Below are 55822 nucleotides of genomic sequence, written 5' to 3'. Positions count from 1 at the left end.
GCGAGCGCATCGCGCCGCTGCTCGACGCGTTCGGTCCCGACGCGCTTCGCGCCTGGTTGCGCGAATTGGGTGTCGAGACGTTCGTCGGCAGTTCGGGGCGCGTGTTTCCGTCTGACATGAAGGCCGCGCCGATGCTGCGCGCGTGGCTGCATCGACTGCGCGAAGCGGGCGTGCAGTTCCACATGCGTCACAAGTGGAACGGCTGGGTCTCACTCTCCGAAGACAACGCTGCGCACGCGCTGCGCTTCGCCACGCCCGACGGTGAGCAGACGGTGAGCTGCGACGCGGTCGTGTTCGCGCTCGGCGGCGGCAGTTGGCCGCGGCTCGGCTCCGACGCCGCGTGGGTGCCGCTGATGATGTCGCGCGGCGTGCCGGTGATGCCGTTGCGCCCCGCGAACTGCGGCTTCGACGCGGACTGGAGCCCGTATCTGCGCGAGCGTTTCGCTGGACAGCCGATCAAGACGATCGCGATTTCCTTCACCGATGTAGACGGAAAAGTCCACAATCGACAAGGTGAAATACTTCTGACCGAAACAGGCCTCGAAGGGAGTCTGATTTACGCGCTGTCGGCGCCGATCCGCGAGCGGATTCTGGCCGACGGCGAGCTCACCATCGCGCTGGATCTCGCGCCAGGCTTGCCGCTCGAGCGGGTCATCGAGGAAGTGACGCGGCCGCGCGGCTCACGCTCGATTGCGAGTCATCTGCATGGGCGGATTGGCATCGGCGGGGTCAAGCTGGCGCTGTTGCACGAGATTCTGTCGAAAGAAGCATTCGCCGATGCGCGCGGTCTCGCCCACGCGATCAAGGCGCTGCCGTTGCGACTGCTGGGCGCGCGACCGATCGACGAAGCGATCAGCACGGCGGGCGGCATCCCGTTCGAGGCGCTGGACGCACATTTGATGATCGACCGGATGCCCGGCGCATTCTGCGCCGGCGAAATGCTCGACTGGGAAGCACCGACCGGCGGTTATCTGCTGACGGCCTGTTTTGCCAGCGGGCTCGTGGCCGGCCGGGGCGCATGCGCGTATCTCGAAGCGCGCCGCGCATCGGCGTGACGCACGCACTCGCCGTCACCGCACCTTGAGCCGCCACAACGACGTGATCTCGGCCGCTCGCGCAACAAACAGCGGATCGTTCTGATCACTGGCCTTCGGATGCCGTGGACGAATGTCCTCGCGTCCCACCACACTGAGCCCCGCGTGCTCGATCGCCGCCAGCAGCCATGCGCGCGTGCGCAACCCGAGATGCTCAGCGAAATCCGAAATGATCAGCCAGCCTTCGCCGCCCGGCGTCAGATGATCGGCGAGGCCGTTCAGGAAGCCGAGCAGCATGCGGCTGTCAGGATCATAGACCGCGTATTCGAGCGGCGACGCGGGCCGCGCCGGCACCCACGGCGGATTGCAGACGACGAGCGGCGCCCGACCGTCCGGAAACAGATCGGCCTGCACGATCTCGACCTGCCGGGCGTAGCCCAGGCGTGCGAGATTTTCACGCGCACACGCCAGCGCGCGCTCATCCTGATCCGTGGCGACGATCTTGCGCACGCCGCGTTTGGCCAGCAGCGCGGCCAGCACGCCAGTGCCGGTGCCGATATCGAACGCGAGATCCAGCGACGGCAGCGCGGCGCGCGCGACCAGATCGACGTACTCGCCACGCACCGGTGAGAACACGCCGTAATGCGGATGAATGCGCTCGCCGAGCGCCGCGATCTCGACACCCTTCTTGCGCCATTCGTGCGCGCCGATCAAACCGAGCAACTCGCGCAACGACACCTCCGACGCCTCGCCGGTCGCCGGTCCGTACGCTTCGGTGCAGGCCTGCCGCACGTCGGGCGCGCGGCGCAGGGAAATGCCGTAGTCGGCATCGAGCGGAATCAGAATCATGCCGAGCGTGCGGGCGCGCTGCGACTGCGCCTGCCGATGCAGGTTGAACGCGTCGAGCGGTGTCGCTCCCTGCTTGCGCGCCTTGCGTTCGAGTCGGCGCGTGACCGCCTGCAACAGTTGGCGCGCGTTCTGGAAGTCGCCGTGCCACAACAGCGCGGTGCCTTCGCAGGCGAGGCGGTAGGCCGAATCGGCGGTAGTGCGGTCGTCGGCGACGACGACGCGCTTCGGCGGCGGCACGGCCGCTTCGGAGCGCCAGCGTGCGGCGCGCGGGCCGTCGGCTTCGGGCCAGGTGAGAGTTGCGGGGCTGGTCATGGTGCAATGGAGTCGATGTGACGTCGCTGGCGACGTGGACCGCGGCAGCGGACCGGAACGTCTGGCGGCTGCCCGCCATCCCGGGCGACGCCCGAATAGTACCGTACCGCCGCCGTGCGGCTTCGCGGCGCCGCATGGATTGGTGACGATGATCAGATAAGTTTAGACGCGCCAAATGTAGACAATAAAGTCCATAATCGACAAGGTGAAATAGTTATCGTGATTTTTGAGCCGTCAGGCGGCGCACCTCAAGGCATGGGCGCACTTTAGCGGGTCAATTGCAGACCAAAAAGTCTACGATCGACAAGGTGAAAGAGATATTGTGATTTTTTGCGCCATCCAATGACTCACCTCAAACGGCGATGCAGCCGCAGTTCGGCGATTAAATACTAAAAAGTCCACGATCGACAAGGTGAAGGAGATAGCGTGAACTTTGAGCCATCGAACGGTGCACCTTGGCCCGCGCTGCATTTAGGCCCGCCGATTACAGATTAAAAAGTCTAATATGGACAAGGTGAAGGAGATATCGGGATTTCTGAGCTATCCAGCGGCTCACCTCACACCGCATCCAACGTCTTTCCGGCATGGGCTAAAGACGAAAACAGCACCGTCGAAGTCCGACGGCGCTCGTGGTGACCCGTGTTGGTTACAGCAAAAAGCGCCGACGCCAGCACGAATGGAACCGACGTTCCGTCGGCGCCGTCGCCCGATCACAAGGTCAGCACCGAGTTGTAAGTGATATCCGCGATCTACCGCGTTGTTCAGCGTAATGTCGTTCGTGTTGACCACGAACATTGGTCCCGGCACCATGTGCCGCCTGGCTGGACGCGTCGCCAGCCAACCGCGAAGCGTTGAGCACACTGCTCGCATACGAGACGACCGTGTGGCAATACACGCATGGCGTGCCGGACACGGCATCGGTCCTGCCGGACGGCTGCTCGCTCGACGACTTCTACCTGCGTCCCCCGGCGCGGACGAGGTCCAGCTCGATCTGTTCCGCGACCGTCGCCACAACGTCGCGCTGTACCCGGCGTTTCACGAGTACTTCCGCACCTACCGATCGCCTCTGCCGGCGGTGCGGGGCAAGAACGACCCGTTCTCGTCATCGATCTTGACCTGTCTGAGCCGGATGCCGCTACGGGCATCTCACGCTATGGCAGACCCGAGGAAATCGCGGAGCCGATGGCTTTCGTCAGATCGCCGGCAGCACGCAGCACGCTGGACAGGCTCGACGCTGCGGATGGACGGCGGCGAGGTCAAATCGGTCTAGCTCGGCGACTCGACTGCCGAAAAAAGAAAAACCCCGCCGAAGCGCGTGCTTCGACGGGGTTTTCAAGAATTTCCAGTTACTGCTGATAAGGCAATCTGGTGCCGGCTGCAGGACTCGAACCCGCCACCTCATGATTACAAGTCAAGCGCTCTACCTGATGAGCTAAGCCGGCATGAGGCCGTGATTCTACTTCATTTCACGATCTTAAGGCGAGCCCTTCCGCCACCTTTCGAGCCATCGTCGTCGGGTTGCGGCTTGTCGTCGGCGTCGCTGGCCGCGGCCGGGTCGACCGGCGCTGTTTCGACGGCGCGCGGCGCCGCCGGGGTGTCCGCTTCGTCCGCGGCATCCGCGCCCGAATCCTGAGCCTCGCCGCCCGCCGATTCGACCGGGAACGCCATACCTTGGCCGTTCTCGCGCGCGTAGATCGCCAGAATATTGGCGACCGGCACTTCGATCTTGTGCGACTTGCCGGAAAAGCGCGCGTTGAACTCGATCCACTCGTTGCCCATCTGCAACTGGCTGGTCGCCTCGAAGCTGATGTTCAACACGATCTCGTTGTCTCGCACGAACTGACGCGGCACGCGCGTCTGATTGTCGACGCGGACCGCGATGTGCGGTGTGTAGCCGTTATCCGTGCACCACTCATAAAGCGCGCGCAGCAGATAAGGCTTCGTGGAAATCTCTTGCATCAACAGTCCTCTTGCGGGCGCGGGCGCGCATCGAAGCAATGCGGCGCCCGCACACCAAAGCCAAACTCAACGACGCATCACCTTTTCCGACGGCGTCAGCGCTTCGATATAAGCCGGGCGGCTGAAAATGCGCTCGGCGTACTTCATCAGCGGCGCGGCGTTCTTCGACAGCTCGATACCGTAGTGGTCGAGGCGCCACAGCAACGGTGCGATCGCGACGTCGAGCATCGAGAACTCTTCGCCGAGCATGTACTTGTTCTTCAGGAAGATCGGCGCGAGTTGCGTCAGGCGATCGCGGATCGCGAGGCGCGCCTTCTCGTGATTCTTCTCCGCTGCCTTGCCCTTCTCGTTTTCGAGCGTGCCGACGTGGACGAACAGCTCTTTCTCGAAGTTGAGCAGGAACAGGCGGGCACGCGCGCGTTGCACCGGATCGGCCGGCATCAGCTGCGGGTGCGGGAAGCGCTCGTCGATGTACTCGTTGATGATGTTCGATTCGTACAGAATCAGGTCCCGTTCGACGAGAATTGGCACCTGACCGTACGGATTCATCACGGCGATGTCTTCCGGCTTGTTGAACAGGTCGACGTCGCGGATCTCGAAGTCCATGCCCTTTTCGAACAACACCAGCCGGCAACGCTGGGAGAACGGGCAAGTAGTGCCAGAATACAGAACCATCATGTTTACGTTTCCTCAAAAAGCTGAAGGGCCAGCGCACGGAAAAACCGTTCAGCAGGTCTTTCCTGGCGCCGGCCCCACGCCGTGTAACGGCGTGATTATTTGATATGTTTCCAGTACGCGGCGTTCAGTCGCCAGGCGAAAAAGCTCAGGATACCGAGGAACAACACCACCCACACGCCAAGTTGCTTGCGGGTTTGCTGCGTCGGTTCGGACATCCATGACAGGTACGACACGAGGTCGGCCACAGCAGAATCATAATCTACCGGCGACATCGTCCCCGGAGTGAGTTGCTGGAAACCGCGGAATTTGTGTACCTTTTCGCCGGTTTTTTCGTCGGTTTCATCACCGAATTTCGCCGCCCGCTGCCCCTGAAGCTGCCACAGCACGTGAGGCATGCTCACGTTTTCGTACACCAGATTGTTCCAGCCAGTCGGCCGCGTATCGTCGCGGTAAAAACTACGCAGATACGTGTACAGCCAGTCCGTGCCGCGCGCCCGCGCCTCCACCGACAAATCCGGCGGCGTCGCCCCGAACCACGATTTCGCGTCGTCCGGGCGCATCGCCACGGTCATCGTGTTGCCGACCTTGTCGGCGGTGAACAGCAGATTCGCCTGGACTTCGTTCGGCGTGATGCCGAGATCGGTCAGGCGGTTGTAGCGCATCAGGTTCGCGCTGTGGCAATTCAGGCAGTAGTTTACAAACAATTGCGCGCCGCGCTGCAAAGAAGCGAAATTGTTCGTGTTGTCCGGCGCGCGATTGAGCGGGAAATTCTCGTCCGCGTGGACCGGAGCGGCCAACATCGCAAGCACGGTCGCGCCGACCAGCACGCACATCGAAAGCAGTTTTTTCATCTTCGTGATCTCCTGGCTCGCGATTAGTGAGGCTTGAACCGCACCCGTTCCGGCGGCTGCTTGAACTTGCCAAGCCGCGTCCAGAAGGGCATGCCGAGGAAAAACGCGAAGTACACCAGCGCGCAGATCTGGGCGATCAGCGTTGCGGCGGGCGATGGCGGCCGCGTGCCGAGGAAGCCGAGCGTCAGGAACGCGATCACGAAGATCCCGAAGAAAACCTTGTGGAAAAACGGCCGGTAGCGAATCGACCTGACCGGCGAGCGGTCCAGCCACGGCAGGAAGAACAGCGAAATAACCGCGCTGCCCATCACGACGACGCCCCAGAATTTCGATTCGGTGAACACCATCGCGACGATCACCAGCACCGCGAGCACTGGTAGCCCGATCTTCCACTTGCCCCGCGCGCGCACGAGCGCGAGCAGCCCCAGTAGCGCAATGACGATCATGAGCACGATCTTGAATGGATCGGTGGTGGCGCGCAGCATCGCATAAAAAGCGGTGAAGTACCAAACTGGCGCAATTTCCGGCGGCGTCTGCAGCGGATTCGCCGGAACGAAGTTGTTGGCTTCAAGGAAGTACCCGCCCATTTCCGGCCCGAAGAAGATGATGGCCGCGAAAATCAGCAGGAAGATCGCCACGCCCATGAAGTCGTGCACCGAGTAGTACGGGTGGAACGGAATGCCGTCCAGCGGCACGCCATCCGGCCCCTTCTTCGCCTTGATTTCGATGCCGTCCGGGTTGTTCGAGCCGACTTCGTGCAGCGCGACGAGGTGCGCGATCACGAGGCCGACCAGGACCAGCGGAATCGCGATCACGTGGAACGCGAAGAAGCGGTTCAGCGTGACGTCGGACACGACATAGTCGCCGCGAATCCACAGCGACAGATCCGGCCCGATGAACGGAATCGCTGAGAACAGGTTCACGATCACCTGCGCGCCCCAGAACGACATCTGGCCCCACGGCAGCAGGTAGCCGAAGAACGCCTCGGCCATCAGGCACAGGAAGATCAGACAGCCGAAAATCCACACGAGCTCGCGCGGCTTGCGGTACGAGCCATACAAAAGCCCGCGAAACATGTGCAGATACACGACGACGAAGAACATCGACGCACCCGTCGAGTGCATGTAGCGGATCAGCCAACCCCACGGCACCTCGCGCATGATGTACTCGACCGACGCGAACGCAAGCGTCGCATCGGGCTTGTAGTTCATCGTCAGCCAAATGCCGGTGACGATCTGGTTGACCAGCACCAGCAATGCAAGCGAACCGAAGAAGTACCAGAAGTTGAAGTTCTTCGGCGCGTAGTACTCGGAAACGTGCTTCTTCCACGCGGCAGTCATCGGGAAGCGCTGGTCGATCCAACCAGCCAGCCCGGTCGTCTCTACTTCGTGTTCGCTCGCCATTACGCTTCTCCTTTTTCGTCCTTCCCGATCACAAGGGCCGTCGCCGACGTGAACATGAAGCGCGGGATGTCGAGGTTCTGCGGGGCGGGTTTGTTCTTGAAGACGCGGCCGGCCATGTCGTAGGTCGAGCCGTGGCACGGGCACAGGAAGCCGCCCGGCCAGTCGTCGGGCAGATTGGGCTGCGGGCCTTCCTGGAAGCGCGGCGTCGGCGTGCAGCCCAGATGCGTGCAGACGGCGACGGCAACCAGCAGATGCTTGTTCTCGGCGCGTGAACGGAATTCGTTGTTGCAGTAGTCCGGCAGCGGCATCGAGAAGGGATTCTGCGTGTGGGGGTCCGCCACCTGGCTATCGGCTTTTTGAACATCGCCGAGCATGCGGTCGGTGCGGTTGATGATCCACACCGGCTTGCCACGCCAGGCGACCGTCATCATGTCGCCGGGCTTCAGACCACTGATATCGACTTCGACCGGGGCACCTGCAGCCTTGGCCTTTTCGGATGGTGCAAACGAACTAACAAAGGGTACGACAACGGCAACACCTCCTATGCCGCCTGCTACGGTCGTCGCTACCAGCCAGTTACGGCGGCTGCCATCGACGCGTTCCTCTTCTTTGTCTCGCATCACACGCCCCACTTCTGAGTTGGATTTTTCCTTCACGTCGCTTCTACCGCCGCTAGTTTGCTCGAATGGAGTCGCCATTTACAAGGGCCGATTGCCAAAAACCGTGCGAAGCCCTTGATAACTCAGGGTTTGTCCGTACCGATCGCAAACTTTTTAGTACCTCCTTTTAAGCGCCTTCTACGGTATTCGCGCCTTTTTCTTCGTTAATGCAATTCGCAATTCAAACGGGATTCGGAATGTCGATAAACAGGTGTTCGATATCGAACGATTCGGACAAATGCTTGCCTACCGCCTGCACGCCGAAACGTTCTGTCGCGTGGTGGCCGGCCGCAAGAAAGGCGACGCCGCTTTCCGCCGCCGTATGCATCACCGACTCCGATACTTCGCCGGTCACGTAGACGTCGACGCCCGCGTTGATCGCCGCGTCGAACATCCCTTGCGCGGCGCCCGTGCACCAGCCGACGCGGCGCAGCTGCATATCGGGATCGCCGAACACGAGCGGCGTGCGGCCCAGCGTTTGCTCGATTTCCGCGCTCAGGTGCGAAAGCGAGATCGGCATTGGCAACGTGGCGAGCCAGCCGAGGTCGTTGTCGCCGAAACGCGCGTCGCTGATCCAGCCCATCTTCTCGCCGATCTGCGCGTTGTTACCGAATTCGGGATGATCGTCGAGCGGCAGGTGGTAGGCGAACAGGTTCAGGTCGTTGGCGAGCAGCAGCTTCAGTCGAGCGTGCTTGCGGCCGGTGATCTGCGGCGCCTCGTTGCGCCAGAAGTAGCCGTGATGGACCAGCACGGCGTCCGCGCCCCAGTCGAGCGCGGCCTCCAGGAAGGCCACCGACGCGGTCACACCGGTCGCGAGTTTGTTGATCCGGCGGCGCCCTTCGACCTGCAGTCCGTTCGGGCAATAGTCCTTGAAGCGCGCGGTTTCAAGGAGATTGTTCAAGTACAATTCAAGTTCAATCCGATCCATATAGACCTCTTGTCTTCAGATGCTTAGACGCTTTTGGCTGTTATTTGCCCAAGCGGTGACGGTGCTGTTGGCGCTGATGTTCATCATTGCGACCCTCAAACCGCAGTGGCTGCAGCGTCAAGGACAATTCGGCAGACAACTCGCCGAACCGATCGTGGCGCTGCGGGAAGTGGCGCCGGGCATCAGCAAAGGGCATGCCGAAACGTCCTATGCCGAAGCGGCGCAAAAGGCCATGCCCGCGGTCGTCAACGTGTTCTCCAGCAAGGATGGCTCGCTGCCGCCCGACCCGCGCGCCAAAGATCCGCTGTTCCGCTACTTCTTCGGCGACAGGAACAATCGCAAGCAGCAGGAGCAGCCTGCCTCGAATCTCGGCTCAGGCGTGATAGTGAGTTCGGAAGGTTACATTCTAACGAACCAGCACGTCGTCGACGGCGCCGATCAGATCGAAGTCGCGCTCGCCGACGGCCGCACCGCCAGCGCGAAGGTCATCGGCATCGACCCCGAGACCGATCTGGCGGTGCTCAAGGTCAACATGAGCAATCTGCCCACCATCACGCTCGGCCGGATGGACCAGACCCGCGTCGGCGACGTCGTGCTCGCGATCGGCAATCCGTTCGGCGTCGGGCAGACCGTGACGATGGGCATCGTCAGCGCACTGGGCCGCAACCACCTTGGCATCAATACGTTCGAAAACTTCATCCAGACCGACGCCCCGATCAACCCCGGCAACTCGGGCGGTGCGCTCGTCGACGTGAACGGCAATCTGCTCGGCATCAACACCGCGATCTACTCGCGCTCGGGCGGCTCGCTCGGCATCGGCTTCGCGATTCCGGTGTCGACCGCGCGCAGCGTGCTCGAGAGCATCATCACGACCGGTACAGTCACGCGCGGTTGGATCGGTGTCGAACCGCAGGACGTGACGCCGGAAATCGCCGAGTCGTTCGGGCTCGATCAGAAGTCGGGCGCGATCGTCGCCGGGGTGCTGAAGAGCGGTCCGGCCGACCGCGCGGGCATCAAGCCCGGCGACATCCTGACGAGCGTGAACGGCCAGGTGATCACCGATACCACGCGCCTGTTGAACGTGATCGCGCAGATCAAGCCGGGCACGGCGGCAAAAGTGCATCTGGTACGCAAAGGCCATCAGATCGATCTCGACGTCATGATCGGCAAACGCCCGCCGCCGCCGAAACAGCCGGAAGACGAAAACGGCGGCGATCAGCCGGATGACGAAGGTGGTTGAAGTCAGGGCCGCGACTAACGCAACGAAAAAGGGCAGTCCGTGATGGACTGCCCTTTTCATGTGACGCCTGGCACCGACTCCCGGCACCTCAATTAGACGGCGGCGGACTCGCATCCTCGACGACCACCGGCTGCTTGCCGACGATCAACCGCGCCGCGACGATGCCGGCTTCGTACAGCAGAATCAGCGGAACCGCGAGGATCAGCTGCGAAAACACGTCCGGCGGCGTCACGACGGCCGACACCACGAACGCGCCGACGATCACATACGGCCGGATCTCCTTCAGCTTCTTCAGGGTCACCACGTTCATCCGCACCAACAGGACGACGACGATCGGCACCTCGAACGTGACACCGAACGCGATGAACATCGTGAGCACGAAGCTCAGGTAATTGTCGATATCGGTTGTCATTTCCGCGCCGAGCGGCGCGTTGTAGTGCGCCATCACGCGGAAGATGGTCGGAAACACGACGAAATACGCGAACGCCATGCCGCACAGGAACAGCGTATAGCTGCTCGCCACCAGCGGTGCGACCAGCTTTTTCTCGTGCTGATAGAGTCCCGGCGCGACGAACGCCCAGATCTGGTACAGCACGACCGGCAGCGCGATCACGAAAGCGACCAGCATCGTCACCTTCATCGGCACGAAGAACGAGCCGGTGACGTCGGTGACGATCATCTTGCCGTCCTTCGGCAGATTCATCATCAGCGGCCGCGCGAGCAGTTTGAAGATGTCCGGCGCCCAGTACACGAGCCCGATAAACACGACGATGACGGCGAGCCCCGCACGGATGATGCGGTCACGCAGTTCGACGAGGTGGGAAATGAAGGTCTCTTCGGCGCCTTCGTTCTGGGATTGCTGGGGGTCGCTCACACCGGCCCTCGGTTAGGGATTGTCGATCTGAACATCAGAAAAACCGCGTCGGACGACGCAGGTTGGCAGGTGTGTGCCGCGCAACGCGCGCGGCGCCCGACTGCACGCGCGTGCGGCGCAAGCTCGCTCGCTTGTACCAGGTGGGGGTGGCGCTTTGCTGGACGCGCCAGCTCTTGCGTTTGGGCGCGGCGGCCGGTGTACTGACCGGCCACGAGGTGACACCGGTGCTGCCGCTGACGCCGCTGCCGGCGTCTTCGAGCGCGCCACCGGCGATACTCGGCGACACCGACGTACCGCTCTTCCATGCCTCGTTCAGTTCATTCTCGTGCTTGCGCAGATTGTCCTGAACCGCCGTTTCGACGTTGCTCGCGGCCTTCTCGAACTCGGTCTTCATGCGCCGCAGTTCGTCGAGCTCGATTTCGCGCGTGACTTCGGCCTTCACGTCGTTGACGTACCGCTGGGCGCGGCCGAACAGCGCGCCGGCCGTGCGGGCGACACGCGGCAGGCGCTCAGGCCCGAGGACGACCAGCGCGACGACGCCGATCAGCGCCATCTTGGTTAGACCGAGGTCCAGCATGAAGTGAAATGTCCGTCAGAAACGCGGGAACGGCGCAAACGCCGCGGCTTAGCGGTAATCGCCCGATTGCTGCGTCTTTTCTTTCGCTTCGACGTCCACCGCGCCGTTGCGCGGCAACTCGCGCTGCTGCTGTTGCGCGTCGGCCGACGGCGATTCGGCTTCCTTCATGCCTTCCTTGAAGCCCTTCACCGCGCCGCCCAGATCGCTGCCGATGTTGCGCAGCTTCTTCGTGCCGAACACGAGCGCGACGATCAACAGAACGATCAACCAATGCCAAATACTCAACGAACCCATGACTACTCTCCTTAACCCCGACGCCGCATCTGGATGCGGCAAATTTGCCTAACCTGAAGCGCACGCGCTTCGTTTGCCTCTATCTCTACGTTACCGCAGGTCGCACCACCTCGCTCGTAAACTGCGCCGCAGTCTGAACCGCCGTCATTGTGGTCAGGCGATCGCGTCGACGGTATTACACAGCGGTAAAAATAACGGCGGCGCTATTGTCCTCGACCAAAACTCGCGGCGGTGTGCTCTCGCCAAGTGGCGCGCATGACCCATGCGCCCGCTCAGCCCATGCGATGCCAGGGGCGCGGTCCCGCGAGAATATGCGCGTGCAGGTGATACACCTCCTGACCACCGCCCGGACCGGTATTGATTACCGTGCGAAAGCCCGTTTCGCCGCCGCTGTACGCGACCCCCAATTGCTCCGCCAGTCGAGCGGCCAGGACAAGCATTCTACCAAGCAGAGGCGCGTCGCTTTCCGTGCAGTTTGACAGCGTTGCAATGTGCTTGCGAGGAATCACCAGCACATGCGTTTCGGCCGCCGGACGGATGTCGCGGAAGGCGACGAACTCGTCGTCTTCGTGGACTCTGGTCGAGGGGATTTCGCCAGCGGCGATCTTGCAGAAAAGACAGTTCGGATCGTGACTCATCGTATTCCTGACGCGGTATGACTTAGGCGAGCGAAGCCGCACGCGACGAGGTTCGACCCGAATGCCGGTCCGCGCGTGCGGACCGGCTAGCGTTCAGACCCAGCCAGCCGGATTCGCGAATGGCTTGTTATCGTACAGATACAGCCAGCCTTTGATAATACGGTACAACATCCATATGCTGACCGCCCACAGCACCGGGATGCCGATCACGACGACCAACAGCAACGCGCCGATCGCATAACCGACGACACCCATCCAGAACGTGCGAATCTGCCATTCGAAGTGCGCTTCGTATGGCGTGCCGGCCACGTCGGCCCGTTTCACGTAGTTGATGATGATCGCGACCAGAATGGTGAGCCCACCGGTCAGCCAATGAACCGCATACAGCGCGTACAGCACGTGCGTGAGCGTGCGCAGGCTGCGCTCCCGCTCAGGTTCCATCGCGTGGCGGTAGACCGGCGGCGGATAGCTTCCTTGCGGCTGTTCCATGCTTGCGTCCTCACGAAGGTGCGGTTACCGCTATATAGGTGCCAGCGCGCGCGACTTCAAGCGGAAATGCCAGATTTCCGCTCCGGCTGCTCAGTCGCCGTTTTCCTCACGCTCGCGGCTCTTGCGCAGCGCTTTTTCCTCGATGCCCGACAGGCCTTCGCGACGCTCGAGTTCGGCGATCACGTCGGCGGGGCTCAGATTGAAATGCGACAACATCACGAGGCAGTGGAACCACAGGTCCGCGACCTCGCCGACCAGCGCCTTCGGCACGCCGCCGTGGCGCGCGTCCTTTGCGGCCAGCACGACTTCGGTGGCTTCTTCGCCGATCTTCTTCAGAATCGCGTCGTCGCCCTTGTGGAACAGACGCGAGACGTACGAGGTGTCTGGATCGCCGCCCTTGCGGCCATCGATCACCGCCGCGAGGCGCAACAGCGTGTCGAGCGTGGAAGCCTCAGCGGGCGACGGGTTTTGCGTGGATTGCGTCATTTGTAGATGTGTTCGGGGTCTTTCAGCACGGGATCGACGGCCTGCCAGTCGCCGTCGTCCACCGAGCCTTCGAATTTCTGGAAAAAGCACGAGTGGCGGCCGGTGTGACAAGCGATGCCCGACACCTGCTCGACTTTCAGCAGCACGACGTCTTCGTCGCAATCGAGCCGCACTTCGTGCACATGCTGCACGTGCCCCGACTCTTCGCCCTTGAACCACAGGCGCTGGCGCGAGCGCGAGAAATATACCGCGCGGCCGGTCTCGACTGTCTTCGCGAGAGCCTCGCGGTTCATCCACGCGAACATCAGCACGTCGTTCGTCGACGCTTCCTGCGCGATCACCGGCACGAGGCCGTTCGCGTCCCACTTGACCTTGTCGAGCCAGTTCACTGCCGAAGGATTCGTCACGTCACAACCTCACCGAAATGCCCTGGTCGGCCATGAAGCGCTTGGCCTCGCCGACCGTGTGTTCGCCATAGTGGAAGATGCTCGCGGCCAGCACCGCGTCCGCGTGACCGCTTTTGATGCCGTCGGCGAGATGCTGCAGATTGCCGACGCCGCCCGAGGCGATCACAGAAACCGGCACCGCGTCCGACACCGCGCGCGTCAGCGCAAGGTCGAAGCCGCTCTTGGTGCCGTCGCGATCCATGCTGGTCAGCAGGATTTCGCCCGCGCCGAGCTCGGCCATCTTGCGCGCCCATTCCACCGCGTCGAGACCGGTGGACTTGCGTCCGCCGTGCGTGAACACTTCCCAGCGCGGCGTTTCGCCGTCGGCAGAGACGCGCTTCGCGTCGATCGCGACGACGATGCACTGCGAGCCGTATTTGTCGGTCGCGTCCTTCACGAGCTGCGGATTCGCGACCGCCGACGAGTTCATGCTGATCTTGTCCGCGCCCGCGTTCAGCAGGCGCCGCACGTCTTCGACCGCGCGCACGCCGCCGCCGACCGTCAGCGGAATGAACACCTGCGAGGCGACTGCCTCGATGATCGGCAGGATCAGGTCGCGCTGATCCGAGGTCGCGGTGATATCGAGGAACGTCAGTTCGTCGGCGCCCTGATCGTCGTAACGGCGCGCGATTTCGACCGGGTCGCCCGCGTCGCGCAGTTCGACGAAGTTGACCCCCTTGACCACGCGGCCCGCAGTGACGTCGAGACAAGGGATGATGCGTTTAGCTAGAGCCATGATCGTGCAATTCTGCCAATACCGCTGATGAGGCCGCTCGCTTGCGGGCAAGCGGCACGGTGCCGGCGCGAGCGGTTGCGTCGCGCCGCGAGTGAAGTGCTGGCCGCAGGCCGCCGAGGTTCCGGTTGCGTGATCGTGCGAAGCGCGCTACCCGGCAAGCCATCGGTCGAGCGAGTGCCGCAAGCCGAGGTGAGTGCCACGCCGGCACACGGCGCAAGCTTCCCGGCAAGCGCGGCCGACGCCGCGCTTAAGCGTCGTCCGCTTCGCGCAGCTTGTCCGCGAGTGTCTGCGCGGCCGCGAAGTCGAGGTCGCCCGAATAGATCGCGCGGCCGCAGATCACGCCTTCGATGCCCTCGCCTTCGACTTCGCACAGCGATTCGATGTCCGCGAGGTTCGACAGACCGCCGCTCGCGATCACCGGAATCTTGACCGCGCGCGCAAGGCGCACCGTCGCTTCAATGTTGATGCCTTGCAGCATGCCGTCGCGGCCGATGTCGGTGTAGATGATCGACTCGCAGCCGTAGTCCTCGAACTTGCGCGCGAGGTCGGCCACTTCGTGACCGGTCAGCTTGCTCCAGCCGTCGGTGGCGACCTTGCCGTCTTTCGCGTCGAGACCGACGATGATGTGGCCGCCGAACGCGGTGCACGCGTCCTGCAGGAAGCCGGGGTTCTTCACCGCCGCGGTGCCGATGATCACGTACGACAAACCGTCGTCCAGATAGCGCTCGATCGTGTTCAGGTCGCGGATGCCACCGCCGAGCTGAACCGGAATCTCACCGCCCACTTCGTCGATGATCGCCCGGATTGCATCGCCGTTCTTGGGCTTGCCGGCGAACGCGCCATTCAGATCGACGAGATGCAGACGACGCGCGCCGCGGTCGACCCAATGTCGGGCCATTGCCGCCGGTTCCTCGGAGAAAATCGTCGCCTGGTCCATATCGCCCTGTTTGAGGCGTACACACTGACCATCTTTCAGGTCGATGGCGGGAATCAGCAGCATAGCAATCGGGTGTTATCTGGGAGTGGATTGAAGGTCGGCGGCAGCGGCTGGCGGATCAGCCCGCCGCAATACCGTCTCGCTAGTTTAGTACAACTCTTTCGGCGCTCCAGTGGGGCGCCGGTCGGATGCGGGACCGCGGCACCGCGCGACACACGCGCGGCAACGGGATAAAGAAAGGTGTTCACGGGTTCCAGTGCACGAAGTTGCGATACACGCGCAAACCCGCCTCGGCGCTCTTTTCGGGGTGAAACTGGGTGGCGAAAATGTTATCCCGCGCTACAGCCGAGGTAAAGGGCACGCCGTAGACCGTCTCGCCCGACGTGTGCGTCGGGTTGTCCGGCACCACGTAGTAGCTGTGCACGAAGTAGAAGAACGCGTTGTCGGCGACGCCGTCCCACAGCGGATGCGGCTGCGCCTGACGCACGCGGTTCCAGCCCATCTGCGGGACCTTGAAGCGCGAGCCGTCGTCCTGCAGGCGGCCTTCGAGCTCGAAGCGCACCACCTTGCCGGGCAACAGACCCAGCCCCGGCGTGTCGCCCTCTGCGCTCCAGTCGAACAGCATCTGCTCGCCGACGCACACGCCCATCAGCGGCTTGCTGCGCGACGCCTCGACGACCGCTTCCTGCAAACCGGACGCGCCGAGACTGCGCATGCAGTCGGGCATCGCGCCCTGGCCGGGCAGCACCACGCGGTCGGCCGCACGGATCGCTTCCGGACGATCGACGATCGCCACGTCCGCTTCCGGCGCCGCTTTGCGCAGTGCCTGGGCAACCGAGCGCAGGTTGCCCATTCCGTAATCCACAATCGCTATCGAAGTTTTCATTTCAAGTTGGGCCGCTCTGCCCTCGATCCATCGATGCCGCCGCGCGGCGTCGAACGACGTGCCGGCAAATGCGGTCCTGCCCGATGAGTCGCGTGAAGGTGAGTGGCCTGAATACGTTGGGGGCGGTGAAACCCTGTGTTAAAGCCTGCTACGGCCGTTCGGTCAGAGACTGCCCTTGGTCGACGGAATCTGTCCGGCCGCACGCTCGTCGAGTTCGACGGCCATGCGCAGCGCGCGCCCGAACGCCTTGAACACCGTTTCGAGCTGGTGGTGAGCGTTGATGCCGCGCAGATTGTCGACATGCAGCGTCACGCCGGCATGGTTCACGAAGCCGCGGAAGAATTCGATCGACAGGTCGACATCGAACGTGCCGATGCGCGCGCGCGTGAACGGCACGTGGAATTCGAGGCCCGGACGGCCGGAAAAATCGATCACGACGCGCGACAGCGCTTCGTCGAGCGGCACATAGGAATGACCGTAACGGCGGATGCCCTTGCGATCGCCGATCGCCTTCGCGACGGCCTGGCCGAGCGTGATACCGGTGTCTTCGACCGTGTGGTGGTCGTCGATATGCAGGTCGCCACGCGCTTCGATCTCGAGGTCGAACAGCCCGTGGCGGGCGATCTGGTCGAGCATGTGGTCCAGGAACGGCACACCGGTGGCCAGCTTCTGCTGGCCGGTGCCGTCCAGGTTGATCTTCACACGGATCTGCGTTTCGCTGGTGTTGCGAACGACTTCCGCAAGGCGCATGGCAATTCCTCGAATCTGGCTTAAAAGCGCTAGTAATGTGGGGTGGACTAATGGCGGGCTGCTCAGTGCAGCCGTTCAATGCAGCGGCTCGGTGCCGCCGCTCGATGCGGCGGATTACCGCAACACAAGTTTCAGGCCGGCGAGCAACTGCGCGTTCTCGTTCGGCGAACCGACGGTCAAACGCACGCAGTTGTCCAGCAATGGGTGCATTTTACTCACGTTTTTGATCAGAATACGCGCCGTTAGCAGGGTTTCGAACAGTACCGACGCATCGGGCACCCTCACGAGCAGGAAGTTGCCCGCGCTGGCGAACACTTGGGCGTCCGGCAGCGCGGCCACCGCCTGCGCGAGCTTCTCGCGTTCGTCGCGCAATTGCGCGGCCTGCGCGTCGAGCACGCCGATGTGGTCGAGCAGGAAATCGGCGGCGGCCTGCGTCAGCACGTTGGTGTTGTACGGCGGGCGCACCTTGTCGAATTCGGTCAGCCACGCGGGCTTGCCGACCAGATAACCGAGGCGGATCCCGGCGAGGCCCAGCTTCGACACCGTGCGCATCACGACGACGTTGTCGAACTGGTCGGCGCGCGGCAGCCAGCTCTTCTGCGCGAACGGCTGATACGCCTCGTCGATCACGACGAGGCTCTTGCCCGCCGCGGCGATGATGCGCTCGATTGCGGCGTCATCGAACAGCGTGCCGGTCGGGTTGTTCGGATACGCGAGATAGATCAGCGCCGGTTCGTGCTCGGCGATCGCCGCGAGCATCGCGTCGGTATCGAGCGTGAAATCGGCTTTCAGCGGCACGCCGACGAATTCGAGATGCGCCAGCTTGGCCGACATCTGATACATGACGAAGCCCGGCACCGGCGCGAGCACCTTCGCGCCCGGCTTCGCGCACGCGACCGACATAATGCTGATGATTTCGTCCGAGCCATTGCCAAGCAGCACGTCGCAGCCCGCCGGCACGCCCATCACGTGACGGATGCGCTCGATCAGTTGCTCGGGACGCGGCGCCGGATACCGGTTCAACGCGACGCCGGCCAGACGCTCGCCGAGATGGGCGGCAAGTTCCGGCGGCAGCGGGAACGGGTTTTCCATCGCGTCGAGCTTGATGAAACCGGTGGCGTCCGGAACCGGATAGCTCGTCATTGCGAGCACGTCGCTGCGGATGATGTCTTGAGGTGTCGTCATAGCTTCGGGGCCGGGCCGGGCGAAGACCGCCATGTCGGCGTCGTCGGTGCAGGGCGTTCGGGTTGGTCTCTGTCGTCGTTATTGAACGGGGCGGGTGCTCGATGCGTCGCTCGCGCGGCAGCCTCCGCCCTCGCCGCTTCCGTCTCAGCCGCGTTCGTTGTTGTTCTGCCGCATCCGGAATTCGGCGCTGCGTGCGTGCGCTTGCAGACCTTCGCCATATGCAAGTTCGGCGGCGATCTCGCCGAGCGTCTGCGCGCCCTCCGCGCTGACCTCGATCAGGCTCGAACGCTTGAAGAAATCATAAACACCGAGAGGCGACGAGAACCGTGCGGTACGCGACGTCGGCAGCACGTGGTTCGGGCCCGCGCAGTAGTCGCCGAGGCTCTCGCTGGTGTAGCGGCCAAGGAAGATCGCACCCGCGTGGCGGATTTGCTGCGCCCACTGATGCGGCTCCAGCGCCGAAATTTCGAGGTGCTCCGGCGCGATGTCGTTGGCGATCGCGCAGGCCTCGGCCATGTCGCGCACCTTGATCAGCGCGCCGCGGTTTTCGAGCGACGTGCGGATTACCTCGTGGCGCGGCATCGTGGGCAGCAGTTCGTCGATCGCTTCCTGCACACGCGCGATGAACGCGTCGTCCGGGCACAGCAGGATCGACTGCGCGAGCTCGTCGTGCTCGGCCTGCGAGAACAGGTCCATCGCGACCCAGCGCGGATCGGTGGTGCCGTCGCACAGCACGAGAATTTCCGACGGCCCGGCGATCATGTCGATGCCGACCGTGCCGAACACGCGACGCTTCGCCGACGCGACATACGCGTTGCCGGGGCCGCAGATCTTGTCGACCGCGGGCACGGTTTGCGTTCCGTACGCGAGCGCGCCCACCGCCTGCGCGCCGCCGATCGTGAACACGCGATCGACGCCGCCCAACAGTGCCGCCGCGAGCACGAGCGGATTCTTCACACCGTCCGGCGTCGGCACGACCATCACGATTTCGCGCACGCCGGCCACCCGCGCCGGAATCGCGTTCATCAGCACCGACGACGGATACGCCGCCTTGCCGCCCGGCACGTAGATGCCCGCGCGATCGAGCGGCGTGACCTTCTGGCCGAGCACGGTGCCGTCGGCTTCGGTGTACTGCCAGCTATGGCTGCCGCACTCGATCTTCTGCTTCTCGTGGTAGCCGCGCACGCGCGCCGCCGCCGCTTCCAGCGACGCACGCTGCTTCGGCTCGAGACTTTCGAGCGCCGCTTCGAGCTCCGCCATCGGCAGCTCGAGCTCGGCCACGCTTTTCGCATCGATGCGATCGAAGCGCTTCGTGTACTCGAGCACTGCCTCGTCGCCGCGCGCCTTCACGTCGTTCAGAATCTGCGCGACCGAGCGCTCGATGGCCTCGTCTTCGCTCGCCTCGAACGCGAGCACCGCATGCAGCGACCTGTTGAAATCGCGAGCGGTGGAATCGAGTTTGCGAATCTTGATAGACATACAGGTATCCGTTTCGGTAAGGCGCTCAGTCGCAGCGTGATCAGAGTGCCATCGTCAGTCAGGCCGCCGGGGCGCCGGCTTGCGACGACGCATTGGCAAACGCGTCGAGAATCGGCCGCAACGCCGCGCGTTTCAGCTTCAGCGCTGCCTGGTTCACCACGAGGCGCGACGAAATCTGCATGATCTCCTCCACCTCGACGAGATTGTTCGCGCGCAGCGTATTGCCCGAGCTGACCAGGTCGACGATCGCGTCGGCGAGGCCGACCAGCGGCGCCAGTTCCATTGAACCGTACAACTTGATCAGATCGACGTGAACGCCCTTGGCGGCAAAATGCTCACGTGCGGTTTCAACGTACTTGGTCGCGACGCGCAGACGCGCGCCCTGGCGCACCGCGTTCGCATAATCGAAACCCGCCGCGACCGCGACCGACATCCGGCAACGCGCGATGTCCAGGTCGACCGGCTGATACAGACCGCTGCCGCCATGCTCGAGCAGCACGTCCTTGCCGGCCACGCCGAAGTCGGCCGCGCCGTACTCGACATAGGTCGGCACGTCGGTCGCGCGCACGATGATCACGCGCAGGTTCGGGTCGGTGGTCGGCAGGATCAGCTTGCGCGAACTCTCGGGATCTTCGGCGACTTCGATGCCGGCCGCCGCGAGCAGCGGCAGCGTTTCCTCGAAGATACGCCCTTTCGACAACGCGAGCGTGAGCGGCGCGCTCACCGCCGGCGACGACGACGTTTGCGGCATCGAACTCATGCCTGGCTCCCGGATACGCGGCGCACCTTCGCACCGATCGCGTTGAGCTTCGCTTCCATGCGGTCGTAGCCGCGATCGAGGTGATAGATACGGTCGATCAGCGTCTCGCCCTCGGCGCGCAGCGCGGCGATCACGAGACTCGCGGACGCGCGCAGATCGGTGGCCATCACTTTCGCGCCGGACAGTTTCTCGACGCCGGTCACGAGCGCGGTGTTGCCGTCGATCGTGATGCTCGCACCGAGGCGGTTCAGCTCCTGCACGTGCATGAAGCGGTTTTCGAAGATCGTCTCGACGACCTGCGACGTACCGTCCGCGATCGTGTTAAGCGCCATGAACTGCGCCTGCATGTCGGTCGGGAACGCCGGGTATTCGGAGGTGCGGAACGTGACCGCGCTCGGGCGCTTGTCCATGCGCACGCGCATCCAGTCGTCGCCTTCCTCGACCGTGACGCCCGCTTCGCGCAGCTTTTCGGTGACGGCTTCGAGCAGCAGCGGACGCATCTTGCGCAGCGTGACGTCGCCGCCTGCCGCCGCGACCGCGCACAGGAAGGTACCCGCTTCGATGCGGTCCGGAATGACCGTGTGCTTCGCACCGTGCAGCTTGTCGACGCCCTGGATCACGAGGCGATCCGTGCCGATGCCTTCGATCTTCGCGCCCATCGCGACGAGCAGATGCGCGAGGTCGACCACTTCGGGTTCGCGTGCAGCGTTCTCGATGATCGTTTCGCCTTCCGCGAGCACCGCCGCCATCAACAGGTTCTCGGTACCGGTCACGGTGATCATGTCGGTGACGATGCGCGCGCCCTTCAGACGCTTCGCACGCGCTTCGATGAAGCCGTGCTCGATCGTGATCTCGGCGCCCATCGCCTGCAAACCCTTGATGTGCTGATCGACCGGACGCGCGCCGATCGCGCAGCCGCCGGGCAGCGACACGCGCGCATGACCGAAGCGCGCGACGAGCGGACCGAGCACGAGGATCGACGCGCGCATCGTCTTCACCATCTCGTACGGCGCGACGAGGTTGTCGACCTTCGACGCGTCGAGCGCGACGCGCCCTTCGCCTGCCTCGATACGCACGCCCATCTGGCCGAGCAGCTTGAGCATCGTGCGCACGTCCTGCAGATCGGGCACGTTCTCTAGATGCACCGGATCGGCGGTCAACAGACCCGCGCACAGGATCGGCAATGCCGCGTTCTTCGCACCCGAGACGACAACTTCACCGGAGAGCGGGTAGCCACCTTCAATGATGAGTTTATCCATGCCTGTCGGTTCCTGATCGGCCCGGTTCGCGCCCGGACCTGCTTTGTCTGTGTTCGGCGCGCCGCTAGCTGCGTCGCGCCCTTCGTGAGTAACTCGCACTAAATTTCCAGATTACGCGTTCTGCCATTCGGCGGGCGTCAGCGTCTTCATGCTGAGCGCGTGGATTTCTTCGCGCATGCGCTCGCCGAGCGCCGCATACACGAGTTGGTGACGTTGGATCAGGCGCTTGCCTTCGAAGCTCGGCGAGACGATCGTCGCAAAGAAATGCTGACCGTCGCCTTCAACTTCGAGATGCTCGCACGCGAGTCCAGCTGCAATGTACTGTTTGACCTGTTCGGGAGTCGGCAACATGAGAGAAGCTCCTCGTCAGTGGCGCAGCTTGTAGCCGGTGGCGAGCATGCGCATCGCCACGAGAGCCAGCACCACGAAGAAACCGGCGACGATCGCGAGGCTCATCAGCGGGTCGATATCCGACACGCCGAAAAAGCCATAGCGAAAGCCGTCGATCATGTAGAAAAACGGATTGAGCCGCGATACTTCGCGCCACCCGGGCGGCAGCGTATGCGTCGAGTAGAACACGCCCGACAGAAAAGTGAGCGGCATGATCAGAAAGTTCTGGAACGCGGCGAGCTGGTCGAATTTTTCGGCCCAGATGCCGGCGATCAGACCCAGCGTGCCGAGAATCGCCGCGCCGAACATCGCGAACACGATGATGTAGAGCGGCGCGGTGAACGCGAGCGGCACGAACCAGATTGTCACGATGAACACACCGAAGCCGACGCACAGCCCGCGCGCCACGGCCGCGAGCACGTATGCCGCGAACATCTCGTAGTGCGACAGCGGCGGCAGCAGCACGAACACGAGGTTGCCGGTGATCTTCGATTGGATCAGCGAGGAAGAACTGTTCGCGAACGCGTTCTGCAGCACGCTCATCATCACGAGACCCGGAATCAGGAAGCTCGTGTATTCGACGCCCGGATAGACCTCGACGTGGCCGCGCAGCGCGTGGCCGAAGATGGTCAGATAAAGGAGCGCGGTGATGACCGGCGCGAGCACGGTCTGGAACGATACCTTCCAGAAACGCAGTAGTTCTTTGTAAAACAGCGTGCCAAATCCACTGTAGCCGCTCATGCGAGCCCCTCGATCACTTCTGGACCGTTCATCACCTGAACGAATACGTCTTCGAGGTCGGCCTTGCGGACCTCGATTTCTTCGAATGTACAACCGGCCGCGCGGCATTGCGCGAGGATGCGCTCGACGTCGTCGTAGCTCGTCAGGCGCAGCAGATGCTGGCGGCCATTGCCGTTGCCCGCGCCGCTTTCCGCCTCGAGCGGACGCAGATCGGCAGGCAGCACGCCGTGCGCGAAGCGCACGAACAGCTGCATGCCGGCGAAGCGCTGCAGCAGCGTGCTGGTGCGATCGAGCGCAACGACCTCGCCACGGCGCAGCATCGCGATGCGGTCGCACAGCGATTCGGCTTCTTCAAGGTAGTGTGTGGTCAGCACGATCGTGTGGCCTTCGCGATTCAGACGCGAGATGAACTTCCACAGCGTCTGGCGCAGTTCGACGTCGACGCCCGCGGTCGGCTCGTCGAGCACGATCACCGGCGGACGGTGCACGAGCGCCTGCGCGACCAGCACGCGGCGCTTCATGCCGCCCGACAGCGCGCGCATGTTGGCATCGGCTTTTTCGGTGAGATCGAGATTGGCCATGATCTCGTCGATCCACGCGTCGTTATTGCGCAGACCGTAGTAGCCCGACTGGATGCGCAAGGTTTCGCGCACCGTGAAGAACGGATCGAACACGAGTTCCTGCGGCACCACGCCGAGCGCGCGGCGCGCATTGCGGAAATCGTCGACCACGTCGTGACCGCGCACCGCGATGCTGCCTTCGTCGGCGCGGGCGAGACCCGCGAGTATGCTGATGAGCGTCGTCTTGCCCGCGCCGTTCGGACCGAGCAGTCCGAAGAACTCGCCTTCTTCGACCGTGAGGCTGACGCCCTTGAGCGCCTGCAAGTCCTTGTAGCGCTTCTTGACGTTACGAATTTCTATGGCTGACATGACTATGGGCCGCGTGCGTCGCGGCGCCTGAAGTAGCCCCGATGGAGCCTGGGGACGAGCAAATGCTGGAAGAAACGGAACCGGGGCCAATTAGGGGGCCAGTTCAACGCCCCAAAAAAACGTTTGATTATAGGGCAAAAACTGATACCCCCGGCCTGGCCGGAAGGAGGGAGACGGCGCTAGAGGAGCGTCAATGTCGCGCTGACGCAACCATGCTGGAGGCGACAGGAGAGAGAAGCGTATCGACGCCGTAGGCCTGCGCGAGACTGGCGAGACCAGCCGGCAGATTGACGATTTCGAACTTGCCGCCGCGCGCCGCCGCGGCCCGCACCCACGCGAGCAGGACGGCGAGCGCCGACGAATCGAATTGCGTGAGCGGCGCGCAATCGACACCGCGCGCGCCCGCCGCAATACGTTGCAGACCCGCCGCGAGCGCGGCCTTCGCGCTCTCGTGGGTCAGCGTCGCGCCGCTGTCGAAGCGGTTCGCGACCTGGTTCAGCACGTCGCTCACGACTGCTTGCCCGCGGCGAGTTGCTGATTGCGCTGCGTGAGGAACTGGATCAGTCCGTCCACGCCCTTCTGCTGGATCTGCTCGTTGAACTGCTGCTGATACGCCTGGATCAGCCACGCGCCGAGCACGTTGAGGTCATACACGCGCCAGCCTTGCGCCGTCTTGTACAGGCGATAGTCGAGTTCGATCGGCTGGCCATTGTTCATCACGACCGAGCGCACCACCGTGTCGGTGTCGTCCGGGTTCATGCGGAACGGCTTGAACTGGATCTGCTGGTCGCGCACCTGCGCGAGCGCGCCCGAGTACGTGCGGATCAGCAGCATCTTGAACTGCTCGACCACCTGGTTCTGCTGCTCGGGCGTCGCGGTGCGCCAGTTGCGGCCCATCGCGAGCTGGGTGGTGCGGCGGAAGTCCGTGTACGGCAGGATCTTTTCGTTGACGAGCGCCGTGATGTGGGTGATGTCGCCCTGCTGGATCGACTTGTCGCCGCGAATTGCGTCCATCACCTGCTGGGTGACGGTTTTGATCAGCGCCTCGGGGGAGTTGGTGTCGACGGTTTGCGCCGATGCGCCCGCGCTGATGAACGAAAACAACACGGCAAACAACGGAATCAGGAAGAATTTTTTCATATCGAGCTTTGCCTCAAAAATAGTGCAACGGTGTGAGCGACCTTATCACGCGAGTTTGACGGCAATCCATGCGCAAACTGCGAGAGTCGTATCGATCTGTTACGGCTGCACGTTCAATGCAATCTGAACGACGGGAAGTTGAAGCGCGTGGGCGGCACCAGCTGACCGGCCGGAATCTGCGTTTCAGGGCCGCCTTTCAGGTCGAGCGGCGGGGTTTCGGTGCCTGACGCGGCCTCCGGCGCCGACGCGCCTTGCGGTGCCGACGCGCCCTGCGGTGCCGACGCGCCCTGCGGTGCCGACGCGCCTTGCGGTGTTGCCACGGCCGCGCCGGATGCGGGAGCCGCCTTTGCCGCAGCACCCTGCGTGCCCGCGGCGGCGCCCGCCGCGCCGGTTGCAGCGCCGGCCGGCGCACCTGCCGCCCCCGCGGCCGCGCCCGACTCGCCTTCGTCGTACTTCGGCAGCGGCGCTTCCTCTTCATAGCTCGGCAGGTCCTGCGGACGCCGGCGGTTATCCGACAGCAGATACTGGCGGCGCTGCAGATACGCATTGCGCACGAACGAGTATTTGTCGAGCGCCGCGCCTTCCAGCAGGTTGCTCGCGCCGAGCAGGTTCGCGCGCGTATTGACGATGTTCAGGCCCCACAGGGCCCAGCTCAGGCCCGGCGGATCGATGTAGCTGATCGGGTTCACGTAGTAGTTGCCGAGCGAGCCGAACGCGTCGCGCACCGTGCTCGGCCCGAACAGCGGCAGCACGAGGTAAGGGCCCGCCGGCACGCCGTAGTGGCCGAGCGTCAGACCGAGGTCGTTGTCGTGCTTGGGCAGCTTCGCGAGCGTCGCGACGTCGAACAGGCCGCCGACGCCGAACAACGTGTTGATCACGATCCGCATGATGTCCGACACGCCGTCCGCGATACGCAACTGCAGCAGATTGTTCGCCGCGATATAGATGTCGCCGATGTTCGAGAAGAAGTTCGTCACGCTGTCGCGCACCGGCTGCGGCGTGACAAACACGTATCCCTGCGCGACCGGCTTGATCGCGTACTGGTCGACCTTGTCGTTGATCGTGAAGATCGTGCGGTTCAGCCCTTCGAACGGGTCGCCCTTGGTCGGCGTCTGCACGGTCGTGCAACCGGCGAGCAGCGCAGCCGCCACGGCGACCTTGCCGAACTGTAGGACGCGCGCGCCGCTGCGCGGGGTCTGCAGTTTCGTCTGCATCGTTGTTCTCCTTATTGGCCTGACTGGCCGGCAGCGCCGGAGGCCGGCGCTGCCGGCGCCGGTGCAGGGGCGGATGCAGCGGGCTTCGCCGCGCCAGAATCCGCGGCCTTGCTATACAGGAACTGGCCGATCAGGTTTTCCAGCACGATCGCCGATTGCGTCATCGCGATGGTATCGCCCGCCTTCAGCATTTCCGAGTCGCCGCCCGGCTCGAGCCCGATGTATTGTTCACCGAGCAGACCCGAGGTCAGGATCTTCGCCGAAGTGTCTCTCGGAAACTCGAATTGCTTGTCGATATCGATCGTGACGAGCGCCTGGTAGGTGTTGCTATCGAAGCCGATCGATGCGACCCGGCCGACCGTCACGCCGGCGCTCTTTACAGGCGCCCGCGGCTTCAGCCCGCCGATGTTGTCGAACTTGAGCTTGACCGGGTAGGTTGCCTGGAACGACAGCGAGCTCATATTGCCGGCCTTCAGCGCAAGAAACAGCAACGCCACGAAACCCAGCACCACGAACAGGCCGACCCAGAAGTCGAGAACATTTTTTTTCATCGTCATCCCAAAGTGAATCCGCCGCGCCGCCGCCGCTTCCCGCCGTGCGCGGCGCATCGTACGCCGCCGGCAGCCGGCACGCTGCGCGGCTTTAGCTGAACATCAGTGCGGTCAACAGGAAGTCGAGCCCGAGCACCGCGAGCGACGCGTACACGACCGTGCGGGTCGTCGCGCGCGACACGCCTTCCGGCGTCGGCTTTGCCTCGTAACCCTGAAACAGCGCGACGAAGGTCACCGCGAGACCGAACACCACGCTCTTGACGACCCCGGCGCCGACATCGCGCCACACGTCGACGCCACTTTGCATCTGCGACCAGAACGCGCCGGCATCGACGCCGATCAGCAGCACGCCCACCACGTAACCGCCCAGCACACCGACCGCGCTGAAGATCGCCGCGAGGATTGGCATCGAGATAATGCCGGCCCACAGGCGCGGCGCGATCACGACTTTGACCGGATCGACGGCCATCATTTCCATCGCGGTGAGCTGCTCGCCGGCCTTCATCAGGCCAATTTCGGCGGTCAGCGACGTGCCCGCGCGCCCGGCGAACAGCAGCGCGGTCACGACCGGCCCGAGCTCGCGCACCAGCGACAGCGCGACCAGTAACCCGAGCGCCTGCTCGGAGCCATAACGGTTCAGCGTGTAATAGCCCTGCAGCCCGAGCACGAAGCCGACGAACAGCCCCGACACCGCGATGATCACGAGCGAATAATTACCGACGAAGTGGATCTGCTTCGTGACAAGACGCGGACGGCGCAGCAGCGGGAAAATTTCGAGCACGAGCCGCAGGAAGAAGCGCGTCGCGTAGCCGGCGGTGCCGAGCCCGGTGATGACCGAGCGACCGATCGTACCGATCATGAGTGGCCTCCGCCGATGCCGAAGTCCGCCGCGAGCGGCGTCTGCGCGGGATAGTGAAATCTGAACGGGCCGTCCGGCGCGCCGTCGATGAACTGCCGCACCGTCGGGTCGGTCGACGCGCGCAGCTCGTCCGGCGTGCCTTCGGCGAGCACCCCGCCGCTGGACAGGAAGTACACGTAATCGGCGATCGCGAACGATTCCGGCACATCGTGCGTGACGAGAATCGACGTCGCGCCGAGCGCCTGGTTCAGCGTGCGGATCAGATTTGCGGTGATGCCGAGCGAGATCGGGTCGAGGCCGGCGAACGGTTCGTCGTACATCATCAGTTCGGGATCGAGTGCGATCGCGCGCGCGAGCGCCACGCGCCGCGCCATGCCGCCCGAAATCTCCGACGGCAGCAAATCGCGAGCGCCGCGCAGGCCGACCGCGTTGAGCTTCATCAGCACGAGGTCGCGCAGCAGTTCTTCAGGGAGATCGGTGTGCTCGCGTAGCGAAAAGGCGACGTTCTCGAACACCGACATGTCGGTGAACAGCGCGCCGAACTGGAACAGCATGCCCATCTTGCGGCGCAGCGCGTAAAGGCCTTCGCGCGTCTGCCCGCCGATGTCCTGGCCATGGAACAGCACCTGGCCGCGTTGCGCGCGCACGAGGCCGCCGATCAACCGCAGCACCGTGGTCTTGCCGCAACCCGAGCCGCCCATGACCGCGACGACCTGACCGCGGCGAAAGCGCAGATTCAGATTCGACAGGACGAGCCGGTCGCCGTAGCCGAAGTCGACGTCGCGCAGCTCGAGTATGGTCTCGGGAGAGGAAGGCACCAAACTGACAATCCTTTTACACGGAAGGCCGAATTATAGGGCCATCATGCAAAAGCTGCCTTGAGGTGCCCCGTTCCTTGACTATGCCTGACGATTATTGCGTAAACGTGTGTTGCAGCGCAGAAAGCGCAGCGGCCGGGTCGGCCGCTTCGGTGACCGCGCGCACCACCGCCGCGCAGCCGACGCCGGTCGCGAGCACCTCCGGCAGCACCTGCAGATCGATCCCGCCGATCGCGACGAGCGGCACCACACCGTCGAGCAGCCGCACATAGCGTGCGAGGCGCCGCAAGCCCTGCGGCGCGGTCGGCATGACCTTCGTCGTGGTCGGGAACACCGCGCCCAATGCAATGTAACTCGGACGAAAATGCAGCGCCTTCAGCATCTCGTAAAAGCCGTGCGTGGACAGGCCCAAGCGGATGCCCGCGTCGGCCAGCGCGGACAAATCCGCGGTATGAACGTCTTCCTGGCCGAGGTGCACGCCGTACGCGCCCGCCTCGAGCGCCGCCTGCCAGTGATCGTTGATGAACACCTGCGCGCCGTGCGCGCGGCCGGCGGCCACACAGCGGGCGATCTCGCGCTTCAGTTCGTCGGCGGGCTCGGCCGACTTGCGGCGCAACTGCACCGTCTTCACGCCGAACCCGACCACCCGCTCGACCCAGTCCGCGGTCGGCAGCACTGGATACAGGCCGAGCTTTTCCGGGCAGCGCGAGAACGCCCTGGCGGGTGCCGGCGGCAGGTCGGTAAGGCGCGGAAAGCGGCCGAGGTCGGACGGGAAAGCGTCGTCGGCGCGGGTCTCGTCGCCGTCGCGCCACGCGAGCGCGAGCACCAGCGCGTCGTGCGGATCGAAACCGCAGTCGAGGAATGCGGCCAGCGCGGGAATCCAGTCTTCCGCCAGATGGCCTTCCAGGCCGTATTTCTCACCGCCCAGATGCAGCGTCGCGCGGTTTTCCGCAGCGACGATCACGCCCGCGCCCCGCGTCAGCCAGCGCGCGATCTGCTCGCCGTGCTGCTGCGCGTCGGCGATCACGATCAGGTCGCCACCGTTCGGTTCGTCCGGCGCGGTCAGGCAGATGCGCCACGGCGCGTGGGTCGGCGGCCAGTCGCCAAGCCGCGCGCGGATGCGCTCGGCGGCTTCGATGAGTTCGTCGGCCGTCGGCCAGAACAGATCGCGGTCCTTCAGCGTCAACGACTGGGTCATGCCGCACCTCCATCCTGATGCCAGAACGGCATGCCGACCACCGGCGTGCTCGCGTGCGCACTCTCGCGCTCGGCCATCGGGCCCGCGAGATACGCCTGCCGGCCCGCCTCGACGCCCAGCGCGAACGCGCGCGCCATCGCGTCGGGGTGCGTCGCCTGCGACACCGCCGTATTCAGCAGCACGCCGTCGAAGCCCCACTCCATCACCTGGGCCGCATGCGACGGCACGCCGAGCCCCGCATCGACGATCAGCGGCACGTCCGGCAGCCGCTCGCGCAATACGCGCAGCCCGTACGGATTGATCACGCCCTTGCCGGTGCCGATCGGCGCGCCCCACGGCATCAGCGCCTCGCAGCCGGCGTCGAGCAGACGGCGGCCGATCACCAGATCTTCGGTGCAGTACGGCAGCACCTTGAAGCCATCCTTGACGAGCCGCGCGGCGGCTTCGATCAGGCCGACCGGGTCGGGCTGCAGCGTGTAGTCGTCGCCGATCAGTTCGAGCTTGATCCACTCGGTCTCGAAGATTTCGCGCGCCATATGCGCGGTCGTCACCGCTTCACCGACGCTCAGGCAGCCCGCCGTATTCGGCAGCAGCGGCACGCCGTGGCGCTTGAGCAGATCGAAGAAGCCGGCTTCCGCGTTGCCCTCGTTCATCTGACGGCGCAGCGCGACGGTGACCATGCCGGGGCGCGCGGCGTCGATCGAATCGGACAGCGATTGCAGCGACGGGTAGCGCGACGTGCCGAGCAGCACGCGGCTTGCGAAAGTTTGACCGTATAGGGTCAGCGCGTCGGCGCTCTCGTGAGAAGTCATTTGCATCATCCTGGTTTGCCGTCGCGGCTGGAACCGACCGCGTGACGGCAATGGGTTTTCGGCGACGGTTGTTGCGTTCGGTATGCAGCAGGCTGGCGCGAGCGCGCTCAGCCGCCCGCGACCGGCTGCACGACGTCGAGCCGATCGCCCGTTTGCAGCGCGCGCGCCGCATGCTGCGCACGCGCGACGAAATCGCCGTTGAGCGCGACCGCGAACGGCGGACGCGCGCCAAAGGCGGCAAGCGCATCGGCGACAGTCGCGCCCTCGGGCAGCGACAACGGCTTCTGATTGATATGAATGTCCATGGTGTTCGAATACGGTTCAATCGATGGCGCAAGCGGCATCGCGTGCGGCACGTTTGCCGCTACGCTCAGGCCGGCTCGCGCGCGAAATGCTGTTGGAACAGCTCGCTCCAGCGTGCGTCGCGCCGCCAGCCGGCGAATGCGTCGGCGTCCCGGACGCGGCCGTCGAGCAGCGCGCTCGCGAAGCGTACGGCTTCGTCGGCGACTTCCGGCGCGATCATAAAGCCGTGCCGATACAGGCCGTTCACGCGGAACGTGCGCGCGCCGTCCCACAGCAGCGCGGGACGGTGATCGGGCAAGGTCGGCCGGCACTGCGAATTCAGCTCGAGGATGCGCGCCTCGCCGAAGCCCGGATGCACCGAGAACGCCGCGCTCAGCAACTCGAGCGCCGAACGCACGCTGACGGGCGACATGTCCTCGCCCTCGACCTCGGTCGCGCCGATCACGTAGAGGCCGTTCTGCTTCGGCGCGATATACAGCGGGTAGCGCGGATGCAGCAGCCGCACCGGGCGAGTCAGCTGCAGGTGAGGTGCATGCACGCGCGCAACTTCACCGCGGATGCCGCGCAGCGTCGGCAGCGCAGGCTTTGCGCCGAGCCCGCGGCAATCGACCGTGATACCGGCGTCAGGCAGCGACGCGTCGTCGATCGGCGTGTTCCAGTGCGTGTCGACGCCGCGCTCGGCAAGCCCCGCGGCGAGCGCGGACAGCACCTGGCGGTTGTCGAGCTGGCCCTCGCGCGGCAGTAGCCAGCCCTGATTGAAGCGGCCGGCCAACGCGGGTTCGGCGGCGCCGAGCTGCGCGCCCGAAAGCGCGACGAAGCCGCCGTCGAGCAACTCTGCCGGCGCGTTCGCGCGCACGCGGCGCTCGAACAGCGGCGCCTCCGTGCGATCCGCGTGATGCCAGACGACGAGCGTGCCGTTGCGCTGGAAAAACACCGGCTCCGGCAGTTCGGCGAGCACGCGCGGCCAGCTTTCGAGCGAACTCGCGCCAAGCCGCGTGATCAGCAGCTCGGCGCTGGCGGCTTCTGCCAGCGGCGCGAGCATCGCCGCGGCGACCCATGCGGCAGCCTGCGAGCCGGCGGCATCGCCGCGCTCATAGAGCGCCACGCGATGTCCGTCGCCCGCGAGGCGCCACGCGACCAGCCGGCCGCACAAACCGCCGCCGAGCACGGCGAAATCAGGTCGAGCGGAACGGTTCATCGCGCGCGCTCCGTTTGACTGCGGCGGGAAAAACCAAAGCGGCACGGCACGCCGGAGGTAGCGTGACGATCAGAAAGATGCATGTCTGAAGAATAGGCGGTCATCGAGTCCTTTCCGTACGGCCAAAAACGCACGTACCCAGGACGAAACCGGCGGGTGAAGCCGGCCGGTCACGGCGTGTGCATGTGAGCTGCGCTCGCCGCCCGGCGGGGAATGGAAGACGGTTGCTTCCGGAAACTTCCCGCGCCGGTATTACCCGGATCGGGTGCAAAGGGTCTCTCTCAGCCTCGCCGCCCCGGCATGAAAATCATGCCGCCTGTGGGCGAAGCACCCCTGTTTCGTCGCAGGTCATTAGACCATAAAAGGCGCGGCGCCCGCAAACCAGCGGTCCGCCGTCTCTGCCGCAATTTTGATCCGGCACCGTCTAGCGAGATGCCGATGCGAAGCGGCCCGGCCCTCTGGCACAATGCCGTGACCGGTGCCGAAAAAACGCGGCGCGCGCGGCACTCGTGGCCGCATGCGTGGCGGCGGCATCCCGGCGGACGCCGGCCCCGAAAAATTAATTTTCGCTTAAGGGCGTCACGCCAGAATCGGGCGCCCGTCCGGACTCGCGTTCATCGAGCGCGAGCGCGCGATGCCCGGCCAGGTATCGCAGACCCGCCTCAGCCACGACCTCGCAAAGGGCCGGCTGTCAGCGGGATCGCCCGACATGGGTCAACCAGATCGGACCCGTACGCCGTCGGAATGCACTTCGGGTCAGCACTTCATCAGGACGCTCATGACACCACATACTTCCGCCAGCCCCGCGCTGCCGTCCGACGAAAAGGTCTCCGCCTGGAGCCTGATCAAGCCTTACTGGGTTTCCGAGGAACGAGGCATCGCATGGGCGCTGCTCGTCGCGATCATCGTGATGAACCTGATCGTCGTCTGGATCAACGTGCGCCTGAACCGCTGGAGCGCAGACTTCTACAATGCGCTGCAGCAGAAGAACGTCCACGACTTCCCGCATCTGCTGATGATTTTTACCGGACTCGCGTTCGGTTTCATCATCCTCGCCGTGTATGGACGCTATCTGCGTCAGATGCTCGGCTTCCGCTGGCGCCAGTGGCTGACCACCCGCTACCTGAACGAGTGGCTCAACGACAGCGCGTTCTACCGCATCGAGCGCGACCGCCTCGCCGACAACCCCGACCAGCGGATCAGCGACGACCTGCAGTCGTTCGCGACCACCACGCTGTCGCTGACGCTCGATCTGCTGTCGACCGTCGTCACGCTGGTATCGTTCATCACGATCCTTTGGACGCTCGCGGGCGCGCTGAGTATTTCGCTCGGCGGCATGCCGCTGCATATCCCCGGCTATATGGTTTGGGCCGCCGCGCTGTATGCGGTGGTCGGTTCGCTGGTTATGCAGAAGGTCGGCCATCCGCTCGTGTCGATCAACTATCAGGCGCAGAAAGTCGAGGCGGATTTCCGTTTCGGTCTGATCCGGCTGCGTGAGAACGCCGAGCAGATCGCGTTCTACAACGGCATGGAAACCGAGAAGACGAACGCCCGCACGTTGTTCGGCCGCATCCGCGACAACTGGTGGCAGGTGATGAAGTACACGAAGCGCCTGACCTTCGTGCTGAGCTTCTACGGCCAGATCGCGATCATTTTCCCGATCGTCGTCGCCGCGCCGCGCTACTTCGCGGGCGCGTTCACGTTCGGCGTGCTGATGCAGATTTCGAGCGCGTTCGGCACCGTCAGCGATTCGTTCTCGTGGTTCATCAACAGTTATACGAGCCTCGTCGAATGGCGCGCGACCGTGAACCGGTTGCGCGAATTCAAGCGTGTCGTGCATTCGCCGCGTCTGAAGGAATCGGTGTCGCCGGCCACGGAACACGGCGGCATCAATCTGCATTTCGTCGACAGCAACTCGCTTACCACCGACAGCCTCACGCTCGCGCTGCCCAATGGCAACCCGCTGTCGCGCATCCGCGATATCGCGATCCGGCCGGGCTCGCGCTGGCTCGTGCGCGGTCCGTCGGGCGCCGGCAAGAGCACGCTGATGCGCGCGCTCGCGGGTCTGTGGCCGTTCGGCGACGGTTCGATCGACGCGCCGGTCAACGCGCGCATGATGTTCATCCCACAGGTCAGCTACATGCCGATCGGCACGCTGAAGGCGGCGCTCGCGTATCCGTCGGCGGCGGACACCTATGGCGACGACGAATGCCGCGACGCGCTCATCACCTGCCATCTGTCGGAATACGCAGACCGTCTGCAGGAAACGGGGCATTGGACCCGCGTGCTGTCGCCGGGTGAGCAGCAGCGCTTCGCCGCCGCGCGCGTGCTGCTGCACAAGCCCGACTACCTGTTCCTCGACGAAGCGACCAGCGCGCTCGACGCGGAAAACGAGGCGCGGCTCTATCGACTGTTCACCGAGCGGCTGCCGAAGGCGGCGATCGTCAGCGTCGCGCATCGCGAATCGCTTGCTGCGTTCCATGACGAAACGCTCGACGTCGAGCGTTCGGCCGAAGCGATAGCGGCGTGAGCGACGCGCACAGCGCTCACTTCAATCAAGCGCACGACGCCGCCCTCGCGCGTCGTGCGCAACATCCGGAAAGACACGAGAAGAGTTCGGAAGCATTTGCGAAGCGCGCAAGCTGTTCCGCGCTTTGAAAATGCCCGCGAGCAGCGACGATAGTCGTACGGGCCGCGCCATTCGTCGGCCTTCGTTGACGTTAGTCACGTCTTTGATCGCAACCGCTCTCCGGACTTCTCGCCCATGTCATTCGCTCGCCGTGTTTCACCTCTGCTCCCGACTTTGCTCCCGCGCCTCGCTCTAGCCTGCGGCGCGGCGCTGCTCTTCACCAACGCCGTCGACGCCGCGCAAACGGCCGAGCCGAACCAGCCCGCGGATATCTGCGCGGCGCTCACGCACATCGTCGATGCGAGCGATTTCCGGCGACTGCCGAACGAGACCGCCGCGCAACTGCCGGGCGTCTCCCATTCCGACGATTGCCGCGCTACCGCGCACGCGTACGACTGCCACTGGCGCGCGCACTGGCAAGCCGACGGCGTCATCAACGATCCGCTCGAGGAACTCGGCGCCGACATCGCCGCCTGCTTTCCGCGCGTCGTGCACGACGTCAACACACCGGTGCGCCAGCATTTCGTCGTGACCACCGACGCGCGCCGCGTGAACGTCACCGCGAGCGTGCAAGGCCAGAACGAACTGCGACTGCGCGTGACGCGCTGAGCGCGCGGCCGTCGCTGCTTTCGATGATCCAGCGAATCTTGTGACCGGGATCGGGCGCTGCCTCATGACCTCGCCGCCGACCGTGCGCGCGCCAGCCAGAACCAAGCCTTCGCGTCCGGGTCGGGTTGCCTCGCTGATAGCGCGGCGTCGCTGCGCCCTCGCCGCCTTCGCCGCGACGCTGACGCTCACGCTCGACGGCTGCGCATGGACGCTGATCCAGGCCGCCGACGCCACCGGCTCCGTGATCCAGGCCGGCTACGCGATCGCGTCGAACTACTCGTCGCCGACCTTCGTCAACGGCCGGCCCGCCGATGTGCAGCACGTGTGCATCGAAGTGAATCCGACGGTGTCAGTCGGCGATTTCGTGCCGGCGCTGCAGCTCGCGCTCGAGCGGCGCGGCATTCGTTCGGACGTCTACAATCCGGGGACCTCGCCGGCCGGCTGCGAAGCGCGGCTCGTCTACAACGCCGCGATCGACTATGGGCGCCGCTCGTTCAGCGACGAATCCATCCAGTACCTGTCGATCATCGATCTGACACTGATCCAGAGCGGCCGCATTCTCGTCACCGCGCGCTATCAGACCGGCGGCCTGAACACCGACCGCTTCTCGTCTGCCTCGGTGAAGCTCGGCGGGTTGATCGAGCGGATGGTCGTCGATCGGACCGATTTCGCGCGCCAGGAGCAGCAACAGCAGACCCTGCAAACCTCGCAGGCCTTCCCGCCGACCCGCTGAAGACCTGCGGCTGTGCGTTCGCTTGCAGCGCCTTACACGGGAAAGGATTGGAAAGCGGTATGCGCTTTGCGCGGCCCGTGCGCATCACTAAGATGACCTGAATGAACCAGACCATCCTGATCGTCGATGACGATCCCGTCGTACGCGAGCTCGTCAGCGAATATCTGCACGGGCGCGGCTTCAACGTCTCCACCCTCGAAAATGGCTTGGCGTTGCAGCGCAGATTGCAGCAGGAGCGTCCCGCGCTCGTCGTGCTCGACATCATGATGCCGGAGCTCGATGGCATCAGCGCGCTGCGCGCGTTGCGCGTCGCCGGCGACGACATTCCCGTGATTCTGCTGACCGCGCGCGCCGATCCGATCGATCGCGTGATCGGCCTCGAACTCGGCGCCGACGACTATCTCGGCAAGCCGTTCGAACCGAGCGAGCTCGTCGCGCGGATTCGCACGGTGCTGCGGCGTCGCGGCTCGATCGCGCCGGGCGCGCCGGAGCAACGCGCGCCCTATCATTTCGGCCGCTTCGAAGTGAACTTCCCCGCGCGCGAACTGCGCCGCGACGGCGAACGCATCACGCTGCGTTCGAGCGAATTCGCGATGCTGAAGGTGTTCGTCACGCACGCGATGACCGTGCTCACACGTGCGCAGCTGCTCGAGAAACTGCACGGCAATAGCGAAGCGCATCGCAATCGCAGTCTCGACGTATCGATCTGGCGCTTGCGTCGGCTGATCGAAGTGGACCCATCGGAACCGCGCTACGTGCAGACGGTGTGGGGACGCGGCTATGTGTTCGTGCCGGATGGCGAAATCGGCGCCGCCGAACGCGGGCTCGCTCCGCCGCTCGGCTAGCGGCGCGAGTCGATCTGATCGGAGCCAGTCGATGCGATCTGCGCGTCGCGCACCACGCGCAGCGCGCTGACGCGGCTGACGGTCAAAACGTCAGCACACTCAGAAACATCCGCTGCAGCCAGCCCATCGTCGTCGCGTCGTTGACCATGCCGAGGCCCGCCTGTTCGATGCGCGCGTTCGCGACCTTGCTCGACGCAACGTAATTGCCTGCTTCGATATCCTTGGGATTGACGATGCCCGACAACCGAAGACGGTCGCGGGTACCGCTCATCGCGATCACCTTCTCGCCCGACACGACGAGATTGCCGCCCGACACCGTGCCGATCACGGTCACGGCAAGCGTGCCCGTCATATCGCTGATGTCGCGCAGATTGCCTTGCCCCTTGTAGTCGGTGCTGGCCGAGCCGATGTTGAACAGTTTCGCGAGCCGCGCGGCGGCGTTCGTCGATTGGTCCGCGGCGGTCGCGGTGATGCTGCTCGCGCGGTTCGCCGATGCGCTCCCGCTGTTGTTACCGCTATACGATTCGGACAGCCGGATCGTCAGCACGTCGCCGATATGCTGCGCGCGCGGCGTCTCATACAGCAGCAGCGGCGCACCGGCCTGATAGATCGCGCCTTCGTGTTGACGTTCAACGGCGCGGACGCGAGCGGCGGCGCCATCGGCGTTTCGACGATCGACCTGGTCTGCGTGCTCGAACAGGCCGCGAGACAGCTCGCGGCGCCGAGCACCAGGATGAGTCGTAGTGCGGTCATGCTGACTCCGTGGCGAGAAAGATGAAAAGGAGTTAAAGCGTGGCGGCGCTAGCCAGACGCCATCCGCTTTCGGCGTTGGGTTCGCACCGATAATCAGGCTTGCCAGGCAATCATCAGCCCGCGTCGGCGCCGCTCGCCTGCCACTGCCGCACGACCGCTTTCATCCACGTATCCGAGCCCTTCAGCAGATACGTGAGCGTACCGTTGCGGCTGCCCGGCAGAAAGCACAGCGTGATCGAACTGACCGCGTTCTCCCATACGTACATCGGCATCGCGCCCGGCGCCGCCGCGTTGCGCGTCGCGAGACGCGGCGGCCCATAACGATCCTCGAGCGCGTCGCGCAGATCCTCCGCGGTCAGCTCGTCGATCACGAACGACATCTCGTAGAGACGCAATGCGCCTTGCCCGTCGATGCGCGTGAAGCGCATCACGTGTTCGAGCGCCGGCGCGCCATCGACCACCGCCTGCGAGACCGCCCAGCGCTGATCATCGCGATGCGCCCAGCGGCACGCGACGCTCAGGCTATCGTGCGATTTCAGCCGCATGCCGAGCGCACCTGCCTGCACGTCGGTCTCGCAGATCGGCACGCTGCCGACCGGCGTCGCGCGCACGGCCGAGCCCGCGCGGAATTCGTCGATCGTGATGCCGAGCGCGACGCCGCGAAACGAAAACGGCGCGTCCGGCGAGCGCCGCCGCGTGTCGGTGACGACGCTATTCGATGCCGCGCTGGCCGCCTTCGGACTGCGCGCGACAGGCTGCGCATGCGCGGCGCACGACAGCACACCGCCGAGCAGCATCAATGCACCAACCATCCTGGTGAGCATCATGATTCAATCGATCGCGGAAGCGCACATGTCGAAAGGCGTCGCCGCCGCATGGCCGACGACCGGCAGCACTTTCAGGGTCGCCGCCGTGACCCGGCATGGCAGCGCCGCGGCGCCGCAGCCGCCGAGCGGCAACAGCAACGCGCCGGCAACGAGCCACGCCACGACGCGACGCCGATGCTCAGTAATTCTGGATAACGGCACGCGGACCTCGCCGGTTCACGCGGTCGTGTTGACCAGATGGCCGATGAGCCCCGTCCCCGGCGCAGGCAGTGCAGGCTGCGCGAGCGCGCTGCTTTGCTGCGATTTCGCCGCTGCACCAGTGGGGCTGGAACTGGTGGACTTCTCCGTGGCTGGTGTCTTCGCCAGCGTGGAGAACGGCATGGAGCTGAGGGTGTTGTGGATCGTCATGATGGACCTCGCGAGGGCGCGCATTGCGCGCGGGTATCGGTTGAGCGCCGCGAGCCGTCATCCGAGGCAGCTGGCCTCGTTCGGCGTGCGGCGCGACTTGCTGCGGAACGAATCATCGCGCCGCGCAGGCGCCGACGATGGGCGAAGCAAAGCATGCTTTCGCGCAGTTGTTACGACCCGTTCCGTGGGCTTGCGAGGGCTTTCGAGTGCTTGCCAGGCGTTGTCATCGCGTGGCGGTCGTTGCGGAGAGCAGGATCAGGCAGTGCTAAAGTAGGCGCGGAACCTTCTGATCCGCCCCGGCGCAAGCCCGCCCGCGCCACGTGGCGCACAGTAAGCGTTGGTAAGGAAATGCGCGGTCGCGCGTCGGGCGCGCCAGTCTAGAATTTCGCCATGAATCCACAGGTCCTTATCGTCGACGACGATCCGGTCGTACGCGATCTACTTTGCAAGTTTCTGCAGTCGAACGGCTTCGATGCGTCCGTGCTGCATGACGGCACTCATTTGCAGCGTCGTCTCGAGCGCGAGCGGCCGTCAGTCGTAGTACTCGACATCATGATGCCGAACACCGACGGCCTGCGCGCGCTCACCGCGTTGCGCGCCGCCGGCGACGACATCCCCGTGATCTTCGTGACCGCGCGCGGCACGGTGGCCGATCGCATCGTCGGTCTGTCGCTCGGCGCGGACGACTATCTGACCAAGCCATTCGATCCGCGCGAACTGCTGGTGCGCATCCAGACCGTGCTGCGCCGGCGCGGGCCATCCACCACGAGCGCGCCGGAAGCACGCAAGCGCTATCGCTTCGGTCCGTTCGAACTGGACTTCGCGACGCGCTCGCTGACCCGCGACGACGCCAAGCTGCCGCTGCGCGACAGCGAATTCGCGCTGCTGAAGATCTTCGTCAACAATCCGTACAAGGTGCTGTCGCGCGTGCTGATTCACGATCTCGTGCATCGCGACAACCTCGCGTTCCGCGACCGCAGCCTCGACGTACCGATCTGGCGCCTGCGCCGCGTGATCGAGGACGACCCGTCGAACCCGTGCTATGTGCAAACGGTGCGCGGCAAGGGCTATGTGTTCGTGCCCGACGCCAATGGCACCCCCTTCGAGGACGGGGCCGCCCCGAGCGCATGAGAAATCCGCTGAACACGCTGTTCGGCAGAATGGCGTTGCTGTCGGCGGCGGTGCTGTTCGCGATTCAGGCGAGCTGGTTCGTGCTGGTGACGATGCAGCCGCCGCGCCATGAGATCGACGGCTTCGCGCGCGGCATTCTGCTGGTGCTGCAGGCGATCAACGGCGAGCCGATCAAGGGCACCGCGCTCGCGCCGGCGATGCGCGTGCATCTGGTACCCACCTGGAACATGCCGACCAGCGTGCATCTGCGCGAGCCGCACGAGCATATGCTGGTCGAGTTGAGCCGGCATCTGCGCGAGAACCTGCCGGCCGGCACGCAGATCGCCGTCGACGATCTGCGTCCGCCGCAACTGTGGGTGCTGTTTCCGGGCAAGTCGAACTGGGTCGTCGTGCCGGTCGATGTCCCGCCGCCGCCGCGCTTTCTGATCGAATCGGTCTCGATGCTGGCCGCCGGGTTGATCCTGTCGTTGTTCGCGGTTTGGCAGATGCAACGGCCGTTGCTGCGCGTCGCCGATGCGTCGCGCGCATTCGGCTCGGGCGGCCGGCCTGAACCCGTGCCGGTGCAGGGCCCGCGCGAACTGCGCGATCTGATCGGCTCGTTCAACGACATGATGCGGCGCCTGAACGAAGCCGGCGACGACCAGGCGGTGATGCTCGCCGGCGTCGCGCATGATCTGAAGGCGCCGCTCACGCGCCTGAAGCTGCGCGCGAGCGTGCTGGTCGACGAAAACGAGCGTGCCGGCCTGATCCGCGACGTCGATTCGCTGACCAACATCGTCCAGCAGTTCCTCGAATTCGCGGGCCAATCGGCGGACGCCGGACCGCCGGTCGAAGTCGACGAGTTCTTGCGCGAGCAGTTTTCCTCGGGCGATTACGCGGAGGCCGCTGAACCCGCCGAAGCGGCGGACCCCGCCGAAACCCAGCTTTTCGCACTCGACTTGCGCGCTGGCCCCTCGTTCACGCTGCCGCGCACGCTGCTCGACCGGCTCGTGACGAACCTCGTCGACAACGCGCTCGAACACGGCATGCCGCCGGTGGAAATCTCAACCACGTGCAACGACGGTCATTGGATCATCAGCGTGCGCGACCACGGCCCCGGCATTCCCGACGACCGCATCGCCGCGGCGATGAAGCCGTTCGTGCGGCTCGACGCCGCGCGCGGCGGCGAAGGCCATTGCGGGCTCGGTCTCGCGATCGTCGCGCGGCTCGCGCACCATCGCTGCGGACGCTGCCTCGTGCGCAATCATGCGCAGGGCGGGCTCGACGTTCGGATCGAACTGCCGGTGGACCCGGCGCTGACGTGAGGATGCTCGCAGGTAAGGGGACGCGGACCGGGGCACTTACCTGCCCTTACCGCATCGACTGTCGCGCGGGTCGCGGCCTTATAGTCGCCCCCGGCAACCTCGATGCCGCCCTTCTCCGTCCGCCCGCTCCTCTGGGGCGGACTTTTTTTCGCTATCGGACGGCCGAAGCGCGTCAATGCACGAGCCGATTGCGCAGCGCGTCGACCGTCGCGGTGGAAAGACCGAGGCCTTGCGTTAAATAGCTCGCCATCGTGCCGTAGCTCGCCTGGACCTGGTCGAAGCCCGCCTGCAGATAATTCTCGTCGACGTCGAACAACGGCGCTCTCGCCGCGGCGATGGCCGCGCCTTCCTGCGCGCGCAGCGCGGTGGTTTGGGCAGCGATCGATGGCGCGAGATAGACGTTGCTGAGCAGGTAGTCCTGCATGATCACGTCGAGCGGAACGTTGGCGATGCTGAGCAGCAGCGCCGCGACCCAGCCCGCGCGATCCTTGCCCGCGTTCGAATGGAATAGCTGCGCGCCCGTGCCGTTGGCGAGCGCGCCGAGCAACGCGCCATAGGCGGCTCGCTGCGGGCCGCCCGTCACATACGCGCGCGCCTGAGCCTGCATGAACGCGACGGCGTCGACGGGCGAATCGACCGGGGGCGTAACGAAGTCGTTCGTGCCGAGCACATTCAGCGCGGAGGATGTCGCGCCGCCCGGCAGCACATCGGCGGTGCGCGCGATTTCGGCGGGCGTGCGCAGGTCGTAGACCGACACGATGCCGAGCTTGTCGAGCGTCACCGTGTCCGTGCCGCTCAGCGTCAGCGCATTCGCGCGAAAGAACACGCCGCGCCGCATCTGCTTGCCGTCGACGGTCAGATAGCCGGCACCCGCGCCGCCGACATCGCGGAAATTGCTGACCGACACGAGTCGCGGCGTAGCCGGCTGCTCGGCTTCGAGACTGCCGCCGCACGCGGATAGCAGCGTGCTGCCGAAACCCGCGGCCAGCATCGCACCGGCCGAGCCCCTCAGAAAGCGTCGCCGCGCCGCCGACGTTTCGCCCAGCATGCCGCGCTCCACGGGCACGGTCGTGCTCGTAAGGGCGCGGAAAGGCGAACGGTTTTTCGCGGTGACGGGCATCGGAGGCGATGGGTTATAGGAGGATCGAGTGGGCAGCCGGGCTGCAGACGCAGTTTAACGTTGACCAATAAGTTTTGCGTTACATCGTAGTGGTTTGTAAGAAAAAAAGAGGGCCGGGTGCGCGCCAATAAATGCTGCGTGACGCTCGCGCGCTGTCGCAAATGAGGCGGACATAACGCACCGCGACGAGGCAAAAGAAAACCGGGCTCCCCCTTTCAGGCGAGCCCGGTTTCTTTCTTACTGCATCGCTTTACCGCTACAGGTGCCCTTCTTGGGGCACCTTGTCGTCTCCACGTCTTCCTGCAATTCGTGGCCGGCACGCGCGGTGGCCTGGAACTCCAGGCACGCACGCCGGCTGAAGGCGCTTAACGCGGCAGTTCCGTATGCCCCATCAGGAACGCATCGACCGAACGTGCGCACTGACGGCCTTCGCGGATCGCCCATACCACGAGCGACTGGCCGCGACGCATGTCGCCCGCCGTGAACACCTTGTTCACCGACGTGTAGTACGCCTTGTCGCCCTCGGTCGTGGCGCGCACATTGCCGCGCGCATCCTTGTCGACGCCGAATGCTTCGAGCACCGGCGAGACCGGCTGCGTAAAGCCCATCGCGAGCAGCACGAGGTCGGCCTTCATTTCGAATTCGGAGTTCGGCACTTCGACCATCTTGCCGTCCTTCCATTCGACGCGCGCGGCGATCAGCTTCTCGACCTTGCCGTTCTTACCTTCGAGGCGCTTGGTCGCAACCGCCCAATCGCGCTCGCAGCCTTCCTCGTGCGACGACGACGTGCGCAGCTTGATCGGCCAGTACGGCCACACGAGCGGCTTGTTCTCTTCTTCCGGCGGCTGCGGCAGGAGTTCGAACTGCGTGACGCTCTTCGCGCCATGACGGTTCGACGTACCCACGCAGTCCGAACCGGTATCGCCACCGCCGATCACGACGACGTGCTTGCCCTTCGCGATCAGCTGGTTCGGCACCTTGTCACCGGCGTTGACCTTGTTCTGCTGCGGCAGGAATTCCATCGCGTAGTACACGCCTTCGAGCTCGCGGCCCGGCACCGGCAGATCGCGCGGCGTTTCCGAACCACCGGCGATCACGACCGCGTCGAACTGCTCATTCAGCTCGGCCGGCGTGATGGTTTCCTTCGCGGTGTTGCCGATGTGCGCCGGCAACGAGTCCGGTTTGCCGATGAACACGTTGGTGCGGAATGTCACGCCTTCGGCTTCCATCTGGCGCATGCGGCGGTCGATCTGCCACTTCTCCAGCTTGAAGTCGGGGATGCCATAGCGCAGCAGGCCGCCGATCCTGTCGTTCTTCTCGAACACGGTCACGTCATGACCGGCGCGCGCGAGCTGCTGCGCGGCCGCGAGACCCGCGGGGCCCGAGCCGACCACGGCGACCTTCTTGCCGGTCTTGTGCTTCGGCGTTTGCGGCGCGACCCAGCCTTCGGCCCAGGCCTTGTCGATGATCGCGTGCTCGATCGACTTGATGCCGACCGGGTCGTCGTTGATGCCGAGCGTGCACGCCGCTTCGCACGGCGCCGGGCAGATGCGGCCCGTGAACTCGGGGAAGTTGTTGGTCGAATGCAGCACTTCGATCGCGTTCTTCCAGTCCTGACGGAACACCAGGTCGTTGAAGTCCGGGATGATGTTGTTGACCGGGCAGCCGTTGTTGCAGAACGGAATGCCGCAGTCCATGCAACGCGCGCCTTGAATCTTCGCTTCGTCGTTGGTCAGTGCCGCGACGAATTCCTTGTAGTGCTTCACACGCGTGAGCGGAGCCTCGTACGTCTCGTGGCGACGTTCGAACTCGAGAAAACCGGTTGCCTTGCCCATGTGGTTCTCTTCTCTATCTGTATCTAGGGGTAATCTGGACCCGCCGCGCGTCGATCGATCGGAACGCGGCGGGTACGTCTGAATGTGACTTCCGTGACGGCAGCTCAGGCGGCGAGCACTTCGCTGTTCGCCTTCTTCGCGGCGAGTTCGCCGAGCGCACGCTTGTATTCGGTCGGGAATACCTTCACGAACTGACGGCGTGCCGCGTCCCAGTTTTCGAGCAACGCCTTCGCGCGCGGGGAGCCCGTGAACTGGAAGTGACGCTCGATAAGGCCCTTGAGCAGCGCTTCGTCGGTTGTGTCGCGATGCCACACGCCCTTGTCGACCGTGCGCTCCTGTTCGGCCTGTTGCAGCACCGGGTCGAGCGACACCATCGACTTGTTGCACTTGCCCGCGAACGTACCATCCGGATCGAACACGTAGGCGATACCGCCCGACATGCCGGCCGCGAAGTTACGGCCCGTCTCGCCGAGCACGACCACCGTGCCGCCCGTCATGTATTCGCAGCCGTGATCGCCCGTGCCTTCGACGACCGCCGTCGCGCCCGAATTACGCACGCAGAAACGCTCGCCCGCGACGCCGCGGAAGAAGGCTTCACCTTCGATCGCGCCGTACATCACCGTGTTACCGCAGATGATGTTCTCTTCCGACTTGCCGCGGAAATCGTTGGTCGGACGGATGATGATGCGGCCGCCCGACAGGCCCTTACCCACGTAGTCGTTGCCGTCGCCGACCAGATCCAGCGTGATGCCCTTTGCGAGGAACGCGCCGAAGCTCTGGCCCGCGGTGCCTTTCAGCTGGATGTGGATCGCGTCGTCCGCGAGACCTTCGTGGCCATACTTCTTCGCGATCGTGCCCGACAGCATCGCGCCGACCGTGCGGTTCACGTTGCGCACCGGCTGGATGAACGACACGTGCTCGCCCTTCTCGATCGCGGCCTTCGCCTTCTCGATCAGCGTGTGGTCGAGTGCGCGGTCGAGGCCGTGATCCTGCACGTCGACGTGCTTGCGCGCGACTTCGGCCGGCACTTGCGGCTGATAGAACACGCGCGAGAAGTCGAGGCCCTTCGCCTTCCAGTGCTCGATGCCCTTCTTCGTGTCGAGCAGTTCCGCGCGGCCGATCAGGTCGTCGAACTTGCGGATACCGAGTTGCGCCATGATTTCGCGCGCTTCTTCCGCTACGAAGAAGAAGAAGTTCACGACGTGTTCCGGCTGGCCCTGGAACTTCGCACGCAGTACCGGATCTTGCGTCGCGACGCCGACCGGGCACGTGTTCAGATGGCACTTGCGCATCATGATGCAGCCTTCGACGACGAGCGGCGCCGTCGCGAAGCCGAATTCGTCCGCGCCGAGCAGCGCGCCGATCACGACGTCGCGGCCAGTCTTCATCTGACCGTCGGCCTGCACGCGGATACGGCCGCGCAGACGGTTCAGCACCAGCGTCTGCTGCGTTTCGGCGAGACCCAGTTCCCACGGCGTGCCCGCATGCTTGATCGACGACAGCGGCGACGCACCCGTGCCACCGTCATGACCGGCGATCACGACGTGATCGGCCTTCGCCTTCGCGACACCTGCTGCAACCGTACCGACGCCCGACTCCGACACGAGCTTCACCGAGATGCTCGACGACGCGTTGACGTTCTTCAGATCGTGAATCAGCTGTGCGAGGTCTTCGATCGAGTAGATGTCGTGGTGCGGCGGCGGCGAAATGAGGCCGACGCCCGGCACCGAGTAACGCAGCTTGCCGATGTAGTCCGACACCTTGTGGCCCGGCAGCTGACCGCCTTCGCCCGGCTTCGCACCCTGCGCCATCTTGATCTGGATCTGATCGGCCGACGCGAGGTACTCCGCCGTCACGCCAAAGCGGCCCGAGGCGACCTGCTTGATGCGCGAGCGCAGCGAATCGCCTTCCTTCAACGGAATGTCGACGATCACTTCGTCGCCGATCACGGACTTCATCGTGTCGCCGTTCTTGATCGGAATGCCGCGCAGTTCGTTGCGATAACGGTTCGCGTCTTCACCGCCTTCACCAGTGTTCGACTTGCCGCCGATGCGGTTCATCGCGACGGCGAGCGTAGCGTGCGCTTCGGTGCTGATCGAGCCCATCGACATTGCGCCGGTCGCGAAACGCTTGACGATTTCCTTCGCCGGTTCGACTTCGTCGAGGGGGATCGCCTTGGTCGGATCGAACTTGAACTCGAACAGGCCGCGGAAGGTCATGTGACGCTTGGTCTGATCGTTGATCAGATGCGCGTATTCCTTGTACGTCTGGTACGAGTTGCTGCGCGCCGAGTGCTGCAGCTTGGCGATCGCATCCGGCGTCCACATGTGTTCCTCGCCGCGCACGCGGTATGCGTACTCGCCGCCCGCGTCGAGCATGTTCGCGAGAACCGGGTTGTCGCCGAAGGCTTCGCGATGCAGACGGATCGCTTCTTCCGCGACGTCGAACAGACCAATGCCGCCGACCTTCGACGAGGTGCCGTGGAAGTACTTCGCCACCAGATCCGACGCAAGTCCGACCGCTTCGAAAATCTGCGCGCCGGTGTACGACATATAGGTCGAAATGCCCATCTTCGACATGACCTTCTGCAGGCCCTTGCCGACCGCCTTCGTGAAGTTGTAAACCGCCTTCTCCGCCGACAGGTCGCCCTTCAGGCCGGCCGCGAGCTGGCTCAGCGTTTCCATCGCGAGGTACGGGTGCACGGCTTCCGCGCCATAGCCCGCGAGCAGCGCGAAGTGGTGCGTTTCACGCGCCGAACCGGTTTCGACGACGAGACCCGTGCTCGTGCGCAGACCTTGCTGCACGAGGTGCGTGTGGATCGCGGCGGTGGCGAGCAGCGCCGGAATCGCGACGTTGTCGCGGTCGGTCTTGCGGTCCGACACGATCAGCATGTTGTAGCCGGACTTGACCGCATCGACCGCTTCCGCGCACAGCGACGCGAGACGCGCTTCGATGCCTTCCTTGCCCCAGGCGACCGGATAGCAGATGTTCAGTTCGTAGGAGCTGAACTTGCCGCCGGTGTACTGATCGATCGCGCGGATCTTCGCGATGTCCTTGAAGTCGAGCACCGGCTGCGACACTTCGAGACGCATCGGCGGGTTGATGTTGTTCGTGTCGAGCAGGTTCGGCTTCGGGCCGATGAACGACACGAGCGACATCACCATGTTTTCACGGATCGGGTCGATCGGCGGGTTCGTGACCTGCGCGAATAGCTGCTTGAAGTAGTGGTAGAGCGTCTTGTTCTTGTTGGACATGACCGCCAGCGGCGAGTCGTTGCCCATCGAACCGACGGCTTCCTCACCCGCTTGCGCCATCGGCGCCATCAGGAACTTCAGGTCTTCCTGCGTATAGCCGAACGCCTGCTGGCGATCCAGCAGCGCAGCAGCTTCGCGGCGCTCCGTCACGACGTCTTCGGCCTTCGCCTCGATCTCGTCGAGCTTGATGCGCACAGCGTCGATCCAGCTCTTGTACGGCTTGGCGTTGGCGAGGTTGTCCTTCAGTTCCTTGTCGTCGATGATGCGGCCGTGCTCCATGTCGATCAGGAACATCTTGCCCGGCTGCAGACGCCACTTCTTGACGATCTTCGATTCGGGAATAGGCAGCGTGCCGGCTTCCGACGCCATGATGACGAGGTCGTCGTCGGTGACGATGTAGCGCGCCGGACGCAGACCGTTACGGTCGAGCGTCGCGCCGATCTGGCGGCCGTCGGTGAACGCGATCGCGGCGGGGCCGTCCCACGGCTCCATCATCGCGGCGTGGTATTCGTAGAACGCCTTGCGGTTTTCGTCCATCAGCGTGTGCTGTTCCCAGGCTTCCGGGATCATCATCATCATCGCGTGGACGAGCGGATAGCCGGCCATCACCAGCAGTTCGAGACAGTTGTCGAACGATGCGGTGTCCGATTGGCCCGGATAGATCAGCGGCCAGAGCTTCGGCAGATCGTCGCCGAGCACGTGCGAGGCGATCGCGCCGGTGCGCGCGTTCAGCCAGTTGACGTTGCCCTTCACCGTGTTGATTTCGCCGTTGTGAGCGATCATGCGGTACGGGTGTGCCAGTTCCCACGCCGGGAACGTGTTGGTCGAGAAGCGCTGGTGCACAAGGGCGAGCGCCGACACGACACGCTCGTCCTGCAGGTCGCGGTAGTAGACGCCGACCTGACCCGCGAGCAGCAGACCCTTGTAGACGACGGTGCGCGCCGAGCACGAAGGCACGAAGTATTCCTTGCCGTGCTTGAGCTTCAGCGCCTGGATGCGGTGGCTCGCGGTCTTGCGGATGATGTACAGCTTCCGCTCGAGCGCGTCGGTCACCATGATGTCCTTGCCGCGACCGATGAAGATCTGGCGGATCAGCGGCTCGCTCGCCTTCACGGTCGGCGAGATCGGCATCGCGTGGTCGACCGGCACGTCGCGCCAGCCGAGCACGACCTGACCTTCGGCCTTCACCGTGCGCTCGAGCTCCTGCTCGCAGGCGATGCGCGACGCATGCTCCTTCGGCAGGAAGATCATGCCGACGCCGTATTCGCCAGCCGGCGGCAGCGTCACGCCCTGGCGGGCCATCTCTTCGCGATAGAAGCCGTCCGGAATCTGGATCAGGATGCCCGCGCCGTCGCCCATCAGCGGATCGGCGCCGACGGCGCCCCGGTGGTCGAGGTTCTCGAGAATCTTCAAGCCCTGCTGGATGATTTCGTGACTCTTGTGGCCCTTGATATGGGCGACGAAGCCGACGCCGCAAGCGTCGTGCTCGTTTTGCGGGTCGTACAGACCTTGGGCGGCGGGAACCGGGTGAATCGGTTGCTGGTGGTCGTTCATGGGGACACCGTCTGTGAGGAGGCCGGACAGGCCGTTAAACCATTGTTTTTTTGCCGCAGTGCGCTTCGCAACCACGACGGCGCTCTTCTCGCAGCCAGACTGCGCGGGACGAAAAGCGTCGGAAATCGGAATATACGCGACGAATCAAGGAAATAGCAAATAAAACATAGTAATCAGTCCCCGATTATCAAATTGGTGCGTTGCGGCTATTTTTTATTGGTTCCACATCAATTCCGCGCAAAAGAAAACGGCATACGAAATGCCGTCTTCACGCAGTCCTTTGATGCCAAACGCTTTATTCGAATTTAAAGCCGCTCTATCGGCGGTGCTGGGTAGCGGGTGTCGCCGCGTCACTGCGTATGCGGCGTCTCGCGCACCTTGCGTGGCCGGCCACGCGGTAGCGGGGACACACGTCGGTTCGCGGCGCGCGCCGCCCATTCGCGGTAAGTGTCGCTGCCGAGTACCCAACCCTTCAACGTGGCTTGCTGGAGCTGACTCGCTTCGCGCTCGTCGAGCGGCTGCTCGCACAGTTCGCGATAAGCACGCTGTCGCTCGAACGGCGTATTGCCGAGAGACCAGTAGAGAGGGTGATCCGTGATCAGGCTGTCGAGGGTAAGGCCGATGTGATGCCGATAGCTCGACCAACGATAATCCTCCGCCGCGTTGACCAGCTGCAAGCGCACCGGACACATCTCGACCACCCTGCTCGCCAGCAGGAAGTAGCGCTCGCCTTCGATCACCGTGGCGCGGTAACGGCCCTCCCACAAGGTGCCGCGACGGGCATAGCGCCGGTTGAAGTGCGCGACGTAGCGCCGCCCGACAGCCTGCATCGCCTTGGGCAGACTCGACTCCTCGGTGGGCGTGACGAGCAGTTGCACGGCGCCCGGCATCAAGGCATAAGCGTGGATGGAAAGGTGATGGTCCCGGGAAGCCGCCTTCAGACAGTCGATGAAAAGCTCGTAGTCCTGGTCGTCGACGAAGGCGGGCTGCTGATCGAGCCCGCGGAGGATGACGTGCTGCGGCTGGTCGGGGACATAAAGACGTGCAAGCCGTGCCATGCTGGAGTGTCCAATAGTCGCGTTGGTATATACCCGAAGGTCCGAAGATCCGCATGCGCGTAAGGTTCGGCGCCATGCGGCCAAGCCAGAAACCATACGGTGCTTAGGGAGAAAACTCTAACCGCCGCGTATGGTTTGTTTCAAACGTTGTAGTCATAATGAGCGGGCCTTTTTTGGAGGAGCACATATGAAATTAAAACAGGCCGTAACGGGGATGGCAGTGCTTGCCTGCATGAGCACGGCGGCGCACGCACAATCGGCCGGCAGCTTTTACGTCACGACGGGCTGGTTCCATCTGGCGCCCCAATCGAGCAGCGATCCGCTGACCGTAACCAGCATTGGCGGTAGCCCAACCAACATTACCGAAGCCAACACCGGCGCTTCGCTGGGTTCGGCCGACACCATCGGCTTCACCGCCGGATACTTCGTCACTGACCACATCGCCACCGAATTCGTCATTGGCGTCCCGCCTACTTTCGACCTGTCAGGCACGGGTAGCCTCGCGCAGTTCGGCAAGATCGGGCAGGCCAAACAGTGGAGCCCGACTCTGCTGTTCAAGTACTACTTCAACGCGCCGACCGCTGCTTTCCGACCGTATCTCGGTGTCGGCGTGAGCCGCATCTGGTTCACCGACGAGCACATCACCAACAGCTCATTCCAAGCCAACGTTCTGCATGGTCCGACCAGTGTCTCGACGGATAGTTCGTGGGAACCCGTGTTTAATGCGGGCTTCCACTACTCCTTCAATCAGCACTGGTTCGCCGGCGTGTCGATCTCGTACCTGCCGCTCAGCACGACCGCGAAGCTCAATTCGGCGGCCACCACGCCGGTCGGCACGCTGACCGTGCAATCGCAGACCAAGATCAAGCTGAACCCGATCGTCACCTACGTCAACATCGGTTACCGTTTCTAACGCATCGCGACAGCAGGTGGCTTGAATTAGGGTAGTCGAATTTTCGCGCCCTGGGGAACGCCGTCATCGAGCAGATGACGGCGTTTTTGTTTGGCGTCCAGGTCGTATCGGCATGACAGTGTCGTCCGGCATCGGCGTTTGTAAATTTGACGCGAATGCGGCGCACCTGCGTGCAATATCTGGCAACGTTACGCCCACGCGAAGCGTGTCGCGAGCCGCTCACTATCACGTTACGGGCGATGCGACGCTTGGCATCGAAGTTGCGTTAGATGGCGTTTCCTACGCTGCGACGTGATACTGCGTCTGCGCATAGCGTGTCCGCGCGACGACGCGCGGGGCCTTTCAACTCATCGACGGAGCGACCATGACAGCACTTCCAAATACGCGAGACGCCCTCGGCGAATCCTGGACCAGCGCGAGTCGCCGTGCGCGGCGCATCGCTCGCCATAGCCGCCATGCGGCCGAAGATATCGCGGTCGAGTTGCGCACCCTGCTGTCGGAACTCGAATCGACCTTGGCCGACGGCACGCAGGCCGACGCCGTGGCCTTGCGCGGCAGGCTGCGCAAACAGCTGGACGCCGCGCGCGAGCGGCTGAACGACACCCGCGATGCGATGCGCGACCGCGCGGGCGTCGCGATGTCGGACGCCGATCACTATGTGCATGAAAATCCGTGGCAGACGATTGCGATCGTCGGCGGGCTTGCACTGGTGGCGGGGGCGCTGTTCGCGTCGCGTTCGCGATGACGCTGGCTTGCGCGACTTGAGGGTGCTGGCAAGGAGACGCGACGGCCGCTTCGATGCGGCAAGGTCGAACGTTGCCCTCTTGCCGCGCCTAGCCGCTAACGACTAGTTATCGTCGATCACGAACAGCCGCCGATACTCCTTCAGCGCGTAGCGATCGGTCATCCCCGCGATGTAATGCGCGATCAGACGCGGCTGGCGCGTCGCATCGCTCGATTGATAGTCCGGCGGCAGCAGCCGCGGATCGTCGGTGAACGCGTCGAACAGGCCGACCACGACGCGGCGTGCCTTGTTGGCCATGCGCATCACACGATAGTGGCGGTACATGTTTCTGAACAGAAAGCGTTTGAGCGCCGCGGCCTGAGCCGCGATTGCATCGCTGTGCGCGACGAGCGGGGGCGCCGCGCGCACGTCGTCTAGTGACGCCGGCGCGTAGCGTGCGAGGTTGGCCCGCGTCGTCTCGATCAGATCGACGATCAGCGTATTGATCACGCGCCGCACCGTCTCGTGAATCAGCCGACGTCCTTCGATCTGCGGGTAGTCGCCGCGCGCCGCCTCACAATGCGTCTGCCAGAGCTCCACTTCGGCGAGCTGCTCGAGCGACAGCAGACCGGAGCGCAAACCGTCATCGACGTCGTGATTGTTGTACGCGATTTCATCGGCGACGTTGGCGATCTGCGCTTCGAGCGACGGTTGACGTCCTTCGAGAAAGCGCTCGCCCAATTCGCCGAGCCGGCGCGCGTTGTCGCGCGAGCAATGCTTGAGGATGCCCTCGCGCGTCTCAAAGCACAGGTTCAGACCGTTGAATGCTCCGTAATGCTCCTCAAGTTCGTCGACGACCGCGAGACTCTGCAGGTTGTGCTCGAAGCCGCCGTGCTCGCGCATGCATTCGTTCAATGCGTCCTGGCCGGCATGGCCGAACGGTGTATGGCCGAGATCGTGCGCCAGCGAAATCGCTTCGACCAGATCTTCATTGACGCGCAGATTCCGCGCAACCGAGCGCGCGATCTGCGCAACTTCGAGGCTATGGGTGAGGCGCGTGCGAAACAGGTCGCCCTCGTGATTGACGAATACCTGAGTCTTGTACTCGAGCCGCCGGAACGCGGTGGAGTGGACGATGCGGTCGCGGTCACGCTGAAACTCGGTGCGCGCGCTCGGCGCGGTTTCCGCATAGCGCCGCCCGCGCGACTGGCTCGAATGCGCCGCGTACGGCGCGAGATGCGCTTCGAGCGCCTGCTGGGTCGGCGCGGGGACGGCGGGCGCGGCGATCGCGGCAGCGGCATCCGCAGCGATGGCCGTGGCGCCGATCGCGCCTGCGCGCGCACTTGTCGAGTCATGCTGGATATCGTCGCTGCGCCTGTCAGTCACCGGGTTCTCCGAAACACATGGGCGGCGCCTCGTGACGCGAGTGCGTGAAGCGTGGCTGCAGGGCCGTGTTGAATCTAGACGGCGGCGGCCAGCGTCGCATGCACTTCGGCGTCGGGCGCGCGGGTAATCAGCGTCTCACCGAAACGCTTCAGCAGAATGAACTTGATCGCGCCGCCTTCCGCTTTCTTGTCGATCTGCATCAGCTCGATGTAGCGATCCGTGCCGAGAGCGGGAGCACGCGTGGGCAAATGCGCGGCAAGCACCACGTCGACGAGTCGCTTGCGCGACGCTTCGTCCAGATGGCCGAGGCGCACGGACAGATCCGCCGCCATCACCATTCCGCAGCCGACCGCCTCGCCGTGCAGCCACTCGCCATAACCGAGCCCGGCTTCGATCGCGTGGCCGAACGTATGGCCGAAGTTCAGGATCGCGCGTAGACCGCCTTCGCGCTCGTCCTGCGCCACCACCGACGCCTTGATCTCGCACGAACGCTTGACCGCCTCGGTCAACGCCGCCGGTTCGCAGCGGTTCAAAGCCTCGATATTGGCCTCGATCCAGGTGAAGAAACCGGCATCGGCGATCGCGCCGGTCTTGATGACTTCGGCGATGCCCGCCGCGAGTTCACGCTCGGGCAGTGACCGCAATACCCCGATGTCGGCGATCACCGCCTGCGGCTGGTAGAACGCGCCGATCATGTTCTTGCCGAGCGGATGATTGATGCCGGTCTTGCCGCCGACCGACGAATCCACCTGCGACAGCAACGTGGTCGGCACCTGGATGAACGGCACGCCGCGCATGTAGCAGGCGGCGGCAAACCCGGTCATGTCGCCGATCACACCGCCGCCGAGCGCGATCAGCGTGGTCTTGCGGTCCGCGCGCGAGCCGAGCAGCGCGTCGAAGATCAGGTTCAGCGTCTGCAGATTCTTGTGCGCTTCGCCGTCCGGCAGAACGACCGTGGACACCTGCTTGTTCAGCGGCGCGAGCGCCGCGCGCAGCTTGTCGCCGTAAAGCGGATCGACGGTGCTGTTGGTGACGATCGTGACCGAGTTGCCGGCGATATGCGGCTTGAACAGCTCGGTCTGGCCGATCAGGTCGGCACCGATATGAATGGGGTAGGCGCGCTCGCCCAGTTCGACGTTGACGGTAATCATACGGTCCATTATGACGCAGGATGTTTGGCGACGCCGGCCATCTCGAGCTGCATCAGAACCATGTTGACGAGTCCGTTGACCGAAGGCCGGCCGGTTTCGATCACGAAGTGCGCGCATTCGCGGTACAGCGGGTCGCGCACTTCATAGAGCGCTTCGAGGCGAGCCTTGGGATCTTCCGTTTGCAGCAGCGGACGATTCTTGTCGCGCCGCGTGCGCAGCCACAGGTCATGCGGATTGGCGCGCAGATAGATCACGAGGCCGCGGCTTTTCAGCGCTTCGCGGTTTTCCGGCCGCAGCACCGCGCCGCCGCCGGTCGCGAGCACGATATTGTCGCGCGCGGTCAGCTCCGAGATCACGCTGGCTTCGCGATCGCGAAAGCCCGCTTCGCCCTCGAGCTCGAAGATCACGGGAATGCGCGCGCCCGTGCGCGCCTCGATTTCATGGTCGGAATCAAAGAACGGGCGCTCGAGACGGCGCGCAACCGCCCGACCCACAGTGGTCTTTCCTGCCCCCATGAGCCCTACGAAAAAAACATTGGCGTGTGCGTCCCGCGGTTGCAACGGTGTCCTCTGGCTAATCCGGTGTAGTTCGTGCCGCAGCTTACTGGCAAAGCGGCTGCCTTGTCGAGCCTGCGCGCCGCCGACGGACGGCGGCGCAAGCGCGCCCTATATGCCCTAATTTTCCCGCACCACGCGCGGCGTGATGAAAACCGCCAGTTCACTGCGCGTGTCGCGATGAGTCCGATGGCGGAACAACGCGCCCAGAACAGGTATTTTGCCAAGGATGGGCACCCGCTCGACGTCGTCGCGGTCGTCGGTCTCGTAAATTCCGCCGATCGATACCGTACCACCATCCTCGACCTCGACGCGCGTTTGCACGTGCTTGGTGTTGATCGCGGGCCCGGCGTCGGTCTGCTCGCCGACGCTGTCCTTCGCGACGTCTAGATCGAGCACCACGCGGCCATCCGGCATGATCTGCGGCTCGACCGCCAGTTTGAGCGTCGCGCGGCGAAACTGCACGCCAGATACGCCCTGGCCGACCTTCGCCTGATATGGCAGCTCGGTGCCCTGCTCGACGATCGCCTTCATCCGGTCCGCCGTCACGACCCGCGGGCTCGACACGATTTTCCCATGGCCCTCTGATTCGAGCGCCGAGAGTTCGATATTGAGCAGCCGTGTAGCGTGCGCCGCGAATAGCGTGAGGCCGGCGGTCGCGGCATCGAATCCGGAAATCGGACGGGCCGACAGATCGTACACGGTGCCGTCCGTTCCTCCCGTCAGCCCCCTCGACGTACCATCCGCGCTCGTGCCGGCCAGCGACAGCCGCACCCCGAGATTGCGCGAAAAGCCCTGGTCGCCTTCGACGATCTGCGCCTCGATCAGCACCTGGCGAGTCGGCCGGTCGACGGAGGCGATCAGCGCCGCGATCTGTTCGAGCCGCCCAGCGAGATCGGTGACGAACAGCAGGTTGGTGCGTGGATCGGCGGTGACGGCGCCGCGTTTGGACAGCACGCGCTGGGTGCCGGAACCGGTCAGCAGGCGCCGCACGTCCTCGGCGTGCGCGTAGTGCAGCTCGAACGTGCGGCTCGCGAGCGGTTCGAGGTCCGCGGCGCGCGCGTGAGCTTCGAAGCGCTGACGTTCGCGCGCGGCGAGTTCGGCGGCGGGCGCGACCCAGATGACGTTGCCGTGGCGCTCCATCGCCAGATTGTTGACGTCGAGCAGCGTGT

General features: G+C 64.3%; 56 protein-coding genes, 1 tRNA gene, 2 pseudogenes and 1 riboswitch (2 of these 60 cut by a window edge). Of the genes and pseudogenes, 11 read left to right on the top strand and 48 right to left on the bottom strand.

From position 1 onward, the window contains the following. Positions 1-1055 carry the 3' portion of a TIGR03862 family flavoprotein gene (locus AB3X96_RS31750; RefSeq protein ID WP_368592760.1) on the top strand. Its footprint begins 217 nt before the window's first position, so only the last 1055 of its 1272 coding nucleotides appear in the window; the start codon falls outside the window, past its left edge; its stop codon occupies positions 1053-1055. Positions 1056-1070: 15 nt separating this feature from the next. Here AB3X96_RS31750 and AB3X96_RS31745 read toward each other — a convergent pair whose 3' ends face one another. After that, complete coding sequence (locus tag AB3X96_RS31745; protein ID WP_368592759.1) at positions 1071-2195, bottom strand: methyltransferase; 1125 nt, start codon at positions 2193-2195, stop codon at positions 1071-1073. Between the two features lie 812 nt (positions 2196-3007). Here AB3X96_RS31745 and AB3X96_RS31740 point away from each other — a divergent pair. After that, positions 3008-3294 (top strand): annotated as a pseudogene (locus AB3X96_RS31740) (alpha/beta hydrolase); the annotation flags it as partial. Between the two features lie 267 nt (positions 3295-3561). Here the strand turns inward: AB3X96_RS31740 and AB3X96_RS31735 are convergent. The 7 genes from AB3X96_RS31735 to AB3X96_RS31705 form a co-directional block, all read right to left on the bottom strand. Next, positions 3562-3637: transfer RNA gene (locus AB3X96_RS31735), tRNA-Thr, on the bottom strand. 19 nt (positions 3638-3656) lie between these two features. Continuing rightward, positions 3657-4154, bottom strand: a complete 498-nt coding sequence (locus AB3X96_RS31730; RefSeq protein ID WP_176381136.1) for a ClpXP protease specificity-enhancing factor — start codon at positions 4152-4154, stop codon at positions 3657-3659. A 66-nt stretch (positions 4155-4220) separates the two neighbouring features. Next, the gene (locus AB3X96_RS31725; protein ID WP_006052302.1) at positions 4221-4832 is read right to left on the bottom strand and encodes a glutathione S-transferase N-terminal domain-containing protein; all 612 of its coding nucleotides are present in this window, start codon (positions 4830-4832) and stop codon (positions 4221-4223) included. A gap of 95 nt (positions 4833-4927) precedes the next feature. Continuing rightward, positions 4928-5683: a cytochrome c1 gene (locus tag AB3X96_RS31720; protein ID WP_368592758.1), complete on the bottom strand. Its 756-nt coding sequence runs from the start codon at positions 5681-5683 to the stop codon at positions 4928-4930. 23 nt (positions 5684-5706) lie between these two features. Then, a complete protein-coding gene (locus AB3X96_RS31715) occupies positions 5707-7086 on the bottom strand; it encodes a cytochrome bc complex cytochrome b subunit (protein ID WP_368592757.1) in 1380 nt (459 codons plus the stop codon). Then, positions 7086-7706 carry a ubiquinol-cytochrome c reductase iron-sulfur subunit gene (petA, locus tag AB3X96_RS31710; RefSeq protein ID WP_368592794.1) on the bottom strand — a complete coding sequence of 207 codons (621 nt, stop codon included), beginning with the start codon at positions 7704-7706 and terminating at the stop codon, positions 7086-7088. Before petA ends, AB3X96_RS31715 begins: the two co-directional genes overlap by 1 nt. A 220-nt stretch (positions 7707-7926) precedes the next feature. Next, entirely contained in the window at positions 7927-8673 is a 747-nt protein-coding gene (locus AB3X96_RS31705) for a Nif3-like dinuclear metal center hexameric protein (protein WP_176124286.1), read from the bottom strand. Between the two features lie 19 nt (positions 8674-8692). Here AB3X96_RS31705 and AB3X96_RS31700 point away from each other — a divergent pair, with 19 nt between their 5' ends. Next, the gene (locus AB3X96_RS31700) at positions 8693-9913 is read left to right on the top strand and encodes a Do family serine endopeptidase (protein WP_176110151.1); all 1221 of its coding nucleotides are present in this window, start codon (positions 8693-8695) and stop codon (positions 9911-9913) included. Between the two features lie 88 nt (positions 9914-10001). On the opposite strand, the gene tatC is transcribed toward AB3X96_RS31700, so the two are convergent. The 28 genes from tatC to AB3X96_RS31560 form a co-directional block, all read right to left on the bottom strand. Beyond that, a complete protein-coding gene (gene tatC / locus AB3X96_RS31695) occupies positions 10002-10787 on the bottom strand; it encodes a twin-arginine translocase subunit TatC (RefSeq protein WP_176124285.1) in 786 nt (261 codons plus the stop codon). A 34-nt stretch (positions 10788-10821) separates the two neighbouring features. Beyond that, a complete protein-coding gene (tatB, locus tag AB3X96_RS31690; protein ID WP_368592756.1) occupies positions 10822-11364 on the bottom strand; it encodes a Sec-independent protein translocase protein TatB in 543 nt (180 codons plus the stop codon). Positions 11365-11412: 48 nt separating this feature from the next. Beyond that, entirely contained in the window at positions 11413-11658 is a 246-nt protein-coding gene (gene tatA, locus AB3X96_RS31685; RefSeq protein ID WP_176110148.1) for a Sec-independent protein translocase subunit TatA, read from the bottom strand. A gap of 272 nt (positions 11659-11930) precedes the next feature. Next, positions 11931-12296, bottom strand: a complete 366-nt coding sequence (locus tag AB3X96_RS31680; protein ID WP_013090689.1) for a histidine triad nucleotide-binding protein — start codon at positions 12294-12296, stop codon at positions 11931-11933. 93 nt (positions 12297-12389) lie between these two features. Continuing rightward, positions 12390-12785, bottom strand: coding sequence for a DUF4870 family protein (locus AB3X96_RS31675; RefSeq protein ID WP_368592755.1), 396 nt, complete (start codon positions 12783-12785; stop codon positions 12390-12392). A gap of 90 nt (positions 12786-12875) precedes the next feature. Continuing rightward, on the bottom strand, positions 12876-13271 hold the full coding sequence (locus AB3X96_RS31670) for a phosphoribosyl-ATP diphosphatase (protein WP_176110146.1): 396 nt from the start codon (positions 13269-13271) through the stop codon (positions 12876-12878). Further along, positions 13268-13678 (bottom strand): phosphoribosyl-AMP cyclohydrolase, encoded by a 411-nt coding sequence (gene hisI / locus AB3X96_RS31665; protein WP_090802086.1) that lies wholly within the window; start codon positions 13676-13678, stop codon positions 13268-13270. Before hisI ends, AB3X96_RS31670 begins: the two co-directional genes overlap by 4 nt. Before the next feature lies 1 nt (position 13679). Further along, the gene (gene hisF / locus AB3X96_RS31660; protein WP_176110145.1) at positions 13680-14453 is read right to left on the bottom strand and encodes an imidazole glycerol phosphate synthase subunit HisF; all 774 of its coding nucleotides are present in this window, start codon (positions 14451-14453) and stop codon (positions 13680-13682) included. 247 nt (positions 14454-14700) lie between these two features. Then, a complete protein-coding gene (gene hisA, locus AB3X96_RS31655) occupies positions 14701-15453 on the bottom strand; it encodes a 1-(5-phosphoribosyl)-5-[(5-phosphoribosylamino)methylideneamino]imidazole-4-carboxamide isomerase (protein ID WP_169500003.1) in 753 nt (250 codons plus the stop codon). Positions 15454-15634: 181 nt separating this feature from the next. Continuing rightward, positions 15635-16276, bottom strand: a complete 642-nt coding sequence (hisH, locus tag AB3X96_RS31650) for an imidazole glycerol phosphate synthase subunit HisH (protein WP_176110144.1) — start codon at positions 16274-16276, stop codon at positions 15635-15637. A 162-nt stretch (positions 16277-16438) separates the two neighbouring features. Further along, complete coding sequence (hisB, locus tag AB3X96_RS31645) at positions 16439-17026, bottom strand: imidazoleglycerol-phosphate dehydratase HisB (RefSeq protein WP_368592754.1); 588 nt, start codon at positions 17024-17026, stop codon at positions 16439-16441. A gap of 114 nt (positions 17027-17140) precedes the next feature. Then, entirely contained in the window at positions 17141-18211 is a 1071-nt protein-coding gene (gene hisC / locus AB3X96_RS31640) for a histidinol-phosphate transaminase (protein ID WP_368592753.1), read from the bottom strand. Between the two features lie 144 nt (positions 18212-18355). Beyond that, positions 18356-19690 carry a histidinol dehydrogenase gene (gene hisD, locus AB3X96_RS31635; RefSeq protein ID WP_368592752.1) on the bottom strand — a complete coding sequence of 445 codons (1335 nt, stop codon included), beginning with the start codon at positions 19688-19690 and terminating at the stop codon, positions 18356-18358. A 58-nt stretch (positions 19691-19748) separates the two neighbouring features. After that, the gene (gene hisG, locus AB3X96_RS31630; RefSeq protein WP_368592751.1) at positions 19749-20450 is read right to left on the bottom strand and encodes an ATP phosphoribosyltransferase; all 702 of its coding nucleotides are present in this window, start codon (positions 20448-20450) and stop codon (positions 19749-19751) included. Continuing rightward, positions 20447-21709 carry a UDP-N-acetylglucosamine 1-carboxyvinyltransferase gene (gene murA, locus AB3X96_RS31625; protein WP_176124278.1) on the bottom strand — a complete coding sequence of 421 codons (1263 nt, stop codon included), beginning with the start codon at positions 21707-21709 and terminating at the stop codon, positions 20447-20449. The genes hisG and murA overlap by 4 nt, the downstream gene beginning before the upstream one ends. Before the next feature lie 111 nt (positions 21710-21820). Further along, entirely contained in the window at positions 21821-22060 is a 240-nt protein-coding gene (locus AB3X96_RS31620) for a BolA family protein (RefSeq protein ID WP_013090701.1), read from the bottom strand. A gap of 15 nt (positions 22061-22075) precedes the next feature. Next, positions 22076-22840: an ABC transporter permease gene (locus AB3X96_RS31615; protein ID WP_368592750.1), complete on the bottom strand. Its 765-nt coding sequence runs from the start codon at positions 22838-22840 to the stop codon at positions 22076-22078. After that, positions 22837-23769, bottom strand: a complete 933-nt coding sequence (locus AB3X96_RS31610) for an ABC transporter ATP-binding protein (protein ID WP_013090703.1) — start codon at positions 23767-23769, stop codon at positions 22837-22839. Before AB3X96_RS31610 ends, AB3X96_RS31615 begins: the two co-directional genes overlap by 4 nt. Before the next feature lie 190 nt (positions 23770-23959). Continuing rightward, on the bottom strand, positions 23960-24280 hold the full coding sequence (locus tag AB3X96_RS31605; protein WP_368592749.1) for a lipid asymmetry maintenance protein MlaB: 321 nt from the start codon (positions 24278-24280) through the stop codon (positions 23960-23962). Next, on the bottom strand, positions 24277-24909 hold the full coding sequence (locus tag AB3X96_RS31600; protein WP_176110136.1) for a phospholipid-binding protein MlaC: 633 nt from the start codon (positions 24907-24909) through the stop codon (positions 24277-24279). Before AB3X96_RS31600 ends, AB3X96_RS31605 begins: the two co-directional genes overlap by 4 nt. A gap of 113 nt (positions 24910-25022) precedes the next feature. Further along, positions 25023-26123 carry a VacJ family lipoprotein gene (locus AB3X96_RS31595; protein WP_368592748.1) on the bottom strand — a complete coding sequence of 367 codons (1101 nt, stop codon included), beginning with the start codon at positions 26121-26123 and terminating at the stop codon, positions 25023-25025. Positions 26124-26134: 11 nt separating this feature from the next. Continuing rightward, positions 26135-26674 (bottom strand): outer membrane lipid asymmetry maintenance protein MlaD, encoded by a 540-nt coding sequence (mlaD, locus tag AB3X96_RS31590; RefSeq protein ID WP_176381124.1) that lies wholly within the window; start codon positions 26672-26674, stop codon positions 26135-26137. 91 nt (positions 26675-26765) lie between these two features. Further along, positions 26766-27533, bottom strand: a complete 768-nt coding sequence (gene mlaE, locus AB3X96_RS31585; RefSeq protein ID WP_368592747.1) for a lipid asymmetry maintenance ABC transporter permease subunit MlaE — start codon at positions 27531-27533, stop codon at positions 26766-26768. After that, on the bottom strand, positions 27530-28351 hold the full coding sequence (locus AB3X96_RS31580; RefSeq protein ID WP_368592746.1) for an ABC transporter ATP-binding protein: 822 nt from the start codon (positions 28349-28351) through the stop codon (positions 27530-27532). The genes mlaE and AB3X96_RS31580 overlap by 4 nt, the downstream gene beginning before the upstream one ends. Before the next feature lie 94 nt (positions 28352-28445). Beyond that, positions 28446-29549, bottom strand: a complete 1104-nt coding sequence (gene thiE, locus AB3X96_RS31575; protein WP_368592745.1) for a thiamine phosphate synthase — start codon at positions 29547-29549, stop codon at positions 28446-28448. Further along, positions 29546-30361, bottom strand: coding sequence for a thiazole synthase (locus AB3X96_RS31570; RefSeq protein ID WP_176110131.1), 816 nt, complete (start codon positions 30359-30361; stop codon positions 29546-29548). The genes thiE and AB3X96_RS31570 overlap by 4 nt, the downstream gene beginning before the upstream one ends. A gap of 107 nt (positions 30362-30468) precedes the next feature. Then, entirely contained in the window at positions 30469-30666 is a 198-nt protein-coding gene (gene thiS, locus AB3X96_RS31565; RefSeq protein ID WP_026225709.1) for a sulfur carrier protein ThiS, read from the bottom strand. A gap of 65 nt (positions 30667-30731) precedes the next feature. Further along, the gene (locus tag AB3X96_RS31560; RefSeq protein ID WP_368592744.1) at positions 30732-31862 is read right to left on the bottom strand and encodes an FAD-dependent oxidoreductase; all 1131 of its coding nucleotides are present in this window, start codon (positions 31860-31862) and stop codon (positions 30732-30734) included. A gap of 221 nt (positions 31863-32083) precedes the next feature. Next, a riboswitch (TPP riboswitch) is annotated at positions 32084-32207 on the bottom strand. 433 nt (positions 32208-32640) lie between these two features. On the opposite strand from AB3X96_RS31560, the gene AB3X96_RS31555 reads away from it, so the two are divergent. From AB3X96_RS31555 to AB3X96_RS31540, 4 genes are all read left to right on the top strand, one after another. Further along, complete coding sequence (locus tag AB3X96_RS31555) at positions 32641-34392, top strand: ABC transporter ATP-binding protein/permease (RefSeq protein ID WP_368592743.1); 1752 nt, start codon at positions 32641-32643, stop codon at positions 34390-34392. Between the two features lie 234 nt (positions 34393-34626). Beyond that, on the top strand, positions 34627-35100 hold the full coding sequence (locus tag AB3X96_RS31550; protein WP_368592742.1) for a hypothetical protein: 474 nt from the start codon (positions 34627-34629) through the stop codon (positions 35098-35100). A gap of 64 nt (positions 35101-35164) precedes the next feature. Further along, a complete protein-coding gene (locus AB3X96_RS31545; protein ID WP_368592741.1) occupies positions 35165-35833 on the top strand; it encodes a hypothetical protein in 669 nt (222 codons plus the stop codon). A gap of 101 nt (positions 35834-35934) precedes the next feature. Next, positions 35935-36678 (top strand): response regulator, encoded by a 744-nt coding sequence (locus AB3X96_RS31540; protein ID WP_184251738.1) that lies wholly within the window; start codon positions 35935-35937, stop codon positions 36676-36678. Positions 36679-36760: 82 nt separating this feature from the next. On the opposite strand, the pseudogene AB3X96_RS31535 reads toward AB3X96_RS31540, so the two are convergent. The 4 genes and pseudogenes from AB3X96_RS31535 to AB3X96_RS31520 all read right to left on the bottom strand — a co-directional run bounded on the left by AB3X96_RS31535 (position 36761) and on the right by AB3X96_RS31520 (position 38666). Next, positions 36761-37431: pseudogene (locus AB3X96_RS31535) on the bottom strand (flagellar basal body L-ring protein FlgH). 113 nt (positions 37432-37544) lie between these two features. After that, complete coding sequence (locus AB3X96_RS31530) at positions 37545-38258, bottom strand: hypothetical protein (RefSeq protein ID WP_176110124.1); 714 nt, start codon at positions 38256-38258, stop codon at positions 37545-37547. A 3-nt stretch (positions 38259-38261) separates the two neighbouring features. After that, entirely contained in the window at positions 38262-38459 is a 198-nt protein-coding gene (locus AB3X96_RS31525; protein ID WP_368592740.1) for a DUF6726 family protein, read from the bottom strand. Positions 38460-38474: 15 nt separating this feature from the next. Then, positions 38475-38666: a hypothetical protein gene (locus AB3X96_RS31520; protein WP_368592739.1), complete on the bottom strand. Its 192-nt coding sequence runs from the start codon at positions 38664-38666 to the stop codon at positions 38475-38477. Between the two features lie 390 nt (positions 38667-39056). Between AB3X96_RS31520 and AB3X96_RS31515 the strand changes: the two genes are divergently transcribed. Together AB3X96_RS31515 and AB3X96_RS31510 are read left to right on the top strand one after the other, a co-directional pair. Then, positions 39057-39797 (top strand): response regulator, encoded by a 741-nt coding sequence (locus tag AB3X96_RS31515; RefSeq protein WP_176110122.1) that lies wholly within the window; start codon positions 39057-39059, stop codon positions 39795-39797. Next, on the top strand, positions 39794-41101 hold the full coding sequence (locus AB3X96_RS31510) for an ATP-binding protein (protein WP_368592738.1): 1308 nt from the start codon (positions 39794-39796) through the stop codon (positions 41099-41101). Before AB3X96_RS31515 ends, AB3X96_RS31510 begins: the two co-directional genes overlap by 4 nt. Positions 41102-41273: 172 nt before the next feature. Here the strand turns inward: AB3X96_RS31510 and AB3X96_RS31505 are convergent, their stop codons facing one another. The 4 genes from AB3X96_RS31505 to AB3X96_RS31490 all read right to left on the bottom strand — a co-directional run bounded on the left by AB3X96_RS31505 (position 41274) and on the right by AB3X96_RS31490 (position 49922). Next, positions 41274-42149 carry a tyrosine-protein phosphatase gene (locus AB3X96_RS31505; RefSeq protein WP_368592737.1) on the bottom strand — a complete coding sequence of 292 codons (876 nt, stop codon included), beginning with the start codon at positions 42147-42149 and terminating at the stop codon, positions 41274-41276. A 437-nt stretch (positions 42150-42586) separates the two neighbouring features. Beyond that, on the bottom strand, positions 42587-44056 hold the full coding sequence (locus AB3X96_RS31500; protein ID WP_368592736.1) for a glutamate synthase subunit beta: 1470 nt from the start codon (positions 44054-44056) through the stop codon (positions 42587-42589). A 104-nt stretch (positions 44057-44160) separates the two neighbouring features. Beyond that, positions 44161-48864: a glutamate synthase-related protein gene (locus AB3X96_RS31495; protein WP_368592735.1), complete on the bottom strand. Its 4704-nt coding sequence runs from the start codon at positions 48862-48864 to the stop codon at positions 44161-44163. Between the two features lie 350 nt (positions 48865-49214). Further along, the gene (locus AB3X96_RS31490) at positions 49215-49922 is read right to left on the bottom strand and encodes a transposase (protein WP_013090727.1); all 708 of its coding nucleotides are present in this window, start codon (positions 49920-49922) and stop codon (positions 49215-49217) included. A 187-nt stretch (positions 49923-50109) separates the two neighbouring features. Between AB3X96_RS31490 and AB3X96_RS31485 the strand changes: the two genes are divergently transcribed. Both AB3X96_RS31485 and AB3X96_RS31480 read left to right on the top strand, forming a co-directional pair. Further along, entirely contained in the window at positions 50110-50835 is a 726-nt protein-coding gene (locus tag AB3X96_RS31485; protein WP_013090728.1) for an OmpW family protein, read from the top strand. Between the two features lie 364 nt (positions 50836-51199). Continuing rightward, positions 51200-51580, top strand: a complete 381-nt coding sequence (locus tag AB3X96_RS31480) for a YqjD family protein (RefSeq protein ID WP_368592734.1) — start codon at positions 51200-51202, stop codon at positions 51578-51580. Positions 51581-51682: 102 nt separating this feature from the next. Here AB3X96_RS31480 and AB3X96_RS31475 read toward each other — a convergent pair whose 3' ends face one another. From AB3X96_RS31475 to pilQ, 4 genes are all read right to left on the bottom strand, one after another. Next, positions 51683-52870, bottom strand: a complete 1188-nt coding sequence (locus tag AB3X96_RS31475; RefSeq protein ID WP_368367284.1) for a deoxyguanosinetriphosphate triphosphohydrolase — start codon at positions 52868-52870, stop codon at positions 51683-51685. Positions 52871-53019: 149 nt separating this feature from the next. Continuing rightward, a complete protein-coding gene (gene aroB, locus AB3X96_RS31470) occupies positions 53020-54105 on the bottom strand; it encodes a 3-dehydroquinate synthase (protein ID WP_176381107.1) in 1086 nt (361 codons plus the stop codon). Continuing rightward, positions 54105-54656: a shikimate kinase gene (locus AB3X96_RS31465; protein ID WP_368592733.1), complete on the bottom strand. Its 552-nt coding sequence runs from the start codon at positions 54654-54656 to the stop codon at positions 54105-54107. The genes aroB and AB3X96_RS31465 overlap by 1 nt, the downstream gene beginning before the upstream one ends. Before the next feature lie 114 nt (positions 54657-54770). Then, positions 54771-55822, bottom strand: partial view of a type IV pilus secretin PilQ gene (gene pilQ, locus AB3X96_RS31460; protein ID WP_368592732.1) — the 3' portion only. It continues 667 nt past the right edge of the window; the window shows 1052 of its 1719 coding nt (coding positions 668-1719); its start codon lies beyond the right edge, outside the window; the stop codon is at positions 54771-54773.

The sequence above is a fragment of the Paraburkholderia sp. BR13439 genome (genome assembly GCF_040948805.1).
Classification (GTDB): Bacteria; Pseudomonadota; Gammaproteobacteria; order Burkholderiales; family Burkholderiaceae; genus Paraburkholderia; species Paraburkholderia youngii.
The sequence above is the reverse complement of the archived record's forward strand: the minus strand, read 5'-3'. Positions and strand labels throughout refer to the sequence as shown.

Bases quoted from the DNA above. Each gene is read 5' to 3' on its own strand.
- AB3X96_RS31745 (WP_368592759.1), bottom strand. From the start codon at position 2,195: ATGACCAGCCCCGCAACTCTCACCTGGCCCGAAGCCGACGGCCCGCGC.
- AB3X96_RS31730 (WP_176381136.1), bottom strand. From the start codon at position 4,154: ATGCAAGAGATTTCCACGAAGCCTTATCTGCTGCGCGCGCTTTATGAG.
- AB3X96_RS31725 (WP_006052302.1), bottom strand. From the start codon at position 4,832: ATGATGGTTCTGTATTCTGGCACTACTTGCCCGTTCTCCCAGCGTTGC.
- AB3X96_RS31720 (WP_368592758.1), bottom strand. From the start codon at position 5,683: ATGAAAAAACTGCTTTCGATGTGCGTGCTGGTCGGCGCGACCGTGCTT.
- AB3X96_RS31715 (WP_368592757.1), bottom strand. From the start codon at position 7,086: ATGGCGAGCGAACACGAAGTAGAGACGACCGGGCTGGCTGGTTGGATC.
- petA (WP_368592794.1), bottom strand. From the start codon at position 7,706: ATGCGAGACAAAGAAGAGGAACGCGTCGATGGCAGCCGCCGTAACTGG.
- AB3X96_RS31705 (WP_176124286.1), bottom strand. From the start codon at position 8,673: ATGGATCGGATTGAACTTGAATTGTACTTGAACAATCTCCTTGAAACC.
- AB3X96_RS31700 (WP_176110151.1), top strand. From the start codon at position 8,693: ATGCTTAGACGCTTTTGGCTGTTATTTGCCCAAGCGGTGACGGTGCTG.
- tatB (WP_368592756.1), bottom strand. From the start codon at position 11,364: ATGCTGGACCTCGGTCTAACCAAGATGGCGCTGATCGGCGTCGTCGCG.
- tatA (WP_176110148.1), bottom strand. From the start codon at position 11,658: ATGGGTTCGTTGAGTATTTGGCATTGGTTGATCGTTCTGTTGATCGTC.
- AB3X96_RS31680 (WP_013090689.1), bottom strand. From the start codon at position 12,296: ATGAGTCACGATCCGAACTGTCTTTTCTGCAAGATCGCCGCTGGCGAA.
- AB3X96_RS31675 (WP_368592755.1), bottom strand. From the start codon at position 12,785: ATGGAACAGCCGCAAGGAAGCTATCCGCCGCCGGTCTACCGCCACGCG.
- AB3X96_RS31670 (WP_176110146.1), bottom strand. From the start codon at position 13,271: ATGACGCAATCCACGCAAAACCCGTCGCCCGCTGAGGCTTCCACGCTC.
- hisF (WP_176110145.1), bottom strand. From the start codon at position 14,453: ATGGCTCTAGCTAAACGCATCATCCCTTGTCTCGACGTCACTGCGGGC.
- hisA (WP_169500003.1), bottom strand. From the start codon at position 15,453: ATGCTGCTGATTCCCGCCATCGACCTGAAAGATGGTCAGTGTGTACGC.
- hisH (WP_176110144.1), bottom strand. From the start codon at position 16,276: ATGAAAACTTCGATAGCGATTGTGGATTACGGAATGGGCAACCTGCGC.
- hisB (WP_368592754.1), bottom strand. From the start codon at position 17,026: ATGCGCCTTGCGGAAGTCGTTCGCAACACCAGCGAAACGCAGATCCGT.
- hisC (WP_368592753.1), bottom strand. From the start codon at position 18,211: ATGACGACACCTCAAGACATCATCCGCAGCGACGTGCTCGCAATGACG.
- hisD (WP_368592752.1), bottom strand. From the start codon at position 19,690: ATGTCTATCAAGATTCGCAAACTCGATTCCACCGCTCGCGATTTCAAC.
- hisG (WP_368592751.1), bottom strand. From the start codon at position 20,450: ATGAGTTCGATGCCGCAAACGTCGTCGTCGCCGGCGGTGAGCGCGCCG.
- murA (WP_176124278.1), bottom strand. From the start codon at position 21,709: ATGGATAAACTCATCATTGAAGGTGGCTACCCGCTCTCCGGTGAAGTT.
- AB3X96_RS31620 (WP_013090701.1), bottom strand. From the start codon at position 22,060: ATGTTGCCGACTCCCGAACAGGTCAAACAGTACATTGCAGCTGGACTC.
- AB3X96_RS31615 (WP_368592750.1), bottom strand. From the start codon at position 22,840: ATGAGCGGCTACAGTGGATTTGGCACGCTGTTTTACAAAGAACTACTG.
- AB3X96_RS31610 (WP_013090703.1), bottom strand. From the start codon at position 23,769: ATGTCAGCCATAGAAATTCGTAACGTCAAGAAGCGCTACAAGGACTTG.
- AB3X96_RS31600 (WP_176110136.1), bottom strand. From the start codon at position 24,909: ATGAAAAAATTCTTCCTGATTCCGTTGTTTGCCGTGTTGTTTTCGTTC.
- AB3X96_RS31595 (WP_368592748.1), bottom strand. From the start codon at position 26,123: ATGCAGACGAAACTGCAGACCCCGCGCAGCGGCGCGCGCGTCCTACAG.
- mlaD (WP_176381124.1), bottom strand. From the start codon at position 26,674: ATGAAAAAAAATGTTCTCGACTTCTGGGTCGGCCTGTTCGTGGTGCTG.
- mlaE (WP_368592747.1), bottom strand. From the start codon at position 27,533: ATGATCGGTACGATCGGTCGCTCGGTCATCACCGGGCTCGGCACCGCC.
- thiE (WP_368592745.1), bottom strand. From the start codon at position 29,549: ATGACCCAGTCGTTGACGCTGAAGGACCGCGATCTGTTCTGGCCGACG.
- AB3X96_RS31570 (WP_176110131.1), bottom strand. From the start codon at position 30,361: ATGACTTCTCACGAGAGCGCCGACGCGCTGACCCTATACGGTCAAACT.
- thiS (WP_026225709.1), bottom strand. From the start codon at position 30,666: ATGGACATTCATATCAATCAGAAGCCGTTGTCGCTGCCCGAGGGCGCG.
- AB3X96_RS31560 (WP_368592744.1), bottom strand. From the start codon at position 31,862: ATGAACCGTTCCGCTCGACCTGATTTCGCCGTGCTCGGCGGCGGTTTG.
- AB3X96_RS31555 (WP_368592743.1), top strand. From the start codon at position 32,641: ATGACACCACATACTTCCGCCAGCCCCGCGCTGCCGTCCGACGAAAAG.
- AB3X96_RS31550 (WP_368592742.1), top strand. From the start codon at position 34,627: ATGTCATTCGCTCGCCGTGTTTCACCTCTGCTCCCGACTTTGCTCCCG.
- AB3X96_RS31545 (WP_368592741.1), top strand. From the start codon at position 35,165: ATGACCTCGCCGCCGACCGTGCGCGCGCCAGCCAGAACCAAGCCTTCG.
- AB3X96_RS31540 (WP_184251738.1), top strand. From the start codon at position 35,935: ATGAACCAGACCATCCTGATCGTCGATGACGATCCCGTCGTACGCGAG.
- AB3X96_RS31530 (WP_176110124.1), bottom strand. From the start codon at position 38,258: ATGATGCTCACCAGGATGGTTGGTGCATTGATGCTGCTCGGCGGTGTG.
- AB3X96_RS31520 (WP_368592739.1), bottom strand. From the start codon at position 38,666: ATGACGATCCACAACACCCTCAGCTCCATGCCGTTCTCCACGCTGGCG.
- AB3X96_RS31515 (WP_176110122.1), top strand. From the start codon at position 39,057: ATGAATCCACAGGTCCTTATCGTCGACGACGATCCGGTCGTACGCGAT.
- AB3X96_RS31510 (WP_368592738.1), top strand. From the start codon at position 39,794: ATGAGAAATCCGCTGAACACGCTGTTCGGCAGAATGGCGTTGCTGTCG.
- AB3X96_RS31505 (WP_368592737.1), bottom strand. From the start codon at position 42,149: ATGCTGGGCGAAACGTCGGCGGCGCGGCGACGCTTTCTGAGGGGCTCG.
- AB3X96_RS31500 (WP_368592736.1), bottom strand. From the start codon at position 44,056: ATGGGCAAGGCAACCGGTTTTCTCGAGTTCGAACGTCGCCACGAGACG.
- AB3X96_RS31495 (WP_368592735.1), bottom strand. From the start codon at position 48,864: ATGAACGACCACCAGCAACCGATTCACCCGGTTCCCGCCGCCCAAGGT.
- AB3X96_RS31490 (WP_013090727.1), bottom strand. From the start codon at position 49,922: ATGGCACGGCTTGCACGTCTTTATGTCCCCGACCAGCCGCAGCACGTC.
- AB3X96_RS31485 (WP_013090728.1), top strand. From the start codon at position 50,110: ATGAAATTAAAACAGGCCGTAACGGGGATGGCAGTGCTTGCCTGCATG.
- AB3X96_RS31480 (WP_368592734.1), top strand. From the start codon at position 51,200: ATGACAGCACTTCCAAATACGCGAGACGCCCTCGGCGAATCCTGGACC.
- aroB (WP_176381107.1), bottom strand. From the start codon at position 54,105: ATGGACCGTATGATTACCGTCAACGTCGAACTGGGCGAGCGCGCCTAC.